The organism is Demequina sp., assembly GCF_049841215.1.
GTDB lineage: Bacteria > Actinomycetota > Actinomycetes > Actinomycetales > Demequinaceae > Demequina.
In genome coordinates this window covers 1-57,671 of the sequence record NZ_JASGEO010000018.1, presented here as the reverse complement: position 1 = coordinate 57,671, position 57,671 = coordinate 1, and the positions used below count along the sequence as shown (strand labels likewise).

At 67.8% G+C, this 57,671-nt stretch carries 42 protein-coding genes and 1 tRNA gene (1 of these 43 running past the window's edge); 21 read left to right on the top strand and 22 right to left on the bottom strand.

Features of this window, described 5'->3' with window-relative positions; all coding sequences use genetic code 11:
* Nucleotides 1–961, top strand: the 3' portion of a protein-coding gene (locus tag QM618_RS09735; RefSeq protein ID WP_428097889.1) for a beta-glucosidase family protein. 1,532 nt of this gene lie to the left of the window's left edge; the window shows 961 of its 2,493 coding nt (coding positions 1,533–2,493); the start codon falls outside the window, past its left edge; it ends in the stop codon at nt 959–961.
* 77 nt (nt 962–1,038) lie between these two features.
* On the opposite strand, the gene QM618_RS09730 is transcribed toward QM618_RS09735, so the two are convergent.
* A complete protein-coding gene (locus QM618_RS09730) occupies nt 1,039–2,652 on the bottom strand; it encodes a DEAD/DEAH box helicase (RefSeq protein ID WP_428097885.1) in 1,614 nt (537 codons plus the stop codon).
* Nucleotides 2,653–2,809: 157 nt separating this feature from the next.
* Here QM618_RS09730 and QM618_RS09725 point away from each other — a divergent pair, with 157 nt between their 5' ends.
* Nucleotides 2,810–3,340 carry a gluconokinase gene (locus tag QM618_RS09725; RefSeq protein WP_428097882.1) on the top strand — a complete coding sequence of 177 codons (531 nt, stop codon included), beginning with the start codon at nt 2,810–2,812 and terminating at the stop codon, nt 3,338–3,340.
* Between the two features lie 199 nt (nt 3,341–3,539).
* Here QM618_RS09725 and QM618_RS09720 read toward each other — a convergent pair whose 3' ends face one another.
* Entirely contained in the window at nt 3,540–3,758 is a 219-nt protein-coding gene (locus QM618_RS09720) for a DUF3107 domain-containing protein (RefSeq protein ID WP_428097876.1), read from the bottom strand.
* A 48-nt stretch (nt 3,759–3,806) separates the two neighbouring features.
* Here QM618_RS09720 and QM618_RS09715 point away from each other — a divergent pair, with 48 nt between their 5' ends.
* From QM618_RS09715 to QM618_RS09705, 3 genes are all read left to right on the top strand, one after another.
* A complete protein-coding gene (locus QM618_RS09715; protein WP_428097873.1) occupies nt 3,807–4,688 on the top strand; it encodes a DUF3152 domain-containing protein in 882 nt (293 codons plus the stop codon).
* Nucleotides 4,689–4,760: 72 nt separating this feature from the next.
* On the top strand, nt 4,761–7,850 hold the full coding sequence (locus QM618_RS09710; RefSeq protein ID WP_428097868.1) for a PD-(D/E)XK nuclease family protein: 3,090 nt from the start codon (nt 4,761–4,763) through the stop codon (nt 7,848–7,850).
* Nucleotides 7,847–11,059, top strand: coding sequence for a UvrD-helicase domain-containing protein (locus tag QM618_RS09705; RefSeq protein ID WP_428097864.1), 3,213 nt, complete (start codon nt 7,847–7,849; stop codon nt 11,057–11,059). Before QM618_RS09710 ends, QM618_RS09705 begins: the two co-directional genes overlap by 4 nt.
* Here the strand turns inward: QM618_RS09705 and QM618_RS09700 are convergent.
* Nucleotides 11,056–12,009 (bottom strand): phosphotransferase, encoded by a 954-nt coding sequence (locus QM618_RS09700; protein WP_428097861.1) that lies wholly within the window; start codon nt 12,007–12,009, stop codon nt 11,056–11,058. The genes QM618_RS09705 and QM618_RS09700 overlap by 4 nt on opposite strands.
* Nucleotides 12,010–12,094: 85 nt before the next feature.
* Here QM618_RS09700 and nudC point away from each other — a divergent pair, with 85 nt between their 5' ends.
* Both nudC and QM618_RS09690 read left to right on the top strand, forming a co-directional pair.
* Nucleotides 12,095–12,979, top strand: coding sequence for an NAD(+) diphosphatase (nudC, locus tag QM618_RS09695; RefSeq protein ID WP_428097858.1), 885 nt, complete (start codon nt 12,095–12,097; stop codon nt 12,977–12,979).
* A gap of 300 nt (nt 12,980–13,279) precedes the next feature.
* On the top strand, nt 13,280–15,277 hold the full coding sequence (locus QM618_RS09690) for an ATP-dependent helicase (protein ID WP_428097854.1): 1,998 nt from the start codon (nt 13,280–13,282) through the stop codon (nt 15,275–15,277).
* A gap of 21 nt (nt 15,278–15,298) precedes the next feature.
* On the opposite strand, the gene QM618_RS09685 is transcribed toward QM618_RS09690, so the two are convergent.
* The 3 genes from QM618_RS09685 to QM618_RS09675 form a co-directional block, all read right to left on the bottom strand.
* Nucleotides 15,299–16,213 carry a hypothetical protein gene (locus QM618_RS09685; protein ID WP_428097852.1) on the bottom strand — a complete coding sequence of 305 codons (915 nt, stop codon included), beginning with the start codon at nt 16,211–16,213 and terminating at the stop codon, nt 15,299–15,301.
* Nucleotides 16,214–16,314: 101 nt separating this feature from the next.
* Nucleotides 16,315–16,476 (bottom strand): DUF5679 domain-containing protein, encoded by a 162-nt coding sequence (locus QM618_RS09680; RefSeq protein ID WP_428097846.1) that lies wholly within the window; start codon nt 16,474–16,476, stop codon nt 16,315–16,317.
* 121 nt (nt 16,477–16,597) lie between these two features.
* On the bottom strand, nt 16,598–17,956 hold the full coding sequence (locus QM618_RS09675; RefSeq protein ID WP_428097842.1) for a zinc-dependent metalloprotease: 1,359 nt from the start codon (nt 17,954–17,956) through the stop codon (nt 16,598–16,600).
* 62 nt (nt 17,957–18,018) lie between these two features.
* On the opposite strand from QM618_RS09675, the gene QM618_RS09670 reads away from it, so the two are divergent.
* The 3 genes from QM618_RS09670 (at nt 18,019) to QM618_RS09660 (ending at nt 22,288) form a co-directional block, all read left to right on the top strand.
* Nucleotides 18,019–19,173, top strand: a complete 1,155-nt coding sequence (locus QM618_RS09670; RefSeq protein ID WP_428097836.1) for a YlbL family protein — start codon at nt 18,019–18,021, stop codon at nt 19,171–19,173.
* A 92-nt stretch (nt 19,174–19,265) separates the two neighbouring features.
* Nucleotides 19,266–22,157, top strand: a complete 2,892-nt coding sequence (locus tag QM618_RS09665) for a UPF0182 family protein (protein WP_428097832.1) — start codon at nt 19,266–19,268, stop codon at nt 22,155–22,157.
* A 57-nt stretch (nt 22,158–22,214) separates the two neighbouring features.
* Nucleotides 22,215–22,288, top strand: a tRNA-Met gene (locus QM618_RS09660).
* Between the two features lie 89 nt (nt 22,289–22,377).
* On the opposite strand, the gene QM618_RS09655 is transcribed toward QM618_RS09660, so the two are convergent.
* Nucleotides 22,378–24,813, bottom strand: a complete 2,436-nt coding sequence (locus tag QM618_RS09655) for an MMPL family transporter (protein ID WP_428097827.1) — start codon at nt 24,811–24,813, stop codon at nt 22,378–22,380.
* 123 nt (nt 24,814–24,936) lie between these two features.
* Between QM618_RS09655 and QM618_RS09650 the strand changes: the two genes are divergently transcribed.
* A complete protein-coding gene (locus QM618_RS09650; RefSeq protein ID WP_428097823.1) occupies nt 24,937–25,494 on the top strand; it encodes a TetR/AcrR family transcriptional regulator in 558 nt (185 codons plus the stop codon).
* Here QM618_RS09650 and QM618_RS09645 read toward each other — a convergent pair.
* Nucleotides 25,491–26,867 carry a DUF2252 domain-containing protein gene (locus QM618_RS09645; protein WP_428097819.1) on the bottom strand — a complete coding sequence of 459 codons (1,377 nt, stop codon included), beginning with the start codon at nt 26,865–26,867 and terminating at the stop codon, nt 25,491–25,493. The genes QM618_RS09650 and QM618_RS09645 overlap by 4 nt on opposite strands.
* Nucleotides 26,868–26,925: 58 nt before the next feature.
* On the opposite strand from QM618_RS09645, the gene QM618_RS09640 reads away from it, so the two are divergent.
* Nucleotides 26,926–28,335 carry an amino acid permease gene (locus QM618_RS09640; protein ID WP_428097816.1) on the top strand — a complete coding sequence of 470 codons (1,410 nt, stop codon included), beginning with the start codon at nt 26,926–26,928 and terminating at the stop codon, nt 28,333–28,335.
* Here QM618_RS09640 and QM618_RS09635 read toward each other — a convergent pair.
* The 7 genes from QM618_RS09635 to QM618_RS09605 form a co-directional block, all read right to left on the bottom strand.
* Nucleotides 28,332–29,081: an ABC transporter ATP-binding protein gene (locus tag QM618_RS09635; RefSeq protein WP_428097813.1), complete on the bottom strand. Its 750-nt coding sequence runs from the start codon at nt 29,079–29,081 to the stop codon at nt 28,332–28,334. The genes QM618_RS09640 and QM618_RS09635 overlap by 4 nt on opposite strands.
* Nucleotides 29,074–30,516: an ATP-binding cassette domain-containing protein gene (locus QM618_RS09630; RefSeq protein WP_428097810.1), complete on the bottom strand. Its 1,443-nt coding sequence runs from the start codon at nt 30,514–30,516 to the stop codon at nt 29,074–29,076. The genes QM618_RS09635 and QM618_RS09630 overlap by 8 nt, the downstream gene beginning before the upstream one ends.
* An 11-nt stretch (nt 30,517–30,527) precedes the next feature.
* The gene (locus QM618_RS09625) at nt 30,528–33,374 is read right to left on the bottom strand and encodes an FtsX-like permease family protein (RefSeq protein ID WP_428097805.1); all 2,847 of its coding nucleotides are present in this window, start codon (nt 33,372–33,374) and stop codon (nt 30,528–30,530) included.
* Nucleotides 33,371–36,697 carry an ABC transporter permease gene (locus QM618_RS09620; RefSeq protein WP_428097801.1) on the bottom strand — a complete coding sequence of 1,109 codons (3,327 nt, stop codon included), beginning with the start codon at nt 36,695–36,697 and terminating at the stop codon, nt 33,371–33,373. Before QM618_RS09620 ends, QM618_RS09625 begins: the two co-directional genes overlap by 4 nt.
* A gap of 110 nt (nt 36,698–36,807) precedes the next feature.
* On the bottom strand, nt 36,808–37,167 hold the full coding sequence (locus tag QM618_RS09615; RefSeq protein WP_428097793.1) for a fluoride efflux transporter FluC: 360 nt from the start codon (nt 37,165–37,167) through the stop codon (nt 36,808–36,810).
* Nucleotides 37,164–37,541, bottom strand: a complete 378-nt coding sequence (locus QM618_RS09610) for a CrcB family protein (protein ID WP_428097790.1) — start codon at nt 37,539–37,541, stop codon at nt 37,164–37,166. Before QM618_RS09610 ends, QM618_RS09615 begins: the two co-directional genes overlap by 4 nt.
* Entirely contained in the window at nt 37,526–38,017 is a 492-nt protein-coding gene (locus QM618_RS09605; RefSeq protein WP_428097786.1) for a DUF2505 domain-containing protein, read from the bottom strand. The genes QM618_RS09610 and QM618_RS09605 overlap by 16 nt, the downstream gene beginning before the upstream one ends.
* A 49-nt stretch (nt 38,018–38,066) precedes the next feature.
* On the opposite strand from QM618_RS09605, the gene QM618_RS09600 reads away from it, so the two are divergent.
* Nucleotides 38,067–39,515, top strand: coding sequence for a sensor histidine kinase (locus QM618_RS09600; protein WP_428097783.1), 1,449 nt, complete (start codon nt 38,067–38,069; stop codon nt 39,513–39,515).
* Nucleotides 39,516–39,534: 19 nt separating this feature from the next.
* Here the strand turns inward: QM618_RS09600 and QM618_RS09595 are convergent, their stop codons facing one another.
* Entirely contained in the window at nt 39,535–39,789 is a 255-nt protein-coding gene (locus QM618_RS09595; RefSeq protein ID WP_428097779.1) for a WhiB family transcriptional regulator, read from the bottom strand.
* 172 nt (nt 39,790–39,961) lie between these two features.
* Here QM618_RS09595 and QM618_RS09590 point away from each other — a divergent pair, with 172 nt between their 5' ends.
* Complete coding sequence (locus tag QM618_RS09590; RefSeq protein WP_428097776.1) at nt 39,962–40,348, top strand: hypothetical protein; 387 nt, start codon at nt 39,962–39,964, stop codon at nt 40,346–40,348.
* On the opposite strand, the gene QM618_RS09585 is transcribed toward QM618_RS09590, so the two are convergent.
* The 3 genes from QM618_RS09585 to QM618_RS09575 form a co-directional block, all read right to left on the bottom strand.
* Nucleotides 40,337–43,201, bottom strand: coding sequence for an FtsK/SpoIIIE domain-containing protein (locus QM618_RS09585; protein WP_428097773.1), 2,865 nt, complete (start codon nt 43,199–43,201; stop codon nt 40,337–40,339). The genes QM618_RS09590 and QM618_RS09585 overlap by 12 nt on opposite strands.
* Nucleotides 43,202–43,252: 51 nt before the next feature.
* Nucleotides 43,253–44,914 (bottom strand): glycoside hydrolase 5 family protein, encoded by a 1,662-nt coding sequence (locus QM618_RS09580; protein ID WP_428097770.1) that lies wholly within the window; start codon nt 44,912–44,914, stop codon nt 43,253–43,255.
* 94 nt (nt 44,915–45,008) lie between these two features.
* On the bottom strand, nt 45,009–47,087 hold the full coding sequence (locus tag QM618_RS09575) for a hypothetical protein (RefSeq protein WP_428097767.1): 2,079 nt from the start codon (nt 47,085–47,087) through the stop codon (nt 45,009–45,011).
* Nucleotides 47,088–47,202: 115 nt separating this feature from the next.
* On the opposite strand from QM618_RS09575, the gene QM618_RS09570 reads away from it, so the two are divergent.
* The gene (locus QM618_RS09570) at nt 47,203–47,880 is read left to right on the top strand and encodes a response regulator transcription factor (RefSeq protein ID WP_428097763.1); all 678 of its coding nucleotides are present in this window, start codon (nt 47,203–47,205) and stop codon (nt 47,878–47,880) included.
* A gap of 2 nt (nt 47,881–47,882) precedes the next feature.
* The gene (locus QM618_RS09565) at nt 47,883–49,193 is read left to right on the top strand and encodes an ATP-binding protein (RefSeq protein WP_428097760.1); all 1,311 of its coding nucleotides are present in this window, start codon (nt 47,883–47,885) and stop codon (nt 49,191–49,193) included.
* Here the strand turns inward: QM618_RS09565 and QM618_RS09560 are convergent.
* Entirely contained in the window at nt 49,168–49,665 is a 498-nt protein-coding gene (locus tag QM618_RS09560; protein ID WP_428097756.1) for a GtrA family protein, read from the bottom strand. The two genes, QM618_RS09565 and QM618_RS09560, sit on opposite strands and share 26 nt — an antisense overlap.
* 31 nt (nt 49,666–49,696) lie before the next feature.
* Here QM618_RS09560 and QM618_RS09555 point away from each other — a divergent pair, with 31 nt between their 5' ends.
* Both QM618_RS09555 and purE read left to right on the top strand, forming a co-directional pair.
* The gene (locus QM618_RS09555; protein ID WP_428097752.1) at nt 49,697–50,863 is read left to right on the top strand and encodes a 5-(carboxyamino)imidazole ribonucleotide synthase; all 1,167 of its coding nucleotides are present in this window, start codon (nt 49,697–49,699) and stop codon (nt 50,861–50,863) included.
* A complete protein-coding gene (purE, locus tag QM618_RS09550; protein WP_428097749.1) occupies nt 50,860–51,345 on the top strand; it encodes a 5-(carboxyamino)imidazole ribonucleotide mutase in 486 nt (161 codons plus the stop codon). The genes QM618_RS09555 and purE overlap by 4 nt, the downstream gene beginning before the upstream one ends.
* 28 nt (nt 51,346–51,373) lie before the next feature.
* On the opposite strand, the gene QM618_RS09545 is transcribed toward purE, so the two are convergent.
* Together QM618_RS09545 and QM618_RS09540 are read right to left on the bottom strand one after the other, a co-directional pair.
* Nucleotides 51,374–52,579, bottom strand: coding sequence for an LCP family protein (locus tag QM618_RS09545; RefSeq protein WP_428097746.1), 1,206 nt, complete (start codon nt 52,577–52,579; stop codon nt 51,374–51,376).
* 89 nt (nt 52,580–52,668) lie between these two features.
* Entirely contained in the window at nt 52,669–53,874 is a 1,206-nt protein-coding gene (locus tag QM618_RS09540; RefSeq protein WP_428097742.1) for an LCP family protein, read from the bottom strand.
* 77 nt (nt 53,875–53,951) lie between these two features.
* Here QM618_RS09540 and QM618_RS09535 point away from each other — a divergent pair, with 77 nt between their 5' ends.
* The 3 genes from QM618_RS09535 to QM618_RS09525 form a co-directional block, all read left to right on the top strand.
* Nucleotides 53,952–54,953 (top strand): glycosyltransferase family 2 protein, encoded by a 1,002-nt coding sequence (locus QM618_RS09535; RefSeq protein WP_428097739.1) that lies wholly within the window; start codon nt 53,952–53,954, stop codon nt 54,951–54,953.
* A gap of 78 nt (nt 54,954–55,031) precedes the next feature.
* The gene (locus tag QM618_RS09530) at nt 55,032–55,349 is read left to right on the top strand and encodes a WhiB family transcriptional regulator (RefSeq protein WP_428097737.1); all 318 of its coding nucleotides are present in this window, start codon (nt 55,032–55,034) and stop codon (nt 55,347–55,349) included.
* 39 nt (nt 55,350–55,388) lie between these two features.
* Nucleotides 55,389–57,671, top strand: a 2,283-nt coding sequence (locus tag QM618_RS09525) for a glycosyltransferase family 2 protein (protein ID WP_428097733.1), incomplete at its 3' end; no start/stop codon positions are given.

Below are 57,671 nucleotides of genomic sequence, written 5' to 3'. Positions count from 1 at the left end.
GCTCGTGCTCGCGGATGGGGTGACGATCGACGAGGCCACCCGGTTCACGGTGGACGTCGTGGAGAACGGCATCGAGGCGGTGGTGCGAGCCGCCAGCACGGCCGACGCTGTGGTCGCCGTGGTGGGCAACGATCCCCACATCGCGGGTAGGGAGACCGCGGATAGGCCGCACCTGTGGCTCCCGGAATCCGCATCATCGCTGGTACGTGCCGCTCGCGGGGCGAATCCCGCGCTCGTGCTGACGATCGTGTCGTCGTACCCCTATGTGATGCCCGACGGCGTCGCCGACGTGCCCACGATCGTGTGGACCTCGCATGCGGGCCAGGAACTCGGTCACGGAGTCGTCGACGTGCTGGCGGGCGATGCAGAGCCGAGCGGGCGGCTTGCGCAGTCGTGGCCCGCGCTCCCGGAGCAGGCGGGGGATCTGTTCGACTACGACACGCTGCGCCAGCAGGCCACCTATCGCCACCAGCCGGAGCCGTTCGCGTTCGCGCTTGGGCACGGGCTCACATACTCGACGGTGGTCTACGAGGGCGTTTCGCTAGATCGTGACGCGGTTCCCGCGCCGGCTCCCACTCACCATCACCCTGGGTTCATCGCGCGCGCCCAGCAAGACGTGGTCACGGCGCGCGTGCGCGTGCGCAACGCGGGCGATCGCGCGGCTCACGAGCTGGTGCAGGTGTACTCGCTCGCGCCCGTGGAGGCCCAACTGGCGCCGCGACGGCTGCTCGTCGCGTACGAACGCGTGCTCCTCGAGCCCGGCGAGACGCGTGATGTGAGCCTCACCTTTGCCGTGGAGCGGCTCGCGACGTGGGATGGCTCGCTTCGCCTCGAAGGCGCGCCTCGGGACTGGTTGCACGAGGGTGCGCTGCGCGTTATGCCTGGCACCTACCGCGTAGCGGCGGGGCCGAGCGCGGATGAGTTGCCGGTGAGCGTGGCTCTAGAGGTCACGGCTCTCTAGGCGGAGTCCAATGCGCGCTGGCGGTACGGGACACGTCGCATGACTCCCATGCGACGCGCTGGGTGCCGCCAGGGTGCTTAGGCCTCCGCGGACGGTGCCGCGTTGCCACCGGCGCCACCCGCGCCACCCGAGCGGCGCCGACGACGGTTACGGTTGCGCTTTGCCGGCGCATCGCCCGACGCTGCGGACTGGTTCTCGCCGCCCTCACCGGAGCGGTTGTCGGCAGAGCGCGCGGCACGCTGGCCGCCCGATCGCTGGCCGGAGCCGTTGCGCTGACCGGAACCACCGCGTCGGCCACTGTCGCGCTGCCCGGAACCACCGCGTCGGCCGCCGTCGCGGGACCCACCGCCACCCTGGCCACCGCCAGGACCGTGCTTGTGTCCGGTCTCGCCAAGGTCTTCCAAAGTCTCCGCCTCGAGGCCCTCGCGAGTGCGTGCGGACTGCGGGAGGCGGCCCTTGGTGCCCTCTGGGATGTTGAGGTCGCTGAACAGGTGCGGCGACGAGGAGTAGGTCTCGATGGGCTCGGGGAAGCCGAGGTCGAGCGCCTTATCGATGAGCGACCACCGCGGCATGTCGTCCCAGTCCACGAACGTGACGGCGGTGCCGGTCTTTCCCGCGCGGCCCGTGCGGCCGATGCGGTGCAGGTAGATCTTCTCGTCCTCGGGGCACTGGTAGTTGACCACGTGGGTGACGTCGTCGACGTCGATGCCGCGGGCGGCGACGTCCGTCGCGACCAGGATGTCGATCTTGCCGTTGCGGAACGCGCGCAGCGCCTGCTCGCGCGCGCCCTGGCCCAGGTCGCCGTGGATGGCGCCCGCAGCGAAGCCGCGCTCGCGGAGCTCGTCGGACACCTTCGCGGCCGTGCGCTTGGTGCGCGCGAAGACGACAGTGAGGCCGCGCCCCTCGGACTGGAGAAGGCGAGCGAGCACCTCGACCTTGTCGAGGGCGTGCGCGCGGTAGACGAACTGGGCGATGGCCTTTACGGTGGCGCCGTCGTCGTCGGGGTCGGCTGCGCGAATGTGCGTGGGCTGCGTCATGTAGCGGCGAGCAAGGGCAACAACGGCGCCCGGCATGGTCGCAGAGAACAGCATCGTGTGACGCGAGGCGGGGGTTGCCGCGAGCAGCTTCTCCACATCGGGAAGGAAGCCGAGGTCCAACATCTCGTCGGCCTCGTCGAGTACCACGGTGCGCACAAAGCGGAGGTCGAGGTGGCCCTGGTTGAGCAGGTCGATCATGCGGCCAGGGGTGCCGACGATGACGTCGACGCCCTTGTTCAGCTGCTCGATCTGCGGCTCATACGCGCGGCCGCCGTAGATCTGCGCAATGCGCACCGTGCGCAGTTTGGACGCCGTGGCGAGGTCGCCGGCCACCTGCACCGCGAGCTCGCGCGTGGGCGCCACGACGAGCGCTTGCGGCTTGCCCGTCGCGTCTCCAAGCTCGTCATAGCCGGGCTCGCCTGGCGCCACAACCTTGTGCAGCAGCGGCACGCCAAAGCCGAGCGTCTTGCCGGTGCCGGTCTTGGCCTGGCCGATGATGTCGTGCTCGCTCAGCGCCACCGGCAGGGTCATTGCCTGGATGGGGAACGGCGTGGTGATTCCCGCGTTGGCGAGCGCCTGCGCGATCAGCGGGTTGATGGGAAAGTCAGCGAAGCTGCGGTCTGCAACGTGCACGCTGGCATGGGTTTCGGTCATGAAGCATCCATAGGGAACGGGGCGCAAGGGGCGCCGATGCGGCGGGTAGCCGATCGCGCTCATCCTCGTTGCGACGCTTTCGCCGCGCTTCACATGACGACCGGTCAACCTCAGGTCATATCCATTCTACCTGGTGGGGCGCTCTACCCTTGGGAGCATGCACGTGGTGGTCATGGGAGTGACGGGTTCTGGGAAGACGACGGTTGGGTTGCGGCTGGCCGGGGAGACCCGCGCGGAGTTCGCTGACGGTGACGATTTTCATTCGCCCGACGCTGTGGCCAAGATGGCGCAGAACGTCCCGTTGGATGACGATGACCGGTTGCCATGGCTCGAGCGGGTGGGCGAATGGCTCGCCGGAGGTCCCAACCGGGTTGTCGCGTGCTCCGCGCTGAAGCGCTCGTACAGGGACATCATTCGCGCCTACGCGCCCGACGCGGTGTTCATTGAACTGTGGGCCGATCAGGCGCTTCTTGAGGACCGCGTGCGGAGACGCTCGGCGTCAACCGACCACTTCGCGGGGGCCGGGCTACTGGACTCGCAGTTCGCAATTCTCGAGAAGCTCCAACCGGACGAGATCGGTGGGAGCGTCGACGTGGGCCGCCACACCCCTGAGGGCGCAGTGCTCATGGCGAGGGCGGTCCTCGACGCGGCAAAGGACACCTTGGGCAAGAACAACGGGGCCGAGTAGCGCCCCCGTAACAAGAGCGCATACCCGGCCCCAGCGTCGGGCCGCTGTGAACTACCTAGAGGCGTGCGCCGAACGTGCCCGTGGGTTCCCTGAGTGCCTGGGTGCTCGGATTCGCCATGAGCCGGCACCTGAGTACTCAGGGAGCGCAGAGTCCCTGCGGCCTAGCGTCGGCTAAGCGCCACTGCGCCCACTCTCGCTGCTACGCCCCGAACCCAACCCGGCGTCGTTCCTCTTCGCCAATCTCGACGTAACCGATGGCCCCAGCGGGAACGATCACTCGGCGACCCTTGATGTCGGTGAGGTCAAGCGCGGCGCCAACCATGGCGTCGGCCACCTTCTTCTCGATGTCCGCGGACGTGAGATCGGTCTCAATGACCACCTCACGGGACACGTTCTGCACACCGATGCGGATCTCCACGCTTTCCTCCAGGGCTTTCGTCGCTGCTACTACGTCTATCGTAGGCACATGGCTCGCGGTCCCCTTCGGCTGTTCGCGGGCAGGAGAATCACCCTCAAGGGAACACTGATCACGATCGTGACGATTGTGGTGGCCTTTGGTGTTGGCATCGCGGCCGGCTGGGGAACGAGTCTCTTTGCGGACAGCTTCAACTCGGCACAGCCGTCGCCGAGCGCGTCGCCCTCCCCATCCTCAACGCCACGCGTGTCGCCCACCTTCGAGGTGTCCGTTCCCCCCTTGGATCCCGTGACACGAGACCTCGACGACGACGATCGCGCCGCGGGCCTGCGCTCTCTCGATTTCCCGTATCAGGGTGACGCAGTGTTCCAGCCGGTCCCCGTTGCTACCGAGGTTGAGCCACCAGAAGAGGGAATCGTGCGGTACGTGCGCATCGACGTGGAGCAGGGGCTGTCGATGATCGACGGCACGCTTGCCACCTTCGTGATGTCGGCGCTCACGGACGCGCAGGGGTGGGCCAAGGAGGGCCCCACCACCTTCATCCAGACCGAGGGTGCCCCAGACGTGCGGATCGTCTTCGCATCCCCGTTCACCGCGGCCGCGCTGTGCCCCACGCCGCATGAGGCCGCGGCGCTGGCCCCGGACACTTCCTCGACCCCCTCGCCGACTCCTTCCTCGTCCACCACCGGCTGGGTGACCCAGTGCGCAGAGCAGGGCACCGTGGTGATCAGCGTGTATGACTGGATCCAAGGCCTCGAGCCCTTCGCGGAGGACCGCACGGCCGCTCGCCAGTATCTCCTCAACCACGGCTTGGGACACGTCCTTGGCAGGCCGGACGTCAAGTGCAGCAAGGGACTCGCGGACGTCATGGTCAACCAGCGCACGCTGTCCAGCAAGTGCACGCCAAACCCGTGGCCGTTCCCGGAGAACTAACGCGCCAGCTCCCCTCCACGACGTAGGCGTGGCGAGCGCGCGCGTGTCAGTGCGTTCTGGTCGAATGTGCGTGTGACCCTCACTCTCGACGACTCTCAGCGCGCGGTGCTCGCGGCGCTTGGGCGCGCCAACGTGGTGGCCACGGGTGGTCCCGGAACGGGGAAGACGTCGCTCGCGGTGGAGGCCGTGGTGAGCGCAGTTGATCGTGGCACCCCACCGGAAAGGGTGATGCTCCTCGCGCCCACCAGGGTTGCGGCCGCTGCCTTGCGAGACCGCGTGTCTTTGGCGGTCAACCGGCCAACGGGCGTCGCGCTTGCGCGCACCCCTGCCGCTCTCGCGTTCTCCATTCTCGCCACTTCCGCAGCGGCTGAGGATGCCCCGGCGCCGTCACTCATTTCCGGGGCTGAGCAGGACGTGGTGATCCGTGACCTGCTCGCGGGGCACCGGGCCGGGCTCTCCACGGGGCCCAACTGGACGGGCATTGTTGCCCCTGAGTCGCTCGAACTAGCGGGCTTCCGCGACGAGCTGCGCAACCTGATGATGCGCGCCGCCGAGGCGGACCTGCAGCCGGATGATCTCGCCGCCCTTGGCCGCAGGGCCGGGCGCGCCGAATGGGTTGCCGGCGCCGACTTCTACCGCGAGTACCTCGACGTCCTTCAGTTGCGCACCGGGCCGGCGGATGCGGGCGCCAGGTTTGATCCCGCGGTGATCGTCTCGCGCGCCGCAGATGAGCTGCACTCGCGGCTTGAGCGCGGAGAGCCAAGCCCGTGGGACCTGCTCGTCGTCGACGATTTCCACGACGTCACCGCCGCCACCGCCGCGCTTGTCGGCGTCATCGCTGGTGCCGGCACCAGAGTGTTGCTGCTCGGCAACGCCGATCAATGCGTCGAAGGCTTCCGCGGTGCGCTTCCGCACGCGCTCGCGAACGCCGTCGATGCGCTCGGCGCCGCGCACGTTGAGCTCACGCACGGCTACCGGCAGGGCGGGTCGCTCGCCGCCGTGACCGCCTCTCTCGCCGCACGCATCTCGGTGGCCGGCCTTGGCTCCGCGAGGGCCTCCGGCAGGCCCGACGCTGTGGCTGGCGCGGGCGCCGACGGCAGCATCGAGGTGCTCACCAGCCCGCACGACTTCTCGCAGTCCCGCGCCATCGCCTCGCGGCTGCGCGCGCGACGTCACGGCACTCGGCCCGTGCCATGGGGTTCCATGGTGGTCATCGCGCGGTCTCGCGCGCTATTGCGAGACATCCGCTCCGACCTCTTGGCCGCCGACATCCCCTGCGAGAGCCTTGGCGACGGCGTGGCGCTGCACCGCGAGCCGGCCGTGGCGCCGCTGCTCGCGATCATCAAGGTGGCGCTCGGCCAGGAGTGGACCCAAGACTCTGCGGAAGCGGTGCTCGGCTCGCGGCTCGTTGGCCTTGACCCCGTTGGCTTGCGCCGGCTGCGCCGCGAACTGCTGCGCGAAGAGCGTGCCGGTGGCGGCGAGCGCGCCAGCACGGAACTACTTCTGGAGGCGCTATCGGATCCAGCCTCACTCGCGAACGTGCGTGGTGCCGAGGGACGTGCCGCTTGGCGGGTGGCCAAGGCGGTGGGCGAGGCGCGGCGGCGGGCCGGCGCGCCGGCGCCAACTCCGGGGGCGGTGATCTGGGCGGTGTGGGACGCACTGGACGTGGCTGCGGACCTGCGCGCCTCCGCTCTTGCTGGTTCTGCCAGGGATGATGCGGACCTCGACGCCGTGATCGCGCTACTGCGCGCGGCCCAGTCCTTCACGGAGAGGCTCCCCTCGGGGACGGTGGCGTCGTTCATCGACTCCCTCGAGGCTCAAGAGTTCGCGGCCGATGTTCTTGGCGCGCGCGGGCAGGCGCTCGATGCGGTCGCGTTCGCCACTCCCGCCTCTGCAGTGGGCCGCGAGTGGGACTTCGTGGTGATCGCGGGCCTCGACGAAGGCGTGTGGCCCAACCTGCGGTTGCGGGACTCCGTGCTTGGGTCGCAGCGTCTCGCGGAGGCGCTTGCCGCGGGGCCGTCCGCGGCGGTGGAGCGAGCCACAGGGCAGCGAGACCTGCGCCAAGCCCGCAAAGAGGTGCTCGACGACGAGACGCGCGCGCTGTACGTAGCCGTGTCTCGCGCCCGCTCCGGGCTGCTCGTCACGTGCGTGAGCGACGGCGAACGCCGGCCCTCGCGCTTCGTGCACGCCATCGCGGGAGCCGCCGGCGTTCCCGTTGTCGACGCGATGACCGTTCCCCTCGTCGCAGACCTCCGTTCCGTCGTCGCCAAACTGCGCGCGAGCGGAGCCGGCGATTCCAGCGGCCCTGAAAACAGCGTCGGGCAGGCGGCAACGGCGCTCGCGAGGCTTGCGGCCCTTGGCGAAGCCACCGCGAATCCCGCCACCTGGTACGGCGTTGCGGAGCCGAGCACGCTCGACGGCCTTTTCGACGACGGCGAGGTGAAGGTCTCGCCGTCACGATACGACCTCGTTCGCAGGTGCCCGTTGCGATGGGCGCTCGAGACCGTTGGTGGAACCAAGGAGGCAAGCGAAGCGCAGAACACCGGTCTGCTCGTGCACGCGCTCGCGGAGCGGCTCCCGCACGGCACGGAGTCGCAACTGCTCGCCGCGTTCGACGAGGAATGGGGAGCGCCGCCAGTGACACTGCCCGACCGCACGCACTACGACAAGACGCGGCGCATGGTGGTCAAGCTGGCGGGGTACATCGGGGAACGCCACGGGGTTCAGGTGAGCGTGGAGCAGCCGTTCCGCGTGCACCTCGAGGAGGACCAGATCACCGTCAGCGGCATCGCGGACCGGGTGGAGGTGCGGGACGGGATTGCCACGATCGTGGACCTCAAGACCGGAACCGCAATCAGCGCCGCGGACGCACAGGACAACGGCCAGCTCAAGCTCTATCAACTGGCCGCCGGGCATGGAGGCTTCGCTGGGATCGACGCGGCCGCTGGCGCGAGCCTCGTCTACGTGGGCGGCACCACCGTGAGCGCCTCGGTGCGCACGCAGAGTGCGATTGACGCGGACGCCGTACTCGCGGAACTGCAAGGCGTTGCGGGAGTGATGCGCGGCGCAACGTTCGAGGCGTGCATCAACGACCGCTGCTCGTCGTGTCCCGTGTTGCGCTCGTGCCCCGCACACAGCGAAGGCGCGCAGGTGGCCGAATGAGCGAGCACGGCGTAGTCATTGGGCGCTCGCGGAGCGCTGCGGAACTCATGGCCGCGGTGTCCCACGGTGCAGCCAAACTCCCAACGGCGGAACAGTCCGCGGTCATCGAGGCGGGGCTCGAGCCCACGCTCGTAGTGGCGGGGGCGGGATCGGGCAAGACAGAGACGCTGTCGCTGCGCATCCTGTACCTGCTGGACCACGCTTGCGAATTGTTTGGTGAGGACATCAGCCCCGACGAGATCCTGTGCCTCACCTTCACCCGCAAGGCGGCCGCAGAGATTGCCGAGCGTTCCGAACGCTACGTGGCTCTCGCGTTCGACGAGCGCGGCCCCGACGGCCTCATGCGCGATCCCGAGCGCCCCGCCCCTGCGGTCGCCACCTACAACGGATACGCCGCCGGCCTTGCCCTTGAACACGGCTTGCGGCTGGGCGTTGACCCCGACTCCACCGTGCTCACGAACGCGGCGCTGTGGCAGCTCGCCTCGCGCGTGGTGGAGGAATGGACCGATGAGCTCGATACCGACTCCGCGCTGTCCGTTGTCGCCTCCGGCATCCCGTCGCTCGCGGGACAACTGCGCGATCACGGCGTCTCGCCACAGCGGCTTCGCGATGACCTCACCGCGATGCTGACATTCTTTGAGGCCCTACCCAAGAAGGCCGGTCAAGCCGCAGCCGGGGTCATGACCAAAGACGTCGCCGGCTCCATCGTCAACCTCCGGCGGCTCATTGCCTTGAGCCACCTCGTGGAGGACTTCCAGGCGCGCAAGAGAGCGGGCTCCTACCTCGACTTCGCCGATCAGGTGGCGATCGCGTGCGAGCTCGCGGAACTGCCTGCCGTACGGGAGGCGGAGGCCTCGCGGTACCGCGCCATCCTGCTCGATGAATTCCAGGACACCTCTCCCGCACAACTCACGCTGTTCTCGCGACTGTACGGGGGAGCGCCCGTGATGGCGGTGGGCGACCCCAACCAGGCGATTTACGGATTCCGGGGAGCATCGGCGGCTGCCCTCGAGGCCTTCGTCGAGGCGTTTGGCGGGCGCGACCGCGTGCGCCAAGCGTCGTTGTCTGTGTCGTGGCGCAACGATGCCGCGATCCTCGATGCGGCAAACGTCGCTGCAGCCCCGCTGCGGGAGGCCACACGCGTGGAGGTCAAGGAGCTGGGCGCGCGCCCTGGAGGCGATGTCGCTCTGCCAACGCCCGCGGTCCAGGCCCACATCGCCGCGAACCTCGAGGAGGAGGCGGCGATCGCCGTGGAGTGGCTCCGCGACCACCAGCGGCAGGTCGCCTCGCTCCACCCCGATCGGGAGCCTACGCTCGCCGTGCTGTGCAGGCGTCGCGCCCAGTTCGGCCCCATCGTGGACGCCTTGCGAGTCGCAGAGGTGCCTTACGAGGTGGTGGGGCTTGGCGGGCTCCTCGACACGCCCGAGGTGAGCGACCTCGTGGCCTTGCTGCAGGTGGCTCACGATCCCTCGCGTGGCGATGCGCTCATGCGCCTGCTCACGGGAGCGCGTCTCAATCTGGGCCCAGGGGATCTCGCGGCGCTACACGACCGCGCAGAGGTGCTCGCGGGTCCGCGGGGGGAGCGAGAGGGCGGCGCCTCGATCATCGACGCCCTCTCGGACCTCCCTCGCGAGCAGGACGTCAGCGACCGGCAACGCGCGATGAGCGACGCCGCCCGTGAGCGGCTCACCGCCCTAGGCCACACCGTCGGGCAGATACGCAGGCACACCTACCTGCCGCTCACCGAACTCGTCACGTTCGCCGAGCGCGCGTGGGGACTCGACGTTGAAGTGGAGGTGGCGAGCCCCGGCGGGCGCGCCCGGCGCACTATCGACGCGTTCGTCAACGCGGTGCGCGGCTTCGCGGGGAGCGCCGAGCACGCGACGCTTGGAGCGATGCTCGCGTGGCTCGAGGCGGCGCGCAGCGAAGAATCGGGGCTCGAACTGCCCGTGAAGGAGCCTGAGCCCGGAACAGTGCAGGTACTCACGGTGCACGCCGCGAAGGGCCTCGAGTGGGACGTCACCGTTGTGCCTGGGATGACGGACGGCAAGTTCCCCATCACGAAGCGCACCAAGGGCGAGTACTACGACCCCGCGTGGCTGCGCGGCACCGCCTTGCCGTGGCACTTGCGGATGGACAGCGCGCGGCTCCCCGAGTGGCACTGGCGCTCGGTGGTCGATCACGCGTCCCTTACGGGGAGCATTGACGACTTCCGGCACGACGCCGGCCTGTTCTCTGTCGAGGAGGAGCGGCGGCTGTTCTACGTCGCCGTGACCCGCGCGCGCCACCACGTGCTGCTGAGCGGCTCGTGGTTCGTCGAGGGCGTGACCCTGCAGAAGGTGTCGCCGTTCCTTGAGGAGCTGCTTGAGGCGGGAGTCGCGGACCGCGGGCTATGGGCGGAGCGGCCCGAAGACGGGACTCGCCCAGACGAAAAGGTTCACCACCCGGTGCCATGGCCGCGCCCGGCCACCGCTGCCCAGCAGGCACGGCGCGTTCTGGCCGACGCTGTGGCGAGGTCGGCGCTCGAGGTGAGCGGAGCGTCGGGCTGGGACGAGTCCCTTCCCTTTGGGCGCGAGGTGGCTGCCATGCTTGCGGAGCGAGCCGCGCGCGGCGCCGCCACGGTGGAACTGCCCACTCACTTGTCGACGTCCGCGCTCGTGGCGATCCGTAGGGACAGGGAGGCGTTCCTGGACCTCGTCCGCAGGCCCATGCCGCAAGAGCCGACGAGTGCCGCGCACCGCGGGTCCACCCTCCACGCGTGGATCGAGTCGCACTACGGGCGAGTGCCGCTGCTTGAGGCCGACGACCTGGGGCCAGACGAGGAAGGCGACGAGGACCTCGCGGCGCTGAAGCGCACATGGGAGGCCTCTGAGTGGGCCGATCGCACCCCAAGTGACGTCGAGGTGGACGTGGAACTGCCCATCGCGGGGCGTGTGATTCGCTCCCGTATCGACGCGGTATTCCCCGCCGGCAGGGGCCTGGAGAGGGTCACGGTGGTGGACTGGAAGTCCGGGCGGCCGCCAGCGGATCCCGCAGAGAAGGCCGCGCGCGAGGTGCAGCTCGCGGTATACCGCGCGGCGTGGGCGGCGTGGAAGGGTCTGCGCGTTGAGGACGTGGACGCCGCGTTCTACTACGTGGCCACGGATGAGACGGTGCGGCCAGACCGGCTGCTCACCGCTCCGGAGCTGGAAGCGCTGGTGGTCGGTTAAGCCTGGTCGTGTTCGTGTTCGTGCTCGTCGACGTCGTCGAAGAGCAACGCCTCGAGGTCAAGCATCATGCCCTCGCCGTCGTCGATGACATCGGTGTTCTCCGTGCGCACGCCGTACATGAGCCACCGCAGCAGCGCGAGTTCGGATGCGAGGCGCGCACGGTCAAGCAAGTGGGGGTCTCGCAGTTCTCTGCGGCCAACGGTGTAGGCCTCGAAGATCGAGTCGAGAACGTCTTGGGGCGCTGCGGCAGCGAGCCACGCGAGGTCATCCGCGGGGTCGGCTACGCGAGCATCCATCCAGTCAACGATGCCGTTGACCTGGCCCTCGGCGACGAGCAACTGGTGCTCTCCCATATCGCCATGCACCACGGTGGGCTCGAACCGCCACCACGACACGTTCTCCAGTTGGCGCTCCCAGCGATCCGCCAAGCGTGGCGGAACGCGGCCGGTGTGGATGCCGGCGTCGAGCTCGGCCAAGCGGCGCTCGCGGTACTCCTCCGCGGAGTACGTGGGGAGCCCTTGCTCCTCGACCACGGTGAGCGGCAGCTCGTGAATCTGGGCTAGCGTGGCGCCGATGCTCGCGGCGAGCCCCGGCCCCGGCTCGATGCTCGCGAGCACGAGCGGCGCCCCACGAACCTCGGAGTACACGATCACGCGGCCCTCGTCGGCACCGAGTAGCGCCGAACCGCGCGGCTGTGGCACCTCGAAGCGCACAAGGCCGGTCTCGCGGGCGCGCCCAAGCGCGGTCAACAGGCCCTGTTCGGCCTCGAGTGCGGCTCCTGCGGCGGGCCGACGCGGGGCGCGCACGATCCACCTGGTGCCGGTCGCGTCCTTGACCACCACCACGTCAAAATCGGCGTCAGCGTGTGGGCTGCGAAGCACGTCGTAGACGTCGAGCCCGGGCACGGCGACAGACGCGAGCGCGGCGAGCGCGAGTGGAGAACGTGGCACGGTTTCACGGTACGGCCTAAGCGGGCCCGACGCCACGCTCCACGCCGCGCCCGCGTCACCCTTGCTAGGGGCTTAGGTTGGGGGTATGAGCCTGCCGTGGACCCTCACAGACCCGCTGATCGTCGACAGGGCGGCGGAGCGCCGGGATCTCGACATGGCGCACGCGGACGCCGTGGTGGTGCGCGATGGCGCCGTGCTGGCCGCGGACGGGCGGCTCGTGGAATTGCCGCCTGCTGAGCGGCCGGAGGCCTCGCTGACCCTGTACTTGGGGCGCGACGGCGACAGGGATCTGGTGGCCGTGGTGCCCGCGGATGCGACGTTCGGCGTGAGCGACGACGGCATCGGCTCCGAGCGGCTCGTGGGCCTGCGGGATTTGCTGAGGGCCTTCAGCGAGCGGACCGACGCCGATGCGGCTCGCGATCGTGAGCTCGCCTCCACCGCGGTAGCGATCGCCACATGGCACGCGAATCACCCGCGTTGCTCGCTGTGTGGAGCGGTGACAGAGCCCGTGCACGGCGGGTGGGTGCGTCGCTGCGATGCCGATTCGCGAGAGCACTATCCGCGCACCGATCCCGCCGTCATTGTGGCGATCACGGACCCGGATGATCGGCTGCTCATCGCGCATGCGTCCTATTGGAGCGCGCGCCGCTATTCGCACCTTGCCGGCTACGTGGAGCCGGGAGAGAGCCTCGAGCAGGCCGCGCGGCGCGAGGTGGGGGAGGAGGCTGGTCTGTCACTGGCGAGCCTCGCCTACGTGGCGTCGCAACCATGGCCCTTCCCAGCGTCGGTCATGGTGGGGTTCAAGGCGATGGTCGAGGACACGGAACTGCGGCTGGACCAGGACGAGATCACGGACGCGCGCTGGGTGACGCGCGAGGAACTGCCAGCGCTCGTTGCCGAGGGGAATGTGATCCTGCCGCCAGGAGGCTCTATCGCGCGCTGGATGCTCGACGACTGGCTAAAGCCCTGACCCCTGACCCCTGACCCCTGACCCCTGACCCCTGACCTCTGACCTCTGACCTCTGACCTCTGACCCCGGACCCCGGACCCCCAGCCACAAGCAACACCTCTCCACACAGCCGGAATGCCTCTCCACACACTCGGGTCCTCTGGCGTGGCAGATCCCGGCGTGTCGCCCGCGACACGCCGCCCGTGGCGCCGGCGCGTGTGGAGAGGTGATCGCTGTGTGTGGAGAGGTGATCCGCGGGGAAGGTTGCGAGGCTGTGGATAGCGGAGCCGCGTGTCTGCGCGGGCTGACACAATGCATCTGATGTCCGCAGAAGAGATTCTCGACGCCCTCGATCCCGAGCAGCGCGAGGTAGCCACCGCCCTCCACGGTCCCGTGTGCGTGCTCGCAGGAGCGGGCACCGGCAAGACGCGCGCCATCACGCATCGCATTGCTTACGGAGTGCGCGTCAACGCCTACAACCCGCATTCGGTGCTCGCCGTAACGTTCACCGCGCGCGCGGCGGGGGAGATGCGCCAACGCCTTCGCGGCCTCGGCGCAGGCGGGGTGCAGGCGCGCACCTTTCACGCGGCGGCGCTGCGTCAACTGAGTTACTTCTGGCCGGAGGTGGTTGGCGGGCAGCTGCCCCAGATTCTTGAGCACAAGGCGCAGCTCGTTGGCCGCGCTGCGAGCGGCATTGGGCTGCGCGTTGACCGCCTCACCGTTCGCGATCTGGCGAGTGAGATCGAGTGGGCCAAGGTCTCGCTCGTGGATCCCGACGACTACCAGCGCAAGATCGCGGACGTGGGCCGTCCCCTCCCCGCGGGTCTCACCGCGCATCAGGTGGCCGACGCCATGCGCGCCTACGAGCAGGCCAAGACGGACGCCGTGGTGCTTGACTTCGAGGACATTCTGCTGCTGCTCGCGGACATGATCGGCAGGCACGCGGAGGTGGGGGATCAGATTCGCCGCCAGTACAAGCACTTCGTGGTGGATGAGTACCAAGACGTTTCCCCTCTCCAGCAGTTCCTGCTTGAACAGTGGCTTGGCGGCCGCCGCGAACTGTGCGTCGTTGGCGACCCCGCGCAGACCATTTACTCGTTCGCGGGCGCGTCCCCAAAGCACCTTCTTGACTTCCGCCGCGAGTACCCCGATGCCACCGTGGTGCGCCTTGTCCGCGACTACCGCTCCACCCCCCAGGTGGTGCAGCTCGCCAACTCGCTCATGCGCTCGCGCGACAGCGCCTTCAGCTCGGTGGAGCTCGTGGCTCAGCGACCCAACGGCCCCGCGCCCGCGTACACGGCCTACGAGGATGACGTGGACGAGGCCGAGGGCGTCGCCTCGCGCATCGAGGCGCTCACGGCGCAGGGAGTGCCCGCTCGCGAGATAGCGGTGCTGTATCGCACCAACAGCCAGTCGGAGGCCCTCGAGGAGGCGCTCTCGCAGCGCGGCATCGGCTATCTCGTGCGCGGCGGGCAGCGCTTCTTCGATCGCGATGAGGTCAAGCGCGCCATCGTCTTGTTGCGCGGCGCCGCCGTGTCGGCGGGTTCAACACCACGGCCCGACGCTGGGTTGGGGGAGTCCGTCCGCTCAGTTCTCATGGACGTGGGGTGGGCGGAGGAGCCTCCTGCCGCTCGGGGTGCCGTGCGCGAGCGGTGGGATTCGCTCCAGGCTCTTGCTGAGCTCGCCGACGACGTCGACGCAGATTCCGGTGGCGAGGCGACGCTGCGGGACTTCGTGGAGCACCTTGCCGAGCGAGCCCAAGCACAGCACGCCCCGTCTGTCGATGGGGTCACGCTCACGACCATGCACGCCGCAAAGGGACTCGAGTGGGATGCCGTGTTCATCATCGGCGCGTCTGAGGGGCTCATGCCGATCTCCCTCGCGGAGACCGCGGAGGCGGTCGAGGAAGAGAAGCGCCTGCTCTATGTGGCGATCACGCGCGCGCGGGAGCACCTCTCCGTGAGCTTCGCCAGGGCGCGCAAGACGGGCGGCAAGGCAACGCGAAAGCGCACCCGGTTCTTGGAGCAGCAGTGGCCAGACGCGCGCCCAACGGTGGTGAAGCGCCAACCGGTGAGCGCCGCGCTCGCGGATCTGGACGCCGGGCAGGTGCGCCTCTTCGAGGAGCTCAAGGAATGGCGGCTCGCGATAGCGAAGGAGACGGCAAAGCCCGCCTTCACGGTGCTCGTCGACGTGTCGCTCGTGCAGATTGCCAGGGATCGTCCGCGCACTCTTGGCGACCTTGCGCGGGTCAATGGGGTTGGTGCGTCAAAACTGCAGACGTACGGGGCGGACATTCTGGAGATCGTCGCCCGCCAGTGACACGGGGCGTGTGGCCAGCCGTCACCGCCAGCGGGCCCTGCGCGCTGCGACCTCGTCGCCCACGGCACCCGCGCCCCCGCACCCACATCCCGGTTCCGCCTCGAGAGGCTCCGCAACGATCCGACCCGTGGCGTCGATCCGTTCCGCGACCCCCACGTCCTCGCCCACCAGCCAGCCCAACAGGCGGCTCGCCACACGCACGCCCGCGGTGGCTCCCGCGAACCCGTGCACGAGCGGCCTGCGCGTGGAGATTCCCGAGCCCGCGAGCTGCAGCGCGAGCGACGGCCACGCGGGGTCTAGGCGGGCGAGCGCCAGGTCTCTGCACCGCGAACACGCGGAGCGGCCGTGGACCACAACGTGCGAGACCCACACCGATGGACCGTCGCACGCAACAAGCACGTACGGGGTCGCGGAGGGAGCGTAGTGATTGATGATCTGCTGGTCTGGAGCGCCCATGCACGTGATGACCGCGAGGCTCTCTCCGCCTCCCGCGACCCCAACGGTGTGCCCGCGCGCCGCTAGGGTCGCCGCCGCGGCTCCCGCGCACGTGCCGGTGGCGGTGGCCACGTAGGTGCCAACCGGCTCCACCTCGCTCGCCGCGGCATCGTGCAGCGCCACCTCAAGTCCCGCGCGGTGCACCGCGGCCGCGATGTCCATCCCCAGGGCTCCCGCGCCCCACACGGCAACGCGGGCGCTAGGCGCTCTGACGTCCTCTGCATCCCATATCCCTGCGGCGGTGAGAATGCCGACCACCCGGCCAAAGCGTCGGGCCTGTGCGGCGGAAACGGGACGGCCGCCCTCAAGCGACTCAACGAAAGCCCGCTCGCTCAAGCCAAGTTCCGTGAGCGTGACCGGGGCCGCGAGGCCCACTTGCACGTCCGTGCCCCCGTCAACGCGCGGGCGAGCAAGAACGGGGCACGGCGAAGGAAGGCGCATGGATCAACCGTGCCACCCCCTATGGCGCCTCAATCGGTTATCCACAGGCAAAGCAAAGCGGCCGCCCTCCGTTAAGGAGGACGGCCGCTTTCGCGAACTACTTAGGCCTTGCCGAGGATGCGGTTCAGCTTGGTGCCGCACACGGGGCATTCGGCCTTCGCCATTCGGCGGCCGTTCTCGGAGATGACGACCTTGCCCTCGGTGGAGCGCTTGTCCTTGCACTTCACGCAGTAGAACTCGCCAGAGTACGTCTCGTCAGCCATGTGGCTCTCCCTTTGTCATTGCGTGCTGGTGCACGCGCTTTGTGGCCACACGGGCCTCTTGTGCACAAGCCTAGACGGGCGTGAGCACGATTTCGCGCCAATTACGCGTCGACGTGTCGGATCAGTCCGTGTTTGTTGGGGGCTCGTCGTTGGGCTCGGATTCGCTTGGGGCGTCGCCAAGCCCGCCCTCGAGCATCCGCTGCAGCTCGGCGTCGACATCATCGGACGCCCCACGCGTGTCCACCCACTGCTGCCAGTTCGCGAGCTGCTCTGGCCGCGGCGGGAGGTCGGGGTGGGACCAGATGGCGTCGCGCTCGGCGGCACCAACGCTGCGCGTGAGTGAGCCCCACATCGCGGAGGCGTCGCGCAACCGGCGTGGCCGCAGGTCAAGGCCAAGCAGGTTCGCGAAGGCGTCCTCTGCGGGACCGCCTGCCGCGCGCCGCCTGCGCATCATCTCGCGCAGCGAACCGATCGACGGCAGGTGTGGCGCAGCGGCCACGGTGGTCACCTCGTCCACCCATCCCTCAATCAGCGCGAGCCACGTCTCGATCTGCTCGAGCGTCGCGGCCTGTTCATCGGTGTGATGGCTCGCGAAGATCCCGCGAGTAAGCGCCTCCTGGAGGGCGGCGGGATCCCCAGCCCCAGCGTCGGACACCGCGCGGTCAAGAGCGTCGAGGTCGATCGTGATTCCTGCCGCGTACCGCTCGATGGCCGCATGCAGCTGGCCGGGCAGCCATGGCGCGGCGGCGAAGAGTCGAACGTGCGCGGCCTCGCGAAGCGCGAGGTAATCCTGCACTTCCTTTGCTGGCACGTCGAGCCCCGCGGAGAACCCCTCGATCACGCTTGGCACGAGCGCCACGCGCGGCTGGGGGAGCAGCGGGATGCCGAGGTCCGTGCCGCCGAATACCTCGAGCGCCGCTTGGCCCGCGGCCTGACCCATGTGCATGCCGCACACCGTGGGAGGCACCGAGCCGAGCAGGCCACCCATCGTGCCCTCCGATTCCGCGTGCAGCACCGAGCTCAGCGCGCTCGAGACGCTCACCGCCACCGGCCCCGCGAGCACGCGCCACGTGGGCAGGGTCGCCTCCACCCATTGCGCACGGCTCCACACATGCGGCTCCTCACGAGACGGGTCGAAGTCAGTTGCGGCGTCGAGCCACAGTTCTGCGCGGCTCACCGACTGCCGGTAGTCCGACGCTGTGGCGGCGCTCACGGTGGGGTCGCCTCCCTGCGCGGCGACACCGCGGGCGACGTCGTGCGCGAGCGTCCAGTTGACGTCTTCGCCTTGGCTCTGCGTCATGAGGGAGCGAATCTGGCCGAGGACGTGATCCATCATCTCCGGCGACTGCGCGAGGCCGGACGCCTCGGCGATCTGCTTGGGGTCAAGTCCCATCCGCTCAAGCTCTTCGAGGGCGCGCTCCGCGTCGTCGCCAAAGAGCTCGCGCAGCAGGCGCATCCATGGGGTGTCGTCGGTGGTCACTGCGCCTCCCTAGCGCGCGGCGGACGCCGCGCTCACCAACGTAACGCGCGGGCTAGGGGTTTGTGCTCTTCGTTCGCTATGAGCATGGGCGCGAATCGGCGATGATTGTCCACGTGAACCCGGACACCGATGTGGACACCTTGGCGCCAGAGCCGCTCGAGTTTGCCGACGAGCAAGCCGCACGCAGGGCGACAGTGCTGTCCGTGACGGGACTCGCGGTCTCCATCCTCATTGCTGCGCTCACTATCATTCCGGCGGCTTTCGCGATCGGCTCTGCCGGGCCGACGTTCGACACGCTGGGAGAGAAGGACGGCGAGCCGCTCGTCACGATCGAGGGCGCGCCCACATACGAGTCCACGGGGGAATTGCGGCTCACCACGGTCTCGGTGGCCGACGCTGGGGGCACGCCGTTCACGATGGGCAGGGTGCTCTCTGCGTGGGTTTCGCAGCGCGAGTACACGTTGCCGCGAGAGTGGGTGTTTGGCTCCCCTAAGGACGAGGACGCCGTGGCGGAGCAGTCCCGCACCGACTGGATCTCGTCTCAAGAGAGCGCCACGGTGGCGGCGCTCGAGGAACTGGGACACCCCGTGCCGGCGACGATCACCGTTGCCGAGGTGCCGGAAGACTCCGGGGCCGCGGGGCATCTCCAAGAGGATGACGTCATCGTGGCCGTAGACGGCACCACGATCACCACCTACGACGACCTCGCGGACGTGATGGAGTCGAAGACGCCAGGCGATGCCATCACGGTGACCGTGAAGCGCGGCGGGGTGCAGCTGGACCAGACCTTCGACACGAGCGACGACGGCAACGGCAACGCGATTATGGGGATCTACGTGGACCCCACCTTTGACCTGCCCATCGACGTCACGGTGGCGATCGACTCCGTTGGCGGACCGTCCGCAGGTTTGATGTTCTCCCTAGGAATCATGGACAAGCTCACGCCAGAGGACGAGCTGGCGGGCGCCAAGGTGGCGGGCACCGGCACCATCGCCGCGAGCGGCGATGTTGGGCCTATTGGCGGCATCCGTATGAAGATGTGGGGCGCCCACGACGCCGGATCCGCGTACTTCCTGGCCCCCGTCGAGAACTGCGATGAGGTCGTCGGCAACATTCCACCTGGGTTGAGCGTTTTTTCAGTCAACACCCTTGACGACGCCTACACGGCCATCGTGGCGATCGGAAAGGGCGACACCGCGTCCCTGCCTACCTGCTAGGTATGGCACCCTGAAGCCTCAAGCCAAACAGCCACAAAGGATGTGCCCCGTTGACGTTCGACGCCGACCGTAGCGCTTCACCCTCCCGCCCCATGCCCGCGCGCAGGCGCTCGCCCGTGGCGGTCACCGCCGTGGTGGTGGGCATCGTGATCGTGCTCGCGATCGCGGTGGCCAATGTGTGGACCGAGTGGCAGTGGTACGGCCAGGTGGGCTACACCGAGGTATGGCGCACCCAGTGGGTCGCGCGTTTGGTGACGTTCCTGGTATTTGGCCTTATTGCGGGCGGTGCTTTGTGGCTCACGCTGTGGATCGCGAGGCGCGTGCGGCCAGAGCTTGGCGGCCGTCCAGCGCTTGACCGGTATCGCGAGCAGGTGCGGCCACTCGAGCGCGCCGTGATGTGGATCGCGCCGGTCTTCGTTGGCGTGATCGCCGGCGCCGTGATGTCTTCGCGGTGGCGAGAGATCCTTGCGTGGCTCAACTCCACCTCGTTCGGCGTCAAGGATCCACAGTTTGGGCTTGACGCCTCGTTCTACGTCTTCACCCTCCCTGTGCTGCACGCGCTCGTAGGGTTCTACTTGACGATCCTCATCCTGTGCACCGCGCTCGCGGCCTTCGTGCACTTGCTCTACGGCGGCATCTCCGGAGGCGGCCGCAACTTCGTGGCCTCCAAGGGTGCCCGCATTCAGCTCGCGGTGATGGGCGCGCTCATCATGCTTGGCGTGGCCGCCAACTACTGGCTGCAGCGCTACAGCCTCCTCAACAAGGTGGGGGAGAAGTTCTACGGGGCGTCGTTCACCGACATCAACGCCGTGCTCCCGTCGCGCGGCATTCTCGTGGGCATCTCGATCATCGTTGCGGGCGTGTTCCTGCTCGTCATTTGGCGGGCCGACTGGCGCATCCCCGCCGTTGGTGTTGGTCTGCTGCTCGTTGCCGCGATCGCCATTGGTGGCATCTATCCCGCGGTCATTCAGCGCTTCACGGTGACGCCGAACGTGCTGGAGAAGGAGACCCCCTTCATCAAGCGCAACATCGACGCCACGCGCTACGCCTATGGACTCGACAAGGTTGAGGTCACGGACTACAGGGCCACCACAGAGGCCGACGCTGACGCTTTGCGCGCGGATGCGGACACCACCACGCAGATTCGCCTCTTGGACCCCAATGTGGTGGCCCCCGCCTTCCAGCAGCTGCAGCAGAACAAGCAGTACTACAACTTTGGCGACACGCTCCAGGTGGACCGGTACCGGGTGGGCGATGAGATCCGCGACACCGTCATTGCCGTTCGCGAACTCAACCTCGACGGACTGAGCGACGCCAACCGCAACTGGGTGAACGACACCACCGTATTCACTCACGGATTCGGCGTTGTTGCCGCCTACGGCAACCGCGTGAAGCTCGATGGCCAGCCCACATTCTGGGAGGGTGGCATCCCCTCCGCAGGCGACATGGGGGACTACGAGCCCCGCGTGTACTTTGGCCAGAACCTGCCGCTGTACTCGATCGTCGGGGCCCCTGCGGGCACCACCCCATGGGAGCTTGACTACCCGGACGACAACTCGGAGACGGGCCAGGTGAACTCCACGTTCACGGGTGACGGCGGGCCGTCAGTGGGCAACATCTTCGCGAAGCTCATGTACGCGATTCGCTTTGGCGAGGAGCAGATTCTGCTCTCCGACCGCGTCACGAGCGAGTCGCAGGTGCTCTACTACCGTGACCCCCAAGAGCGCGTGCAGAAGATCGCCCCATACCTCGAGCTCGACCAAACCACGTACCCAGCGGTCGTTGACGGGCGTGTGGTGTGGGTAGTGGACGGCTATACGACCACCTCGCAATTTCCTTACTCCGCAGCGGTGACCCCCACCGGAGTCTTCTATGGGAATGCCGATGCCACAGCGTCGGGCATGTCGCCGAGCCCTATCAACTACATCCGCAACTCCGTGAAGGCCACGGTGGATGCGTACGACGGCACCGTGAACCTCTACGCGTGGGATACGGAAGACCCGATCCTGCAGACGTGGGAGAAGGTGTTCCCCGCCTCGTACAAGCCGATTTCCGAGATCTCTGGCGCGCTCATGAGCCACTTGCGCTACCCGGAAGACCTCTTCACGGCGCAACGCTTCCAGCTGCAGTCGTACCACGTGACGGATCCGGCGACGTTCTTCAACGGCTCGGACTCGTGGAACATCCCCAACGACCCCACCAAGGAGACGCAGAAGCAGCCGCCGTACTACCTGTCGCTGCAGATGCCTGACCAGGAGGCGCCGTCGTTCTCGCTCACGGGCACGTTTATCCAGGGTGGTGAGAACCCCCGCAACATCCTCACGGGCTACCTCGCGGTGGATTCGGAGACGGGTGATACCCCTGGCGAAGTGGCCGACGGGTACGGCACGTTGCGCCTGCTCGAGTTGCCGCGTGACACCACGATTCCTGGCCCCGGCCAGGTGCAGAACAACTTCTCCACGGACACCGACGCGCAGACCACGCTTAACCTGCTGCGCCAAGGTGACTCCACGGTCATCAACGGCAACCTCCTTACCGTGCCCGTTGGCGGCGGCCTGCTGTACGTGCAGCCCGTGTACGTGGAGGCGAAGGCCGGCACCAAGGTGCCGCTGCTGCGCAAGGTCTTCGTGGCCTTTGGCGATGAAGTGGGCTTTGCGGACACGCTGCAGGGCGCGCTTGACCAGGTGTTCGGCGCGGGTGCAGCGGAAGAGCCGGAGGAGCCAGGCACGGAAGAGCCGGGCACGGAAGAGCCCACGGAGCCGACGGACCCCGACACCCAAGCGGCCCAGCAGGCGCTCAACTCCGCGCTGACGCGGGCCCAGCAGGCGATCGAGGCGGGCCAGGACGCGCTCGCGGTCGGTGACTTCGCGGCGTACGGCCAGGCCCAAGAGGACCTCGCTAACGCGCTCGAGGACGCTGTCGCCGCGTCTCGCAGGCTCGAGGGCAACACGGACGCGGAGCCCACGGCTAGCCCGGACGCGTAGCGGAAGGGGCGCGATTTGGCCCCCTTCATTGCGTCAGGTAAACTAGATTCTTGCCGACGCGGGGTGGAGCAGCTCGGTAGCTCGCCGGGCTCATAACCCGGAGGTCGCAGGTTCAAATCCTGTCCCCGCTACGAATCGAAAAGGGGCCCTCACCAGATGGTGAGGGCCCCTTTCGCTTTCCCGCGCTAGGAGCGGCCCGACGCTGTGGCCGGGCTCGCGCCTACGTCGCCGGAGTTGGTTCCTCCGCAGCCCCCGCGAAGGGGTGCTCACGCTCGAGAGCCGAGCCCTCCACGTCCACGTTCGGCAGGAGCTTGTCGAGCCATTTTGGCAGCCACCACGCGCCGTCTCCCACGAGGTGCAGCACCGCGGGGATGATGACCATGCGCACCACGAATGCGTCGAATAGCACGCCGATCGCGAGCCCAAAGCCCATGGGCCTGATCATCGCGATGTGGGAGAACACGAAGCCTCCGAAGACCGAGATCATGATGATCGCGGCGGCCGTGACCACGGCGCGGCCGTGGCGAAGGCCTGCAACGACGGCGTTCCGCGCCGGCAGCCCGTGCACGTAAGCCTCACGCATGCCGGAGGCCAGGAACAGCTGGTAGTCCATGGCGAGGCCAAAGAGGATTCCCGTGAGCATGATCGGCAGGAAGCTCAGGATGGGGCCGGGATCGTGGACGTCGAAGAGGGAGCCGAGCCAGCCCCACTGGAACACGGCGGTCACGAAGCCGAGGGCGGCGAAGAGGCTCAGCACAAAGCCAGCAGTGGCGATGACCGGCAGCAGCAGTGAGCGGAACACCACGATCAGGATGATGATCGACAGCCCCACGACCACGACGAGGTACAGCGGCAGCGCGTCCGCGAGCTTCTCGGAGATGTCGATGTTGCCGCTCGCCTCGCCTGCCACACCAAGCACGGTGCCGTCGGCAAGCGTGGCGTTGTCGCGCAGCGCGTGCACGAGTTCTTCCGTGGACTCGGACGAGGCGCCCTCCTTGGGGATCACCTGGAAGGCGAGGAAGCTATTGTCGTCGGACACGGCTACGGGCACCACGGCCACGACATCGTCGTAGGACGCGATCTCGTTGCTTACGGCCACCTGGGCGGCGAGCACCTCGTCATCGGTGACCGGCGCGGGCAGGGCTGCGGTCACGAGCAGCGGGCCGTTGATGCCCTCTCCAAACTCGGCGCCGATCGTCGAGTACGCCTTGTACTGGGTGGAGTCGGCGGGTTCCTGGCTGCCGTCGGGCAGGCCAAGGCGCATCGAGGCCGCGGGAATCGCGATGACGCCAAGCGCGATCACCGCGACGATGAGCGACAGCACCGCGCGGCCAGTGCGCATGGGCTTCGCCTCTGGCTCGGCGTGCTCCGGCGCGCCGACGCTCGTGCGCGCATTCTTGCCGAGCGCGCGCATACCGATGAGGCCAAGCAGCGCCGGGGTCAGGGTGATGGCGATAAGCACGGCTACGGCGACGCAGAACGCCGCGACCGTGCCCATGATGCCCATGAACGGGATGCCCGTGATGTTGAGCGCGAGCAGCGCGATGAGCACGGTAGAGCCCGCGAAGACCACGGCATTTCCTGCGGTTCCGTTCGCCAGGCCGACGGACTCGGTCACCTCCATGCCGCGCTTCAGTTGGGTGCGGTGGCGGTTGACGATGAACAGTGAGTAGTCGATGCCGACGGCGAGGCCGAGCATGACGCCGAGCACTGGCGTCACGGACTGCATGTCGACGACGCCAGAGAAGGCGAGTGCGGTGGCAACGCCGATGCCAACGCCAACGGCGGACGTCACGATGGGCAGCAGGGCGGGCAGCAAGGCCCGCATCATCACGATGAGCACCACGAGCGCGAGGAGCACACCCACGATCTCACCGACACCGAGGATGCCCTCGGGGCCGCTCACGAATTCCGCGGAGAAGTACGCGTTGACGCCGTCTGGCACCTGGGCCTCGACGGTCTCGACAACGGTGTCCTTGTCGCCCTGCGGCACGCCGTGAACCTCGGTGTCGAACTGCACCACGCCAAGGGCGGCTGCGCCGGACTCGGACACGGTCGTGAGGCCCGCCGCGTTCGCGGCAAGCTGCTCTCCAAGCGCCAACTGCTGCTCGCCAGCGTCAAGCTGCGCCGTGCTGTCGTCGAGCTGCTTCTGCTGTGCGGCGAAGTCGTCTGCCATGGCGTCGTACATGCCGGCCTCTGTGGCCTGCGCGATCGCGGCGTCCAGCTGCTCCTGACCCTGCGCAACCTGCTCGCGTCCCTGCTCAATCTGGGTCTTGGAGTCCGCGAGTTCTTGCATCTGCGCGTCGCGCTGCGCTTGGGTGGCGAACGGATCGACAACGCCCGTGACGTGCTCGATCTCTGTGGCGGAAGCAAGCGCGGTGCTGATGGCCTGCTGCTGCTCCGCGGTGAAGGCGGCGCCGTCCTCGGTGGTGAAGACGATGCGTGCGCTGCCACCATCGAGCCCAGCGATCTTGGAGGACATCTCCTCCGTGACGCGCTGCGTTTCGGTGCCAGGGATGGAGAACGTGTCTGCGAGCTTGCCGCCGAACGCGAGGAACGCTCCGGCCGCCGCGAGCAGCGCTACTGCCCACGCGATGATCGCGATGAAGGGGCGAGCCGCGGAGCCGCGCCCAATGCGGAAGAGAAAGTGTGCCACGGAATGCCTTTCCGGCGGGGAGTGGAATGGGAAGGGCGTCGTTGCCGGATATCAGTGTAGGCCCTCGCGGCTAGTTTGGCGACACATGTTGAATAAGTTTTTCGAGGCGGGCACAATGGGGGCGTGGACCCGCGCATCGCCAAGACCAAAGACAAGCTCCAAAGGGCACTCCTCGAACTGGCGAGCGAGAAGGATCTTGACCTCGTGACGGTGCGCGACATCACCGAACGCGCGGGGGTCAACCGCACCACGTTCTACCTGCACTACGCGGATCCCGCCACGCTGCTCGCGGACGCCGTCGACCAGATCGTCGAGCGCGCAGGGGCGGGGCTGCACGACATCGACATCACCGCGAGCGAGCCCCCTGCGCAGCTCGCGGAGTTCCTCACCCACGCGGAACTCAATCGCGAGGTCTACCGCAGGATCTTCGCCGATCCGGGATACGCCCTGGTATATGCCCGCTTGCGCGACAGGCTCCAGGCCACCGTCAAGGTCCGCGGCGAACTCGCCAACATCCCGCACCCAGAAGGCGTCCCCTTCCCGATCATTGCCGCCGCAGTCACGGGTTCCATCCTGGGAATGATCGGTGAGTGGATCGCCGAGGATCCCCACGCAAACCCCACCGAAGCGGCCCGGTGGATATGGCTCATGGTGCGCCCGCCGTCGGGCAGTACGCCCTAGGCGACCGCCGCGCCAAACGCCGCGTGGTCGCGAACCGTAAGGTCCGCGTAGGCGAGCGAGAAGTCTCCCACCGCCTCCGCGAACTCAAGGCCGTCGCCAAGGTACGCGGCCATCGCAATCCTGTCGCCGCCGCGGGCGTGAGCGCGAGCGAGCGTCCACGCGCACAGGCGCCCGTAATTGGTGAGGGCAACCGAATCGAAGCCGGCGGTCTCCACCGAGTACTTCCAGTCGCGCAACTGGCGCACGTAGTAATCCACGTGCTGGTCCTCGCGCCGCGTGCGCTGCCACCCAAGAAGGACGTCGCTCGCCGCTTGCATGATGCGCTGCCCCGTGACCACACGTTCGCCCTGATTGTCGAACTCGGAATCGCCAAGATACGCGGCGAGCACGGAAGCCCGCGCCTCCTTCGCCTGGAGGAGCAGCGGCTCCAAGCCGTCGTGCGCCTCCATGAGCAGCACCCACGCGCGCATACCAACCGAGCCAACGCCCACGACCTTGCGAGCGGCATGGGTGAGCGAGAAGTTCTCGATGAGCAGACGGCGCTCAGGGGTCAGTGACGCGGTGTAGTCGCGGACCAACATCCGCATCCACTCGTACAGGTTGTCGATGTCGATGAGGGTCTCCACGTTCTCTGCGGGAACCAGTAACGGGGGATCCGGCACAAAGCGTGGGTGGCCATCGACGAGTTCCGTGAGCCGGGACAGCGCGTGCAAAGAGGTGCGCTTGTGCGCGGCCTTCACGCTCTTGGTGATCGCCTTCGCTTGTTTCTTCTTGGTGGCGTCCGCAAGCAGCACCAATTGCTCTTGAGCGTCCATGCGCGCGTACCAGACCTCTGTCATAGGGCGCGCGGCAAACTCTGCGAGCGCTACCTGGTACGCCCGCACCGTGGCGACCGCGTTCTCGCGGGCCTCAACATCTGAGTGCCCGTTGTCGCGAGCCGCAACAACCATCGACGCGGCAAGCCGCTTGACGTCCCACTCGAAGGGGCCGGGGAGCGTCTCGTCGAAGTCGTTGAGATCAAACACCAAGCGGCGTTCGGGGGAGCCATAGGCGCCAAAGTTGGACAGATGCGCGTCTCCGCACAACTGGGTCACGAGGCCGGAGTGGGGCAGCGCCCCAAGATCGTCAGCCATGACAAGCGCCGAGCCGCGATAGAAGGTGAAGGGCGACTCAAGCATCCGCTCATGGCGCACGGGGACGAGTTCCTGAACCCGCGTCTCATCCTGGCCGCGCAGCAAGCCAACGGGATCGCGATCGCGGCGCGTGTCCACGTGGGCATGGGCGAAGAGCGGCACGCGCTCGCGCGCCGCTAGCCCCGCGGCCACCGAGGCATCGCGGGTTGGCGAGAACTCGGGAAGCTGGCTGGTGCTCACGTTCCGCATGCTACCGGCGGCGCGTACGCTGATCCTCGGCATTCCGGAAAGGAGCCTCATGGCGAGTTCCGCCAGAACGCGCACGTGGACGCGCACCAGGGTCATTCTGCTCATCGCTTTCGCGTTCACCGTCATGGCGGATCCCGTGTCGTCGGTCGCCTATGCCATCGAAGCGGCGCTGCGAGCCCTCGACAACAACCTGTCGCTGCTGCTTCCCGCAATGGGTCTTGTGGTGCTCGTCGTCGCTCTGGTCGTCGCGAGCTATCACGCCCTTGTTGGCCGCTTCCCTGAGGGTGGCGGATCTGCCGCGGCCGCGGGCAAGGCGTTTGGTGAGGGGGTGTCCTTCATCCCCATGGGAGCGCTCATCGTCGACTTCGTTCTCACCATCGCCATCTCCGTTTCCGCAGGCGCCTCCGCGATCATCGCCTACGTGCCCTCGCTGGCGCAGTGGCGGCTCTCGCTGGCGCTCATTCTGCTGGTGGTGGTTGCGGGAATCGTGTGGTTTGGCCACATCGGAAGGGCCGTGTTCGCGGTGCTCACTATTGGCTTCATCGTCATCGCGGTGGTGGTGTTGTCGCTTGTCTCTGGCGAGGAGCCCGTCGCGGTGACGAGCCCACATGTGGACCACGCGCCGTTGGCCGTGCTGCTTGCTTTCCCCGTAGCCATGGCGCTCGCTACGGGCGTGGAGGCGCCGTCGTCAGCGATCGCGCAGCTTGGCCAGCTCGATGATGACGGCAGGCGCTCGTTTGGGCGCTGGGCGCTGTGGCTCACGCTTGGCATCGTCGGAACGCTCACGCTTGCCCTCACGGCCGCCGCCGTCTTCCTTGGCGTAACGGTGCCTCACGATGACACCACTCTCGTCGCCGAGATAGCGCGGCGGGGTCCGTCCCCCGCCCTCTTTGCGGCGTTCCAGGCCGCCACCGCCTTGCTCCTGTTGAGTGCCGCGAGCTCGTCCTTCCAGGCGGGGCCGGGCCTGCTCAAGGCGCTTGCCCGCCACGATCGCCCCGGCGAGATCAACCACGGAGTGCTGCCCGCCGCGCTTGGCCGCACCAATCGCCACCACGTTCCCGTCGCCGGGCTCGCGGTGTTCTTGGTGCTGAGCGCGGTGGTGGTGGCGATCGCCGGCGCCTACGACCAGCGCCTCGTGCTCTTCTATGCGGTGGCGGTGTTCGTGAGCTTCCTGCTGGGGCTCTTGTCCATGCTGCGCTTTGAGTACCAGGCCCGACGCTGGGGTTGGGTGGCGCTCAATGCCGCCGCCACGATTGCGGTTGGCTTCACGCTGTTGGCCAACCTGACGCGTCCGCAGGCACTCGGGTCGCTCCTTGCGACGGCGATAGTCGCCGCCGGCCTGTACGCGGCATGGGTGCGCGCGGGCAGGCCACGAGGTACCGCCAACGCGGTAGCTGAGGCGGAGGCAGATGCCGCAGACGACGAGGACGCGGACGAGGCAAACGAGGCCAGGGCCTAGACGATCCGTCCCTGGTGCTCCGAGCCGGTAGCGCGGGAACCCGTGCCCACAAAGGTGGGGTCATCCTCCGCCACGAGGTGGCCGTCGGCGAGGCGCACCGTCGAGTCCGCGATGTCCATGAGTGACTGATCGTGTGTCGAGATGAGCGCCGTCATGCCTTGAGTGGAGATGACCTCGCGCAACAGCCCCATGATCGCCGTGCCCGTGTCTGCATCGAGTTGACCGGTGGGCTCGTCCGCGATGAGCAGCTGGGGGTCGTTGGCGAGCGCGCGGGCAATGGCGACGCGTTGCTGCTGGCCGCCGGAGAGCTCCGCCGGGCGCTGATTCATGTGCTTGGACAGGCCCACCATGTCGAGAAGTTCGGCGACGCGCTTGTCCCGCACCGAGGTCTTGGCGTTGCGAAGCCGCATCGGCAGCCCCACGTTCTCGGCCGCGGAGAGCATCGGTACCAGGCCAAACGTTTGGAACACGAACGCCACCGTGTCCCTGCGAAGGCCCGTCCGGGCGCGCTCGGAGAGCTTGGTCACGGTGATGTCGTTGACCACGATCGTGCCGCCGCTTGGGCGGTCAAGCCCGCCAATGCAGTTGAGCAGCGTCGTCTTTCCCGAGCCGGAGCGCCCCACGAGCGCCACGAGCTTTCCGCGCCCCACCTCGAAGCTCACCGCGTCAAGCGCGGTCACCTTTCCGGATCCGGAGCCGTACGTCTTGGTGACCTCGTTCACGGTCACCATGGGGGAGTCAGTCATCGTCGTTCTCCTTTGCGAGCCACGGCGCCCTTGGCAGCGTCCCGCCCGACGGCGGGGTTGGGGGCGTCGGCACGGCGGGCGGCGTCTGCGGCGGCGTCTGCGGTGGCGTCTGCTCGTCGATGTCAGCTGGCGGGGCGTAGGGGTCGTCCTCAGGGGGGCTCGGGGGAGCGGCCACGCGCGGCACGTAGGGCTCGTCATCCGCGGCTATCGGGGCGGCGTAGGTCGCGAGGTTCGCGTAGGGGCTTGGCCGGTATGCCTGTTGGGGGGCGGGCTCCGGCTCCGGCTCCGGCTCCGGCTCCGGCTCCGGGGGAGCAAAGCTCGAGACTACGGGGATAGCGCCCGTGACAGCTGGCGGCTTCGATGGGCTCTCCACCACTGGCCGTGCCAGGTATGGGCTGACAGGAGGCGCTGCGATCGACTCTTCGGACGTCGAAGGAATCTCCTCGGCGACGGGGGGAGCCTGCGGAACCACAGCGTCGGGCTCCTCGGCGGTGACCGGAGCGGGAGGCTCGTGACGCACCTTCTTGACCGAGCCGTCGGGCCAAATGCCGATGTGGTCATCCTCAAGCTCGAGCCGCACGCGGTCCTTGAGCTTGAGCGCGCTGCGGTAGTCGCGGGGAAGCTGCATGCGGCCCGCGCGGTCAAGCACCGCGTACTCCTCGTGGATGGTCTGGGTGACGCCTTCTTCGTCCACGTGCGTGCGGCGCACCACCTCCGTTGCCGTGCGGCCGTCCCTGATGGCGACGGTGCGCTGCACCTGCGAGCTCACCGCGTGGTCGTGGGTCACCACCACCACGGTTGCGCCGAGATCGCGATTGGCGGCGCGGAGCGCCTCGAAAACATCGTCACCGGTAGCCGAGTCGAGCTCTCCGGTTGGTTCGTCAGCGAAGATCACCTCGGGGTTGTTCGCGAGTGCCACCGCGATCGCGACGCGCTGCTGCTCACCGCCAGAGAGCTGTCCGGGCCTGCGCGCGGCTTTGTCGGCCATGCCCATGGCCTCGAGCAACTCCATCGCGTGACTCGCGCGCTTCTTTCCGGTCACCCCGGCGAACGCCATGGGAAGCATCACGTTTTCCTTGGCGCTGAGGTACGCGAGCAGGTTGCGTCCCGTCTGCTGCCACACAAAGCCCACCACTGAGCGACGGTAGGTGAGGCGATCCGCGTGCGTCATCCGCAACAGGTCCCAGCCGGCAACGCGCGCCGCTCCGGCAGTGGGCACGTCGAGACCAGAAAGGACGTTCAGCAGAGTGGACTTGCCGGAGCCGGACTGTCCGACGATGGCGATCATCTCGCCCTTATCGACGAGCAGGTCAAGGCCCTGCAGCGCCTGGACCTCGATGTTCTCCACCTGATAGATGCGCACCAGGTTGTCGCACACGATGAGAGCGTCCGCACCGTACTCAACGGTGGGCGCGGTCAGGGTCTCTGTAGTCATTGTTGCCTCCCTCATCGGGACTCTCCCCAGCGAAGCACTTCGCTGAGCTTGTTGCGGCGGTGCGCGAGCACCTCCACCGCCACCGAGAAGAACAGCAGCACCAGAATGCCGCCGCCAACGATGGCGAGGAATGGCCAGTTGGCCGTGAGCGGGGGCTCGCTGAGCCCGCCGGAAAGGAGCTTGAGTCCCAGCGTGTCGCCGAGCAGCCACATGATTGCGACACCCGCGATCGCGCCGCCGAACACGGCCGCAAGCGTGAGCGGCACAAGTTCGGCGAAGGCGAGCCACCAGCCGTAGCCGGTGCCCATGCCCTGGGTGCGCAGCATCGACAGCGCGCGGCCGCGTTCGCGAACCCCACGCAGCACCGTGACGAGCAGCGCGACCGCGGCGAGCAGGCCAACCGCGACCACCGCGATGAAGATGGCGCGCTCCACGCCGCCGATGAGCGCCGAATCCTGCATCGACGCCATCCACGCCTCGCGAGTGATGACGGTGCTCTGGTCAATCCCGGTCATCCCTGTCACCGCCTCGGCGGCCCCTGGCCCAGAGACGAACGCGATGTTGCTCACCACGGGCTCGTCGAACGTGTACGCGAGCAAGGGCTCCGCGGGCATGATCAGGTACGGGCCGCCCTCGGTCCAACCTTCCGGCGTGATCTCGGCTAGGCCATCGATGTCGATCGGCACGTAGACGCGACCCACGTATACGGAGGTCGTGTCGTGCACGTCGACGTCAATGATCTCTTGGGAGGCGAGCGAGGGGATGGGGTCGCCTGCTCCTATCCCGGCCGCAGCGTCGTACATCTTCTGCAGCGACGACACGTCGGTGACTCCGGACATCGTGAGGATCGTGGGGTAGTTCTCGTCCATGGCGAGGAGGAATGCTTCGGTGTAATCGGAGCCGACAGCGATGGTCGCCTCTGGCTTGGTGAGGCCGCGAGACACGACGAGGCCCTGGCCCTCGAGCGCCGCCGCTTCCTCGTCGGTGACCTGTGACTCGATGCGGACGTCCGCACCAACGCGATCCCACGACGCCTGTTCCTGGCCTGCGTGCACGGTCGACACCAAGAGCCCGCCAGAGACGGCAATGCCCACCGCGAGCGTGATCCCGAGAAGGGGTAGCCCAGGGATGCTCTCTCGCGCCTTGGCGAGCGAGATCACGCCTGCGACACCGCGCGTGCGCTTGGCGAAGAACTGGATGACCGCCATGGGAGCGGGGTATAGACGGATGACGATGACGACCACGGCGAGAGCGATCAGCACCGGAGCCGCCGCCAGGAAGGGATCGATGCCCTGCGTGACGTTCTGCAACACGCTGCGACCGCGCAGGCTCACCACGGCCGCGGCCGCAATGACGATGGTGAGGGCCTCGAGCGTGAGGCGGCGCGCGCGCTTCGCCTTAGCGACCTTGGCGCGGTCCTGCCGGTTGGCGGCCTCGCGCCGTCCCGTCCACATTCCTCGCGCCTGGAGGGAGCCGAGAACGGGAGAGCTCAACGCGGCCGCGAGCGCAACCACCCACAGCAGCCCGCTAGACAGCGATGCCTGCGGTGCGAAGACGGACGTGAGGATGATGCCCGCGGCGAGGCCAACGCCCGTCATGAGCAGCGCCTCCACGAGCAGCCGCAGGCCGATCGACAGCACGGACGCGCCACGGGCGCGCTCGAGCGCGATGTCGTTCTGCCTACGCGTAAGCACCAGAGCGGCCATGAGTGCGATCACCACCGCGGCAACGGAGACAACGCCCGCGATGATGACGGACATCTGGGCGAGTGCTGCGCGAGCGCGGGCCGGGTACTCGGAGAGCGCCTCGTCCAGGCCCGTCTTCACGACGATGTTGACGCCGTCCATCTCCGGACCGGTGAGCGCCTTGGCGTCCGCGGACAGGGTGCTGACCTCGCTTGCAACGCCCTTTGCGAGGTCCAGTGTCATCGCGTCGGGGTCAATCTGAATGCGGACCGTGCCGGGGAACGGAGTGCGCAGTGCAGAGCTGACACCGTCGTACGTCTCTTCAGACATCATGATGGTGCCGCGTCGCAGGCCGGGTCCGGCACCCTCGTCGGCGACGAGGGGAGCGGTGAACTCCGGGAAGTGCTCCCACACGTCGGCCTCGGGATCCGCGGGTTCGACGATGCCGACCACCTCGAGGATGAGGCTCTCTCCCACAGAGGTGCTGACCTGGGTCTGGTAGCCGATGCCTATTTCAAGGGCATCCGCGACCTCTTGCGAGATCGCCACTTCGGTGGGGGGCACGGTTGCGCCGGGAGTGGTGACGTCAGAGGGGCTAGGCGGGGCGTCGGGAAGTCGCCCGTCAACGAGCGTCACCTCCGCCTCGTTGGCGAAGCCAAACTGGAAGTAGTCGCCAACCCGGGGATCCTTGACGAGTTCCTTGCCGTCCTCTTCGTTGGCCTCGATCGCTGCCGGAGTTGCGCTCCAGCCGATCGGAACCTGACCCGAGAGCAGCCACGTGTCATACCCGCTCACCACGGACTTGGTGTTGGGCGGCAGGTTCTCGACGACCATCTCGCCAAGGGACGCGAAACCGGCAACGGGCAGGCCCCGGATTGAGCTGACGTTGTCTCCGCCCGGATTGCCCACCGGCACGGTGACGTAGATGTCTGCGGCGGGGCCGGCAGCCGTGACCGCGTCCGCGGCGCCGTCGTCGATGGTGCGGCGCACGAGCTCCGGCCCGGCGAGGGCGAGCACCGTCGCGAGCCCCACGATGAGGGCGGAGCTCACCACGAGCCAGCGGTCGCGCCACATGCGCCTGCGCACGAGTAGTCCCATCGCCGCGAACGTGCCGTTGCCGCCACCGGGACCGCCACTCGCGGGGGCGACGTCGATCATCATCGTGTCCGTCATCGCTCATCCCCCAGCCGCAGCATCTCGGCGGGTTTGATGCGCCGCAGCATGATGCTCACGATGATCACGGACACCAGCAGGACGGCCGCCACTTCGAGCGCGAGCAGGCCAACGGCCTCCCACGGAATCTCCACCACGACGCTTGGGGTCGGTGGCCTGCCGTCGGGCCCAACAGAGACCAGCGGCGCCACGAGGTAACTGAGCGCGACTCCAAGTCCCACACCAAAGACGAGGCCGAGGAAGGACAGCAGGGCATTCTCCGAGGCGACGATGCGCAGCAGCTGGCCACGCAGTACGCCAATGGCCCGCATCTGCGCGAGCTCGATCTCTCGAGCACGCACGGTGACGATCGCGTGGACCGCAAAGCCGAGTGCGGCGAGCACCACGGCGGCACCCGTCACGAGCCACAACGCCGCTTGGATCGCCACGCGCAGCGGGTCCGTCTTGAGGTCTTCGGCGAGGCCTGCCTGGGTGGTGAGCGCTGCCTCTTCCGGCAATGCGCTCGCGTAGTCCGCGGCGGCGGTGTCGCCAAGGTCAACCCACCACTCGCGGGGGTTGATGACGTTTCCACCCGCCTGGACCATCGCCACCTGCAGGTTCGCGATGTTCGTTGCCACGGCGGGCTTGCCGAGCGTGTCACCCGCGAGGGCTGGCACGCGCTCGGCGATGTAGGCGGGAAGCACCGTGTTCATGACCTCAATGGAGACGGGGGTGTCGAGCTCAAGGTTCGAGTCCTTCATCGCCGACGAGGTGGCAACGATGCGCACGGGAGACGCGGTGTCCGCCGCGGTCAGCACCAGGGACACGGGCTCTCGCGTGAGACCGGAGGGAGACGCGATCACGCGCATGTGGATCTGGTCCTTGACCGGGCTCAGGGAGTCAACGCCAACGCCGTTGTTGCTCACGGTCCAATCGAGTTCTGCAGGGATGTCGAGCGGGGTGGAGTCCACCACGCTCGGCACGTCGGGCGCGGGCACCGTGAGCGTTGGCGTCTCGGCCGCCACGTTGTCGATGGACACCTCAAGCGCGAGCGGCCGGGTTTCGTCGATCACGGCACCCTCGCCGCCGTCAAGGGACACCCAGGTCGCTTGCAGGCCAACGAGGTACATCGGCGTGGAGTAGTTCTCAAGGTCTGCGGACATCGCGATCTGGCCCGTGAGGTGATAGTCCTCTCCGTCGAGCGGAATCTGCCCAAACCACACGGTCTGATAGTCGCCAAAGTCGTTGCGGATCACGCCGCGCAACTGCAGTTGGACGTCGCCCATGTCCTGGGTGGCGCGCGCATTGACATCGAGCGCGAGCTGCTGCGGCTTTCCAGGAATCTCGATGGGGTCCACTTCGGCGGGTACGTCGCCGCCAACCGTCGAGGCGACGCGAGCGCCGGCAATCTCGTTGAGGCGGCCAACGCCGTAGGTTTTGAGGCCCGCGGTGTCCGTGGCAACGAGCGTGACGGCCGCGCCCGCGAAGGTGTTTGTTTGGAAGCCTTGGGGGGTCATGCCCAGCTTCGCGGCCTGTTCAACAACGGCCGACGCTGTGGCCGGGTTGTCGCCAACCGCCACTTGGGCGCGCTGGGACAGCCATGGCCCGGGAACGTCCGTCACGATCGCGGCGGGTGGGTGCCGGTAGAGCGCTTGGTCGTCCTGAGACTGGTGCCACGACGTCAAGAACGTGACGGAGAAGGTGCCGATGGACACTGCGAGCGTGAGCAGCAGGATCGCGGAGACCGCGCGGGCGGCCCTGCGTCCCACCTCCCACGCGGCGAGAGGAAGCACCGCACGGCGGCCGCGCGCGGCGATCGCCTCGAGCACCTTCGAGGCCGGGGGAATGAGGCGCACCGCGACAAGGGCGCCCGCGAGTAGCGCGAGCGCGGGGCCGGCAGCGAGCAGCGGATCCACCGTGGCCACGGAGCCGCTTGCGAGCACGGGGGAGCGGTAGTTCTTGAGCTGCCAATAGGCGAGGATCGCGAGCGCGAGCACCGCGAGGTCAAGCCCGGAACGTTGGAATGCCGCGCGGCGCCCTGGCCGGGAACGGGCCTGCTCCGCGTCCACGAACGTGCCCTGCCTGCGCATGAGCGGCGCCACCAGGATGATGATGAGGATGACCCCGACGATGCCCGTGACAACCCACGTGAGCGGTGGGATGCCGGGGTCAATATCCATCCCCGCGTCTTGCATGACCTGGGTGCGCGCGAGCGCAAGGTAGGCGAGGCGCGCGAGCGGGGCGGCGGCGAGCGTGGTGGCGGCGCCGAGCGCGATGGCCTCGATGAACCCAAGGCGGAACAGCTGGCGGCCGGAACCGCCGCGAGCCACCATGAGGTGCTGCTCCGCGTAGCGGCGCTCTGCCATGAGGCGCGCGGTCTGGCTGAGCGCCGCGATCGCGAGCACCAGTAGCAGCAGGCCCGTCACGAGCACGCTTGAGCGAGTAACGGCGAGCGAACCGGCGACGTTGCCGAGCGTCTCGTTGAGTCGCGTCGAGATGTCTACCGATGAGGCGGAGTCGCCGAGGCTGCGGATCGCCGTGCGCTCGAGGTCTCCCGTGCGGCCAACGACCGCGGTGACCTCTTCAAGGGAGGTGGTTGAAAAGTCGGGCGTATAGGTGACGACGACGGACTCGAGTGGCGCCACCTCGACGTCCTCCTGCACGGTGTACAGAGGCCCGTAGCCGTCGGTCGTCACGCGCCCGCCCGTGAACGGCACGATCGTATTGGGGTTGTGCGTGGTACCGAGGTAGCGGTCGTAGAGCCACGCCGGATCCTCAACGTCTTTGACCGTGTAGGTGCCAACGATCAGGTAGTCGTGCAGGTCCTTCGACGTGGCGTACGGCGCAAGCGTGAGCGTGTCGCCCACCTCCCCGTCGATGTCGTACAGGAAGGCGGGGGGCACGATGATCTGGACGGGCCCGCTCCCTGCGGCCTGCGGGGCTTGACCCGAGCGGATCATCACGAGGTCATCGAGCTGGTCGGAAGAGCCCAGGTAGGCGAACGCGAATGGGCGGTCCTCCCGCGGCACGGACAGGTATGAGCCCTGCGTGTTGACGCTGCGCGCGTAGGGAACGTCGCCAAAGAGGTCCGCCGCCATGTCGTCCGCGCGGCCAAGAATGTCGTCGACGGGAGCGTTGGGTTCCACATCAAGCGTCAGAGCCACGTCTTGGGCCGACGCTTCGGTGAGTGCCGTACGAGCCGCGAAGGTTTCGGTGGCGGCCGCGAGCAAATACAGGGTGGCGAGCAGCGTGGCCGCGAGGACGGACACGGCGAGCACGACGGCAAGGAAGGCCCATTGAACGCGGGATCGGCGCACCGCAAGGCGCACTCGCCAGGGTCTCACGCGCTCAACACTCCTTCGCGTTGGGGGTGGCGGCTCCGGGGCCGCGCGGGTTCCATCCTCGCGTGCGCTAAGAGTGCGATTTACCTCGGGAGAAGTCCGTTATCGAATCGTTATGAAGTGACGAGCCAGCCGAGCCACGCCGCCCCGATGCCAAGCGCAAAAGTGGCGCCAAGGTACGCCACCGCGCCCCAGCGTCGGGCCGTTCCCCACAGCGTGACGGCGTCGAGAGCGAGCGACGAGAACGTGCTCAAGCCGCCCGCGAGACCCGCCCCACCGACCACGAGCACCCACTCAGGCGCTCCCGTCGCCACCGCCCCCGCTGCCGCGCCAAGAACTGCGGAGCCCACCACATTGGCCGCCACAGTAGGCCAAGGAAAAGAACCCTCGCGCCGCGCAAGGCCAAGCGCGTAACGAGCGGCCGCGCCCACGCCACATGCGACGATCCCCGCAACGTAAACCCACGCGCTCATAGGGCTCCCTTGCGAACCTCGGCGACGTAGACGCCCGCCTTCGCCGCGAGCGTGCAAACGATGAGGCTCGCGGCGAGGATCGTGAATGACATGCCAGGCCCCACCGCGGTAGTCCACGCCATGGCGGCGATTGCGGAGAACGTGGTGAAGCCGCCGAGCAGCCCTGGCCCTAGCAGTGGCCACAGATGGGCGCGCGCTCCCCACAGCACGCCGACGATCCCGATGGTGAACGAGCCGACGAGGTTAATCGCGAGCAGCGTCCACGGGATGCCGTCGGCATCGGGGAAGACCTGCCCGAGCCCAATCCTCAGCGCGCCCCCCACGCAACCGCCGGCAAAGGCAAGCGCCACTCGGGTGGCTATTGCGCTAACCATGCATCCGCGCTGGCGAGCTCCTGCTTGAGGCCCTTGGTCACGGCGTCGACAACGACCTTTTCCACCATCGAGCCGAACAGCGGGATCGTGACCTTCACTTCTCCCGTGGCGAGGAACTCGGTGCCGCCCTCAACGGGAGACAGGCCCACCGCGCCGGCTGCGTGACCGGGAGCCCCCTGAATCTCCACGGCGAACGTGCCGACGCGATCGTCGCCGGACGGAGCCTCCCACACCTCGTTGTACCGAACGTGCAGGTCCTTGCCCACAAAGGAGCGGAACTCCGCAGGAATGGAGGTCGCGGGAACGATGCGGCGGATCGAGACGGTGAACGGCCCGTCGGAGGTGCCGTCGACCCACGCCTCGCCCTCACCGCCAGGCGTTGCGGCGGCGCGCCGCGTGGCGAACTCGGGATCGGCGAACATGGCGCAGACGCGGTCAACGTCTGCTTGAAAGACATGGCGATGGGTGAATTGCACGATTACCTCCCGCGCCAGATTACCCTTGCGGGCACCCTACGCTAGAGCCGTGGCCACCCTGCGAGAGACTGCTGAACGGTACGGCGCCCTCACCGACGAAGAGGCAGAGTGGCTCGCGTCCTTGGTTGCGGACTGGCAGATTGTCGCCGACCTCTCGTTCGCGGACCTCATTCTGTGGCGGTCCGTCGACGAGGGCTTCGTCGCTGTTGCCCAATGCCGTCCCTCAACGGGACCAACCGTCCACCTGGACGACGTCGTGGGAACCATGGCAGCGTCGGGCAGGATCGCGCACCTGCAGCGAGCGCTCGACGAAGGGGGGATCGTCGCGTCTCGAGAGCCGCGTTGGGACGAGACCTACGCGGTGCGCGAGGATGCGTTGCCCGTCGTGATGAATGGGCGGCCCATCGCGGTGCTGACCCGCGAGGTGTCGCAAGCGGTATCGCGGTCGTCGAGCAGGCTCGAACTTAACTACAAGGGTGCGGCCGACGACATCCTGAGCATGATCACGCGCGGGGAGTACCCCGTGCACACCTCCGTAACCGGCCCCCGCCGCGGCGCCCCACGTGTTGGCGACGGCGTGCTGCGGCTCGACGCCTCCGGTCACGTTGCGTACGCCTCGCCCAATGCGCTGTCGTGCTTTCACCGCTTGGGGGTGCTCGGTTCGCTCATGAACCGCTCGCTGCCGCAAGTGACGAGCGAACTCATCACGGACAAGGGGCTCGTCAACGAGACGCTCGCGCTTGTGGTGATGGGGCGCGCCGCGTGGCGCACCGACCTTGAGGTGAACGGCGCGTGCCTGTCGCTGCGCGCGCTGCCGATCCTTGATCGTGGTTCGCGCGTGGGCGCGCTACTGCTGTGCCGCGACGTCACTGAGCTGCGCCGCCGCGAGCGCGAGCTCATCACCAAGGACGCCACCATCCGCGAGATCCACCACCGCGTGAAGAACAATCTCCAGACGGTGGCAGCGCTGTTGCGGCTGCAGTCGCGGCGAGTTGAGGCGCCAGAGGCCAAGGAGGCGCTCGCCGAGGCGATGCGCAGGGTGTCGACGATCGCGCTCGTGCACGAGACCCTGTCAGGGACGCTCGATGAGCTGGTGAACTTTGACGATCTTGCCGCGCGCTCGATGCGCATGGCGGCCGAGGTCGCGTCACCTGGCGTGCAAGTGCAGCTGGTGCGCGAAGGCGACTTTGGTTACATCCACGCCCAGTACGCATCATCGCTTGCGCTCGTGATGACGGAGCTGGTGACGAACGCGGTGGAGCACGGCTTCGAGGGGCGCGAGCGAGGCATCATCACCGTGACCGCTCGCCGCGAAGGCGACGACGTGTTCGTCACGATCGCGGACGACGGCGTTGGACTTGATCACGAGCCTTCTGGGCTCGGCTCCTCAATCGTGCGCACGCTCGTCGAGAACGAGCTGGCGGGTCAGATCACGTGGAAGCGCACGGAGAATGGCTCAGCGGTGGAACTGTCCGCGCACGTCGGCGAGCGGCGCTAGGCGCGCCGTCGCGGAGGCGTTACTTAGCGGCGCGGCGAGCGCGAGCTGCGCGGCGCTTGAGCGAGCGGCGCTCGTCCTCGGAAAGGCCACCCCACACACCAGAGTCCTGGTTGTGCTCCATCGCCCACTGCAGGCACGTCTCGCGAACGTCGCACGAGTTGCAGACGGCCTTCGCACGTTCGATCTGCACGAGCGCAGGGCCGGTGTTGCCCACCGGGAAGAACAGCTCGGGGTCGTCAACGTCGAGGCAAGCAGCGCGGTCGCGCCAATCCATGGGGTCTCCTTAGGAGATTGAGCAAGGCGCGGCGCAGCCAGGGTCTTGTCGACTGGGGCTGCTCTCGCGCTCTCGCGATTGCACTTCGTCTAGGTTCTCACAGGTTACGAACGTGTGACAAGGGGTCTTTCTTGTGGGTTGTCTCACAAACGCATTCGGTATGTTTAACGCTGTGGACGCCGAAAATGCTCCCCGCTCAAAGTGGTGGACGTTCGCCTTCGTCGTCATCGTGGTTGAGGCGGCGCTGATTGGCGTCCTCGCGGTCGTGAACGTGATCTTTGTGCTCAATGACTTTGGCTCCGGTGTGTACTCGAGTTGGCTTTACACAGTGGCCGGCGGAATCGCAGCAGTTGGCCTCGGGTTGCTTGCGCGCGGGCTGTTGCAGGCCCGACGCTGGGCCATCTCTCCCGCTATCACCTGGCAGATTCTGCTTGGGCTTTCTGGCGCCTACTTGGTGAGTGTCGGCGACTACATGTACGGGCCGGCCGCGCTTGTCGCCGCGATTGTTGGCCTGGTGCCGCTCGTTCAGTTGGCAAAGGAGCGGGCGCTAGCTGGGTAGCACCTGCACCGCGCTTGGCACGCCGTCGACGATCACCACCGCGCGAAATGCAACGTGGGTGGGTTCGATGAGTCCGTGGGCATTAACACGCGTGACCTCGCGAAGCGAGCGAGCCGTTGGGCGCACACATACGACAACTCGAGGCGTCTGCGTCCCCGGCATCCCGAGTGTCATTCCCGTGTCCATGACGAGAGGAACGGCCCCCGTTGCCGCCTGAACGCGCAGGGCTATTGCCTCTCGCTCGTCGCCCGCGGGTCCCACCACGGCGGCCTGGCCCCGAGGAAGGCAGAGGGGCGCGCCGTCGTCTCCCCCAACACCGATCGCGCTCGCGGGCACCGTGGAAGGCGCCGTGGCTGGAAGCGGTGCGATCACGTCGGTGGGCGCCCACTCCGCCTCATACGCAACGTGCACCTCTGCCCACCCCTGCGCTGCGCTGCATCGCGCGCGCCCTTGCGTTGCCGGAAGTCCGCGTAGCGACACGGGAACGTCCCACAACGCGTCATCCGCGGCTGCCAACCCGGCGAGGACCATCGCGGCCCCAGCTCCTGACACGAGCCGGTGGTGCGCCCACGCTGGCGGAACCACGAGAGCCGCTGGTGCGCGCCGGAGGCATTCCGTGAGCAGTTCAGTGACCTCCGGATCCGCGGCGGAGGCCAGGGAGAGCGTGCGTTGCGCGTCGTCGAGTAGCAGCACGCAACCGGCAGTCTCTGCCGCGATAGCGAGCGTGCGCACCGCCCTGCGGGCGTCCGCCGGTACCCACACCGGTCGCAGCCCCTCACGCGTGGCGCGGGCGCCCACCGCCCTGAGCACGGACGATCTGCCAGAGCGCGGAGGGCCAGTGATCACGAGTGGCCCCGCCGCCGGATCCCACCGCCACGCCTCTCTCCGGCGCTCGGTGGGCAGGTCCGCGATCCCCAGCACGAAGCCCGAGGCATCGAGCGCAGGCGTCACGAGGGACGGCAGCGGGGGCAGCCACAGCGGTGTAGCGGTGCCGGTGTGTCGGCGCGTGGCCGCCTCCCCAAGCGGCGTGCCCGGCACGGGGGCAGCCTCAGCGAGCCGGATTGGGGGCGGGGGATCAGCCGTTGGGATAGCCACCTGTACCTCAAGCGTCTCTGTGCCGCGCAGCAGTACCGCGCGCCCCGGCGAGTCCACGGGGATGTGTGCGGCCGCGGCGGTGCCGATGAGGTCGCGAGACTCGGCCTCGGACGCCGTGCGCAGCGCAAGTGTGGTGGAGATATTGGCCCGCACATCTGCTCCCACCGCTCCCGAGGGGCGTTGCGTGGCGAGCACAAGGTGCACCCCCAGGGAGCGCCCTTGGGCTGCGAGTTGAGCCAGTTGGGGAATGAAGTCCCTGTCCGCGGAGGCGATCTCCTGGAATTCGTCGACGACCACCACGATGCGCGGGGGCGGCGCATCCCAGTCGGTGTAGGACGAGGCTCCTGCGCTCGCGGCCGCGCGCTTACGCTGCGCGAGTTCTGCCCCCAACGCGAGCAGGCACCGGCGCGCGAGGTGCGGCTCAAGGTCCGTGAGCACGGACGCCACGTGCGGCAGCGCCGCGCAGTCCCCAAGACCCGCCCCGCCCTTGAAATCGATGAGCGCGAACGTCACCTGCTGGGGAGAGTAGTCGTGCGCGACAGACGTGACGATGGTGCGCAGCGCCTCCGACTTGCCGGAGCCCGTGGTGCCGGCAACCAGCACGTGGGGGCCATCGGCGACAAGGTCTAGGTAGACGGGACCCGCCTCGCCAAGCCCGAGCCGCACTGCGAGCGAGTCCGCGGCGGGTGGGGGAAGTTCCGCCCACGTCACGGAGCGGGGAATTCCCATGCCCGACGCTGCGGCCGCTATGCGCCGAGCGCTCGCCTCCGCATGTGGCCGGCTCACGAGAGGCAGTGGCGCCACGGTGTGCTCGCCTTGCGCGCTCAGGACCACAGTGTTTGCCCTTGCGGCGATCGTCACCTCTGCCCACGATGGCGGCTCCTCGTTTGTCTCGAGCCAGACCACGTCTCGCGCGGCCGCGGGCAAGCGCTCCATCCAGGGTTCCCATTGGCGCGACTCGCGCGCGGGCCGCCCAGTGGTCAACGTGACGGCGCGAATGAGTCCGCGCGGGCCCGCGACACTCACACCCCCTGGTGGAAGCGGATCGAGGCCAAGGGTGCCCGTGACGTCGAGCAGGGGCGCGGGGGCAACGCGACGGTTGCGCCGCACCAACACGGCGATGGCACCTATGGCGGGAACCGCGAGCGCCACCACCGCGAACTGCCAGTGTCCCGTGATCAGTGCAAAGCCCGCGGCGGACAGCCCCGCCGTGGCCGCCGAGGCGAGCCCCCATGTGGCCGCGTGTGCGGGGGCCTGAGCGACCGCCTCCGGCGAACCCACGACGATCACCGAGTCGCCCACCTCGAGCGTGGCACCGGGGCCAAGCTTCTTGCGCCAGCGCACGCGCGCCCCGAAGGCTCGAGTGCCGTTGCGCGAGCCGCAGTCGCGAACCGTTCCGCGCGTAAGTCGCGCGTGCTCGGCGCTCGCGCGCACGTCGGTGAGTCGGAGTCCTGCCGCGTCCGCGCGCCCAATGACAAGGTCTTCCGTGAGCGTGGCAACGGCGCCGGCGTCCGGACCCGCGACAACGGCGAGGTGAATGCCCGGCCGGGGACGAGCGTCGGGCCCCGGTGTTTGGGTGAGGCGCGCGTGCTCGACGAGAGGCGAAAGCCCTGCAGGGTGGTCGGCGCCCAAACGCGTGGGCCCGCAGAACGGCCGCTCGGGCAGCGACGCTCCATGGCGACTCGCAAATTCCGTGATCGCGCTCGCGGGCACGCCGGCGCGCACCTCAAGCTCGATGTCACCTGCCGTAATCCGCATGCGCCAAGCATCGCCGCTTCACGCGGCGCTGCGAGGGCGCCTGTGGATAACTCAGTTGGACTTGGGCGAGATGGAGATCTGGCGGGCGATCGCCTCACGGCCGTCGCTGTCGGACACGGTGTATGTGGCTCTCGCCGAGTCAGGACCGGCAGCGGCCGCGAACTTCACCACGCCGTCGACCACGCTGAACGTGCCGGAGTCCGTCTCGAGCGTGGACTGCACTCCCGCGGTCTCCGGGTCCAGGTCAATCGTCGCCGCATCGAACGTGGCCGGGGCGTAGACCTTGTCGTTGGCCAGCACGTCGATGCTCGCGTTGCCGTCCGCGTCCGCGAAGGCGAAGTCGTTCTCCGCGATGGGCCCAAAGTCGCTGAACGGCACGCCTTGGCCAACGTGCAGCGACCAGTTGGAGACCAGGTCACACGACGGACCCGGGCACTTCTGCGTGAAGCCAACGCCATCCGTAGGCGCCGCAATGGAAGAGGCGGGCTGCATCACCCAGAAGTGCGAGCCGTCGCCGCCACCGTCGTAGAAATGCGTGAGCCAGTTGTCGTACACGAGCATCCTCGCGCCGGGGTCAACCCACCCGTATTCACCGATGTAGAACGGCTTGCCCGCATCTGTAGCGATGCCGGCGTGAGTGTCGATCCACCACGCACCCCAGTCCTCCCAGTCGCTCGTTGGCTCCGTGGGCTCCCAGTGGTACGGGTAGATGTGAATGCCGTGCCAGTCGATGTTCTCGAGCGCTAGCAGCGCCACGGGGTCAGCGCTCGCCGAGCAGTTCGTGAGCCAGTCCGCGCCCCCGGGCTCGGTGCACAGGAAGCCCTCGCCACCAAAGCCGATGAGATGGTTGGGGTCGACAGAGCGCACGTACTGCGACATCTCGTCTGCCCAGGTCACCATGATGTCGGAGCCACAGTTGGGGCTTGGCGGGTACGGGCCGGCGTCCGAGCATTGCAGCTCATTGCCCAGCTCCCACGCGAGGATCGTTGGATCGTCCTTGTACTTGATGCCCGTGATGGTGTTGGTGCGGTTGAGCAGGTGGTCGACCCACTCCTTGTACCAGCCCTTGATCTGTTCGTTGGTGAAGAAGTCGTCGTGGTATTGGCCGCCAGCCCAGCGCACGTACTGGTCGATGCCGCCAAAAGGCGTCCAGTTGTTGACAAGCGGAAGCACCAGCTTGATGTCGTACTCCTTGGCAGCCGCGATCACCTGGTCAAGGTGTTCCAGGCCGTTCTCGCCATCGTTGAACGCGGGCGCGTTCGCCTCGACGTCCCAATAGTGGAACCAAATGTTGCGGTTGTTAATCTCCACGGCCATGTCGCCGTCCTCGGTGCCCACGTCCCAGAACGCCCACGTGCGCATCACCGTGAGGTTCGACTCCTTCGCGGTCTTCATGTACACAGCGAGCGTGGCCGGCTGCTCGAACATGAGCGTGTACGCGTTCGCGCCGGCGTAGCGGAATGGCTTTCCGTCGAGTACAAGGTCGCTGCCGTCGCGCGTGACGAAACTCGCCGGTTCTGCGCTTGGGCTTGGGCTGGCACTGCCCGACGGCGTGAGCGAGGGGCCCTCGGACGGTTCCGGGGCGCCGTTGTCGCCGCTGGTGACGACCCCAACAACAAGGGCACCGATGGTGAGGAGGGCGCCGAGCGCGAGCAGAATGTTTCCCGCCCTGCGAACTCCAGCATGGTCTGCGTGCGTGTGGTCGTCGGCCATGATCTACCTCGCCTAACGCGGGCCCCGATGCCCGCCTGGCCGCCATTCTAGGGTGCGGCGCGAATCGTTATGGTGCCTGGTGTGGCAACCGTGACTACTCCGTAATCGGAGCGAGCGTGCCATCGTCGGTGACGAGGCCCGCGTACCACTCGTAGTCCCTGTCGATATAGGTGCGCGGCAGGCCTCCAAGTTGATACCCGGACTGGCGCACCGTCGACGACACGAGCACGGAGGGGTCCGCTTGCCACTCGAACCACGTGGTGTCGCGCGTGAGGACCACCGGCTGTTCGCCGAAGATCTGCGCCATCTGCGCGAGGGACTCCTTCGTTGGTGCCGACAGCGCGAGGACAACGGGCTCGTCGCACATCACGCGTAGCGAACCGAAGTGTGACGACGTGCCCGCGAGCACGATCGGGTGGCCAGGCGCGATCGCGCACAGCTCATTCATCTGGTCCAAAGAGCCGCCCATTTCGCGGATTACGAGGGGGGTTGGGCCGCGCACGCCGTACTCGAGGCTCGTGTCGATGATCACCCACGTGGACAGCGGCAATAACGCGGTGAGCCACACCGCCCACGCGGTCGCGAGCCGCCTGCGGCGCGGCTCCGCGAAGCGTTTGGCCAGCCAGATCGCCGCGAGCGTGGCCGCGAGCGCGAAGGCGGGAAGCGTCATGGGCTCGAAGCGGCGGATTGCCCACACCTGGTCCGGCACAATCTCTGGCGCCCAGAAGTACAGCAGCGAAGGGACAAGGGTGGCGCCAAGGAAGACCGCCCACTCGCCGCGACCCCTCGCAGCGCGGTAGGTGGCGATGCCGAAGCCAAGAATCGCGAGCAGCACGAGCGGCCAGGTGAGGTAGTAGCTCACCCACGCGACGGTGCTTTCCGCGTATGTGCGCGTTGGGTCAACCGGCAGACCTTGGGACTCTTGGAAGTACTGCACCACCGAGTTGGTGAAGATGTCGACGGGATCCGTGGTGCCGCGGTGCACGGTGGTCCACAGCGGCCTCGAAGCGAGCACCAAGAGCACCGTCATCACGAGTCCGCCGAGCACCTGCGCGCCGCGCACTCCCATCGACCGGAACGGCGCGGACAGCAGGCGATCCGCCCGCAACGGGCTCAGCCACGCAATGGCCCACACCAGCAGCACACCCGCGATCAGCAGGTACACCTTGATGAGGGACTCTGTTTGCGGGGCGAGACGCTCCCAGTACGCGGTGCTCCACCGCTCGAGCGACCAATACCCGGCCCACACGGCCGCCCCTTGGAAGGCGACCGAGAGCACAGCCGCACGAATGCGCCACGTCCGTGCAGCGTCGGACAGTGCCAAGGCAACCACGATGCCAAGGGCGGCGCCCGCAGCGAACAGGGCACCATCAATCCTGATGAGAGTGGTGGCGCCCGCAAGCAGGGAGCCCGCCACGACGAGTGCGGTGGAGCGCTCGCGCAGACCGCGCCACGCCCACAGAATCGCGGCGACCACGAGCAAAGCGGTGAGGGGTTCGGAATAGGCGGAGCGAGACAGGGCGATGTGCGCAACGGTGAGGCCGAACGCGCACATGGGAGCGAGCGCTACGCGCGGGCCGAGGAAGTGGCGGCCGAGCGCGTAGACCGCGAGCAGGCCAACCGTGCCGATGAGAATGTTGAAACCGAGCACTCCCCAGATGCCTGCAACCCAGCCGCCAACCGCGATCGTCGCGGGCAGCATCTTGGCGCCTTGGGGCTGGATCATGTCGCCGCTGAGGTTCCATGCCTGCGAGGCGTCGGCGAGCATGTTGGATTGCACGGCCGCGGCCTCGTCGGCTCCGAGCACGGGGATGTCCGTTGACGGGTGGTCGGAGAGCCACACCCCGGACAGTGTGAGGAAGCCAGGGTCGCGCACCACGATGAGGAACTCTGAGGTGAGGACCCAGTTGAGGGCGGCCCAACCCGCTGCGGCGATAAGCGCGAGCCGCGCACCGGAGACGTCTGTGGCGCTCACGCGCGGACGGAACGGGCGCCACGTTGCGGCCACGAGTAGCGCGGCGAGCGGGAGCACGGTCCACGGGCGGAACTGGCCGAGGGTCACGGTGAGGCCCGCAGCTAGCGACAGCGCCACGATGACCTGCACGATGCGCTCCGGCGCCGCGGCAACCCACAGGTGCGCGCGTGTGCGCGCACGTACCGCTACATCAGCCACGCTCGCAGAGCCTACCTGGGTGCGCACGGTGCGCGAGCGAGGGCTCGTGGGCGCGAATTGTGGGCGCGCGAGCCGTTCGCCTCGCAAAGTCGGTGGGCCCGGGTATCGTGGGCGCATGACCAGAATTGTCTTGGTCGAAGATGACCCGACCATTTCAGAACCCTTGACCCGCGCTTTGGGCAGGGAGGGCTACGACGTCGAGTGGCACGGCACCGGTTTAGGCGGTGTTGAGGCGGCCGATTCCGCAGACCTGCTGATTCTTGATTTGGGACTTCCGGACATCGACGGCGTAGATGTTGCCAGGCGCGTGCGGGACAAAGGCCTGCTCGTGCCCATCCTCATGCTGACCGCGCGCGCGGACGAGGTTGACCTGGTGGTTGGCCTCGACGCGGGAGCGGACGACTACGTGACGAAGCCGTTCCGGCTCGCGGAGCTGCTCGCTCGCGTGCGGGCGTTGCTGCGCCGCCGCACGGGCGCCGATGCGCAAGGCGATGTCGAAGTTGGCGCAGTGCGCGTCGACGTCTCGGGTCACCGGGCCTTCATTGACGGCAAGGAACTCCAGCTCAGCGGCAAGGAGTTCGACCTCTTGCACGCGCTGGTCGCGAACGCGGGCTCTGTTGTGTCGCGCGAGACCCTCATGCATGAGGTGTGGTCCGCGGAGCCGGGCGCGCCGTCCAAGACCCTTGACATGCACGTGTCCTGGCTGCGCCGCAAACTCGGCGACGACGCAACGCAGCCGCGCTACATCACCACCGTGCGCGGCATGGGGTTCCGCTTCGAGAACGACGACTGATCTTGCGCCGTCGCGTCCTCATCGCGACCATCTCGGCCGTCGGGGTGGCAGTGGTGTTGCTTGGCATTCCGCTCGCTATCGCTGCGGCCCAACTGGTGCGCGACGATGCCATGCGGGACCTCCAGGCGCGAGCAGCAACGGCTGGCAGGGCGCTCGAGGTGCGCTACAACGCGGGCGAGGCCATCACCACCCAGAATCTTGAGACCTACGTTGGCTACTCCGCCGACGCTCCGTACTTCATCGCCGTGACGATGCCCAACGGTGACGTGCTCACCGCGGGTGAGCAACCGTCGTCGTCCTACACGGCAAGCGACGTCACAGACTCGGGGATCGTCGTCATCATGTACGAATCGTGGTGGGACGTGTTCTGGGAGGCCGCGCGGGCCGTTGGCCTGGTGCTCGCTGTTGGCACCATCGCGGTGCTCGCGGGAGTCGCCATGGCCATCTGGCAGGCGAATCGCCTCACCGCGCCTTTGGTGTACCTCGCGGCAAGCGCGGAGCAGATCGGCTCCGGCCAGGTAAGGCCGCGCCTCGACCACACGGGAATCGAGGAGATCGACCAAGTGGCCGACGAGTTGGCGCGAAGTTCCGATCGCATGGCCGCGCGTCTAGCGGCGGAGCGCCAGTTCGCGTCCGACGCTTCCCACCAGTTGCGTACGCCGCTCACCGCGCTCTCGATGCGGCTTGAGGAGATCGCGGCTACCACCACACAGCCGGAGGTGCGCGAGGAGGCGGAGCGTTCGCTTGAGCAGGTGGAGCGGCTCGTTGGAGTGGTCGATGACCTGTTGGGCCGCACGCGAAAAGCGCTCGGCTCTGGCACGGAACTGGTGAGGCTCGAGGACGTGTTCGAGCAGCAGCGCGAAGAGTGGTCCGCGGTGTTCACCAAGGCGGGCCGCGAGGTGCGAATCGAGCCCACGGAGGCGATGGCCTTCGCCACGCCGGGCGGTCTCGCCCAAGTGCTTGCCACCCTCATCGAAAACTCGCTCAAGCACGGGGCGGGCACCACCACGGTGGCAGCTCGCGAGTCAAAGGGCAGCCAAGCGGTGGTGATCGAGGTGGGAGATTCCGGGCCCGGAGTTCCGGAGATCATCTCCGCGCGCATCTTTGAGCGCGAGGTGACCGGTGGCCGCGGAACGGGCCTTGGCCTCGCGCTCGCGCGTGACCTGGTCACCGCGGATGGCGGCAGGCTAGAGCTCGCGCAGCGCGTGCCCGCCGTGTTCGCCGTGTTCCTTCAGGGAGTCCCCACGATGGTGGATCTGGACACGGTTGTGCCTCACGGCAAGGCGGTCAAAGAGCGTCGTCGGCGTCGCTGACGCCGGCGCCAGACAGCAGCGCGGCGGGGGGCTGCTCGGCGAACACAAACAGCTTGTATCCCAGGTATCTCAGCACGGTGCCAATCCCAATGCCGATGATTGAGGCGATGTTGTCCGCCGCGAGGCTCGTGAAGTCAAGCACGTAGTGGCTGATCGCGACGGTGCCAACCTCGGCGACGATAGCCACGAGGTTCACCAGGCCAAAGATGATGAGTTCCCGCAGAGGCCGGTGGGTGCGCTTGCCCTTGAAGGTCCACGACCGGTGCGCGGCCCACGCGAACACGATCGAGACGAGAGTGGCGATGACCTTCGCCGTGATGACGCGGTCCTGCTCGCCAAGGAACGTGGAGTCCTCGCTCAGCGGCCCCAACCTCAAGAGGTTGAACACCCCAAGGTTGACGAACACGCCGGCGATGCCCACCACGCCAAAGCGGCCCAGTTCTCCTGCGTGAGAACGGATCCAGGCGAGCATCGGGCAAGCCTATCGCCGGTAGGTTGTACGCATGACCGCCCCCATTGTCGCCGTGATCGGCGGCGGCCAGCTCGCCCGCATGATGACCGGACCAGCCACGGAGTTGGGTGTCACGTTGCGGGTGCTCGTCGAGTCGCCAGACGCCGCAGCGGCGGCGAGCGCGCACCAGATCGTGGTTGGTATGCCGGGCGATGCCGACGCGGTTGCCGCCGTGCTCGATGGCGCGGACGTGGTCACGTGGGAGCACGAACACATCCCCGCGGCCGTTTTTGAGGCGGCGGCGCAGCGAGGAATTCCGGCGTTCCCCTCGGCCGAAGCGCTCGCCTTTGCGCAAGACAAGATCGTGATGCGCGAGCGCATGGACGCTCTTGGCGCCCCCAATCCGGCGTGGGCGCCCGTGCACACGCACGACGATCTCGACGCCTTCCTCGCGGCCCACGGCGGCGTTGCGGTGCTGAAGACGGCCCGCGGTGGCTACGACGGCAAGGGTGTGCGCGTGGTGCGTTCCGCCGTGGAAGCGGACGACTGGATCGCCGCGGCCGCCGAAGGCGGTCCGCGCCTACTCGTGGAGCAAAAAGTAGCCTTTACCAGGGAACTTTCTGCGCAAGTGGCGCGCACGCCGCAGGGCAATGTGGTCGCGTATCCCGTGGTGGAGTCCACGCAGCGTGACGGAATCTGCGCGGAGGTGATCGCTCCGGCTCCCGGGCTGGATCCGCTGCTTGCGGCCGCCGCGCAGGGCCTCGCCATCACGATCGCGATGGAACTCGACGTGGTGGGCATGCTCGCCGTTGAGCTGTTCGAGGTGGACGGTTCCGTAGTGGTCAACGAGCTCGCCATGCGGCCGCACAACTCCGGTCATTGGTCCATGGATGGCGCCGTCACCGGACAGTTCGAGCAGCACTTGCGCGCCGTGCTCGACCTCCCGCTTGGAGACGTGACACCCACCGCGCCGTGGACGGTCATGGCCAACGTACTCGGCGGCTCTCGCGAGCATCTTGCCTCGGCGCTTGGTGAGGTGCCCGACTCTGGGGCCAAGATTCACTTGTACGGCAAGGACGTGCGGCCAGGCAGGAAAGTGGGCCACGTGACGGTTGCGGGGGACGATCTTGAGCACACCCTCAGCCGCGCGCGGGAGGCTGCCGATATCGTGAGGGACGGCGCACCGCGACGCGCAACGGCAACCGGAGGTGAGGCATGACCGATGTTGGCATTGTCATGGGATCGGACTCCGACTGGCCCGTGATGGCCGCGGCGGCAGAGGCCCTCACCGAGTTTGGCGTGAGCTTTGAGAAGGACGTGGTCTCCGCGCACCGCATGCCGGAGGAAATGATCGCCTACGGGCGATCGGCCGCTCAGCGCGGGCTCAAGGTCATCATCGCTGGCGCGGGCGGGGCTGCACACCTGCCAGGAATGCTCGCGTCCGTAACGACACTTCCCGTCATCGGGGTTCCCGTGCCGCTCAAGCACCTCGACGGCATGGACTCACTGCTGTCCATCGTCCAGATGCCCGCGGGTGTTCCCGTGGCCACCGTGTCCATCGGCGGCGCGCGCAATGCCGGACTGCTCGCCGTGCGAATGTTGTCCATTGCGGACGTGGAACTCGCTCAGAAGATGGCGACGTTCCAGGAGCAGTTGCGCGACACCGCGCACGCCAAAGGTGAGGCACTGCGGTCTCAATAAGCGCCGCGGTCTCAGTAACCGCCAAGACCTACTTGCAGGCTGCGAGGATCTCGTCCTCGGTGAGGCGCTCTGGCGTCGGCGAGGCGGACGTGGACGTGCTCGGGTCTGGTGACGTCGAGGGGTCCGCGCTTTGCGTCTTTCCGCCATCCATCGGGATGTCGTTCTTGATGCGCTTGTAAACCGTCTTCGCCTCGTCCTTGGCGAGCACGTCGCCGGACTTGTCGCCCGCATACTGCCACGGCACGGTCATGAAGTTGATGTTGTTTTGGTCGATGTTGCGCAGCGAGTAGCCGAGGCCAAGCAGGTAGGTCAGCGATCCCAGTTCGGGGTCCATGGTCATGGACTCGCCTGCGGACTTCAGCAGCAGCGTGAGCTGCGGCGCGTCCGTGAGCACGTTCATGCCAAGCACCTTCTTGGCGAGGTTGGTCATGAGGTCTTGCTGACGCTCGATGCGCTGCAGGTCCGTGCCGTCGCCGATGTGGCGAACACGTGCGTAGGCGAGCGCCGTCTTGCCGTTGAGGACACGGGCCCCGGCCTTGACGTGGAGCTTGGAGCGGCGGTCGTCGATGTTCTCCGGGATGCACATGGGGACGCCGTCAACGGCGTTGATCATCTTCTCGAAGCCCGCGAAGTCCACCACCGCGTAGTGGTCGAACGTGATGCCCGTGAGGTCCTGCAGCGTCTTCATGGTGCACGCCGCGCCCTCGGCCTCGTTGCCGTTCTTGCCGCCGTTGGCGAAGGCGATGTTGAACTTGCCCGTCCAGCCCTTAACCGTGGAGCCGTCGAGCATCTTGCAGTCGCTCACGCGTACGCGCATGTCGCGGGGCACGGAGAGGAAGTCGATCCGCGAGCGGTCCGCGGAGATGTGCATGATCATCGTGGTGTCGGAGCGCATGCCCTCCGTGACCTTGCCGCCGATGTCGCCGTTGGCGCCAGAGCGGCTGTCCGAGCCCACGAGCAGGATGTTGACGTCGTTTCCTGCGGCGGAGTCGACGGGGGTTGCGTCTGCCGTGGCGGTAGGCGTGGCGCTGTCCGTCGTCACGGGCGCGCCAACCAGGCCGGAGATGTCTTGAGTGGTGAAGGAGTTGGAGAGGTTCTCCCAGTACATCGTGCCCATGACGATGCCAAAGCCGAGCGCGCCAGCGGTCACTGCAGCGAGCGCCCGCAACACGGAGTTGCCGGCTCCGGTGCTGCCGTGGCGCGCGCGCTGTGCAGCGCGGTCGTTCCTGGTCACGAGTCCTCCTTGGGCGCGCGGGGGCGCGCGGACGTGTCTATTGCTCCGTTGCCACAACGCTCACGGGCGTTGCTGGGTTCCCCACAAACTCAGGCTGTGCACTCGCTGAGGATCGATTCCGTCGCATCGGTGTCGGTTGGCACCGGCTCTGGAGACTTGTCGATGACCTCTTCCCATGCGTCACCGGCGTCGTCGTTGCCAACCTTCGTCAGCGGCTTGTCGGCCTTGAGTTCCTTCCACATGGTACCGGCGCTCTTGAGGATGATCACGTCCAGGTAGTCATCCGTGAGCTTCCACGGCACCGTGTAGAAGTTAATGCTCGAGGGCGCGATGTTACGCAGGCTGAAGGCAAGGCCAAGCAGGTACTTGGTGCTCGCCAGGTCGGGATCCATCGTCATCGCGGACGCCGCGGACTTGAGGAACAGCGTGAGTTCTCCGGCATCCGTGAGCAGGTTCTTCGACAGGATCACGCGAGCGGTCTGGCGCAACAACTGGTGCTGTCGGGCGATGCGCTGCAGGTCGGATCCGGAGACGTCGCCTACCTCTGCGGTGCGCATGCGGGCAATGCCGAGCGCCTCTTTGCCGTTGAGAACTTGCGGGCCCGCCTTGAGGTCCACCTTGGCCTTCTTCGAGACGATCCGCTCGGGGATGCACATCGGCACTCCGCCTATCGCGTCGATCATGTCCTCGAATCCGGAGAAGTCAACGACGGCCCAGTGGTCAATCGTGAGGCCGGACATCTTCTGCACGGTGTTGATGGTGCACGCGGCCGCCTCCGCGGCGTTGCCGTGGCGGCCGCCGTTCGAGAAGGAGATGTTGAAGTCGCCGCTGGTTGCGGGGATGGAGCTCCCGTCGAAGTACTTGCACTTGGGGATCTCCACCTGCGCATCGCGCGGGATCGACACCAGGTCTACGCGGGAGCGGTCCGCAGAAATGTGCATGATGATCGTCGTGTCGTTGCGCATGCCGTCCGCAACCTTGCCGCCGATCTTGCCGTTTTCGCCGTCGCGGGCATCGGAGCCCATGAGCAAGATGTTGAGGGACTCGCCGTCGTTGAGGTCCTCTGGGTCCGGCGACTCGGAGGTGGTCGGCTCCGGGGCGTCGCTGATGAGCTGCGAGTTGTCAATCGGTGTGAATGCGCCGTCAACCTGGCCAACCACGGTGTTGGCATACACGAGGCCAAACCCGGCAGCTCCCGCGATGGCGCATGCCGCCCACGTCCACAGCCTGCTTGGAGAACCGCGGTGCGCGTGCGACGGGGCAACGGAGGCCTCGGGCTGCTGCTCCACGGTCATGGGTACCGAGTGTAAGCATTCCCGCCGCGCCCAGGCGTCAGGCGTGCCGCGGCCCCGTTGCGGGCTACCCTCGACCCGTGAGTAATGCGCTGCCTGATCTGGATGCCGAGCGCGCTCCCGTCAGCGTGGTGATGCCGGTACTTAACGAGGAGCGCTACCTCGCTGGGGCCGTCGAAGCGGTGCTCGACAACGGCTACCCCGGGCCGCTCGAACTTGTCATTGGGCTCGGTCCCTCGACCGACGGCACGGACGCGATCGCCGAGCACTTGGCAGCCGACCCCCGCGTAGTCCTCGTGGCGAACCCAACTGGTGCCACACCGTCGGGCCTCAACCTGGCCATTGCCGCCTCACGTAACCCGGTGGTTATCCGCACCGACGGCCACGCTCGCCTTCCGCACGGATACCTTGCCCAGGCCGTGGCCGCGTTGGCACGCACGGGGGCAGGCAATGTTGGCGGGCGCATGGTTCCTACGTCCGACGGCGTGCTTGGCAAAGCGATTGCCGTCGCCATGTCCTCGCCGTGGGGAATTGGCGGGGCAGGGCACCGCGTTGGCGGCGCCGAGGGCAGCGCCGCGTCCGTGTACTTGGGCGCGTTCCGGCGCGAGGCGCTCGCGGCGGTTGGCGGCTATGACGAACACTTCCGCAGGGCGCAGGATTGGGAACTCAACTACCGGCTGCGGCACGCGGGTTTCGACGTGTGGTTTGTGCCGTCGATGCAGGTGCCGTACGAGCCGCGCCGAACATGGCGAGCGCTCGCGCGCCAGTTCCATGAATCGGGCCGTTGGCGCAGGGAAGTGGCGCGTGTCCATCCCGACTCAAAATCTTTGAGGTACCTCGCGGCACCGATTGCGGCGCTCGCGGTAGCTGGTGGACTGGTCCTTGGCGTGGTTGGTCTTGCCACCGGGCTGTCGCTGCTGGCGCTGGGCTTTGTGGCCCCCGTCGGCTATCTGGCAGGGGTTTTGCTTGCCTCCGCGACGCACGTTCGCGACCTTCCGTTGCGCAGTCTGCTCCTGCTTCCTGGTGTCCTCGCGACGATGCACATGGCGTGGGGTACGGGGTATCTGCGTGGCATTGGCTAGTCTCGACTTGACGCAACCGGATTACAACGGTGTAATTCCTCTAGGCGGGTTCGCCTGCCTGCGATCTAGGGAGGGCCTATGTGGAATATCTACGAAGGTTCAGTGCCCTCGGACGCGCGCACTCCCGCACCGACATTGGCGTCGGTGGTGGACATTTTCAGCGGAGTCGACGACGGTCCGCTGGCGTGGCAAGAGCGTGCACTGTGCGCTCAGACAGACCCTGAGGCGTTCTTCCCCGAAAAGGGAGGATCCACGCGTGAGGCCAAGAAGGTGTGCACCTCGTGTGACGTGCGCGCCGAGTGCCTCGACTACGCGCTCGCCAATGATGAGAGGTTCGGCATCTGGGGTGGCCTGTCCGAGCGTGAGCGCCGCAAGCTCAAGCGCCGCGCCGTTTAGTCCGCGAGGGACGCGCCAAGCCGGGCGCGTGAGCGTGCGATGACGACGGCACGCGTTTTTGTGCGCGCCATTGTGGTGACGGACGGCCGTTCCCGATTCCTTGGCGAGGTGCTTGCCTCGATCGCCGCGCAGGATTTCACTCCGGATTCCCTCCACATCGCGACCGTCGGCGACGTCGCTGTGACGACCCCAGCGGGACTCCAGGCGGAGGTCACGGCCCTTCCAGCGTCGGCCAGCTACGGCGACGCGATCCGCGACGTCCTCGCGAACTACCCGGCCACCGACGGCGAGTACGTGTGGCTGCTGCACGACGACAGCGCCCCCCTTCCCGATGTCCTCTCGCGACTTGCGGCCACCGCGCGCAAGCGCTCGCGAGCCGCGATCGTTGGCGCCGCGCAGGTGCGATGGCGCGATTCTGCTCGGCTCATCAGCCTTGGCTCCACGGTGTCGCGCTACGGCGCCAGGCGCGTAGACCTCGTGGACGATAACGACATCAACCAGGGGCAATACGACTGGCGAGACGACGTTCTCGCTGTTTCTGCCGCGGGAGCACTCGTGCGCCGTGACGCGTGGGAGCAGCTGGGGGGCTTCGATCCCAGCTACCGCGGGTTCGGCGAGAGCGCGGACTTCTGCAGGCGCGCGTGGCGAGCGGGCTACGACGTGGTGGTGGTTCCTGGAGCGTTGGTGCGGCACGCCCAATTGAGCCTATCCGGGCGTCGCGATCCGGCCACGCGGTCGCGTGGCTCACGCGCCTCGTACGCAGCTCGCCGCACGAGCGAGTGGTACCACGCGCTGGTGTGGGCGCCGCTGCTCGCCGTCCCCGTGCTGCTCGTGTGGGCCTTCCTCTCCGGGGTAGCGCGCGCCTTGCTGCGCGTGTCGCAGAACGAGGCGCGCACGGCCTGGGTGGATCTCGGCGTGCCATGGCGAGTGCTCGGCCGATCGGGCGGCCTGCCGCGATCCCGGCATCGCGCGCGCAAACGGGCAACCGTGCGGGCCAGCGCGGTGAGCGGTCTGCTCGCCACCCCCAGCGAAGTGGTGCACTACGTGCGCACTCGGTATTTGCGCGCATACGACAAGTGGCGCACCGCGGTCACGCCAACGGGCATGATTCGCGACGAGCTGGCCGCAACGGCAACACGGCGGCGCTGGATGCTCGCCCTGGTTGTCATCGTGAGCACGGGCATTGCCATGGCGGTCTTCGGGGCCTGGGTGCCCGCACTCATCGGCGGTCAGATGCTCTCCGGTTCACTGCTTGGCGTCACGGACGTCAATTGGCACACCCTGTGGCAGCGCTCATGGACGGGATGGTCTGACGCGGGTTACGGGGCGCCATCGCTCGACGGCGCATTCTCTGTGGCCATGGTTCCGTTCGCAGCCCTTCCTGGGGGAATGCGCCTGTGGCTGGGGCTTGTGCTCACGTTTGGCGTGGTGCTCGCGGCGGTGAGCGCGTGGTTCGCGGTGGGAGCAGCAACGCGCGCGGTGTCCGTGCGCGCCGTCGCCGCCCTTGCCTACGCGGCCTGGCCGCCGTTCCTCGTGTCGGTATCCCAAGGGCGCATCGGCGCCGTGCTCGCGCACCTTGCGGTGCCACTCGTGGCGCTTGGGGTGGTGAGATCCCTGGGGTGGTATCGCGGCGAAGCGCTCGCGAAGGGTGACGAGTTCACGGCCCGACGGGTCGCGTCACCTTCCGCGGCCGCGTTCGCCGCCCTCGTGTTGGCTTTCGTGGTCGCGGTGGCGCCTGTGGTGCTCGTTCCCGCCGTGCTCGCCTTGGTGCTGGTAGCTGCGTTCGCAGGCAAGCGGTGGTTCCGGGTGCTGCTCATCGCGGTGCCGGCTCTCGCGGTGTCCGGACCGGCGCTCGTTGCCGCATGGGGCACGCGGTCCGTGGGTGGCGCGTGGGAGATTCTCGCCAGAGAGCCGGGACCCTCCGGTGCGAGCGAGGTGGCGGAGCCTTGGCGCACCGTGCTGACCCTCGACACATCCCCTGGTGGTTCGCAGTGGTACGCGGCCCCGGGCGTGGTGGCCGCGATCGCGATCACCGTGAGCGTTGCCGTGCTCATTGCCCTGCTGAGTGGGCGCGCCACGCGCGCCGTGAGCCTCGGCCTCATCGTGTCTGCGCTTGGGCTCGCGGCCACCTTCGCCGCGCAGCGCGCAGTAGTGCAGTGGCCTGATGGCGCGGGGGCCGCCGCCGCCAACGGATGGAGCGGCCCGGGGCTGTCTTTCGCGCTCGTGGGAGCTCTTGGCGGCGCCGCTGCTGCATCGCATGGCGTGTGGCACTCGGGCGGGTGGCAGCGGGCGCGCCGGGCGGCCGCGGTAGCGGCCGTGGGC

Coding starts and splice junctions, on each gene's coding strand:
- QM618_RS09730 (WP_428097885.1), bottom strand. CDS start 2,652: ATGACCGAAACCCATGCCAGCGTGCACGTTGCAGACCGCAGCTTCGCT.
- QM618_RS09725 (WP_428097882.1), top strand. CDS start 2,810: ATGCACGTGGTGGTCATGGGAGTGACGGGTTCTGGGAAGACGACGGTT.
- QM618_RS09715 (WP_428097873.1), top strand. CDS start 3,807: ATGGCTCGCGGTCCCCTTCGGCTGTTCGCGGGCAGGAGAATCACCCTC.
- QM618_RS09705 (WP_428097864.1), top strand. CDS start 7,847: ATGAGCGAGCACGGCGTAGTCATTGGGCGCTCGCGGAGCGCTGCGGAA.
- nudC (WP_428097858.1), top strand. CDS start 12,095: ATGAGCCTGCCGTGGACCCTCACAGACCCGCTGATCGTCGACAGGGCG.
- QM618_RS09690 (WP_428097854.1), top strand. CDS start 13,280: ATGTCCGCAGAAGAGATTCTCGACGCCCTCGATCCCGAGCAGCGCGAG.
- QM618_RS09685 (WP_428097852.1), bottom strand. CDS start 16,213: ATGCGCCTTCCTTCGCCGTGCCCCGTTCTTGCTCGCCCGCGCGTTGAC.
- QM618_RS09680 (WP_428097846.1), bottom strand. CDS start 16,476: ATGGCTGACGAGACGTACTCTGGCGAGTTCTACTGCGTGAAGTGCAAG.
- QM618_RS09665 (WP_428097832.1), top strand. CDS start 19,266: ATGCCCGCGCGCAGGCGCTCGCCCGTGGCGGTCACCGCCGTGGTGGTG.
- QM618_RS09640 (WP_428097816.1), top strand. CDS start 26,926: ATGGCGAGTTCCGCCAGAACGCGCACGTGGACGCGCACCAGGGTCATT.
- QM618_RS09635 (WP_428097813.1), bottom strand. CDS start 29,081: ATGACTGACTCCCCCATGGTGACCGTGAACGAGGTCACCAAGACGTAC.
- QM618_RS09630 (WP_428097810.1), bottom strand. CDS start 30,516: ATGACTACAGAGACCCTGACCGCGCCCACCGTTGAGTACGGTGCGGAC.
- QM618_RS09625 (WP_428097805.1), bottom strand. CDS start 33,374: ATGACGGACACGATGATGATCGACGTCGCCCCCGCGAGTGGCGGTCCC.
- QM618_RS09615 (WP_428097793.1), bottom strand. CDS start 37,167: ATGAGCGCGTGGGTTTACGTTGCGGGGATCGTCGCATGTGGCGTGGGC.
- QM618_RS09610 (WP_428097790.1), bottom strand. CDS start 37,541: ATGGTTAGCGCAATAGCCACCCGAGTGGCGCTTGCCTTTGCCGGCGGT.
- QM618_RS09595 (WP_428097779.1), bottom strand. CDS start 39,789: ATGGATTGGCGCGACCGCGCTGCTTGCCTCGACGTTGACGACCCCGAG.
- QM618_RS09585 (WP_428097773.1), bottom strand. CDS start 43,201: ATGCGGATTACGGCAGGTGACATCGAGCTTGAGGTGCGCGCCGGCGTG.
- QM618_RS09580 (WP_428097770.1), bottom strand. CDS start 44,914: ATGGCCGACGACCACACGCACGCAGACCATGCTGGAGTTCGCAGGGCG.
- QM618_RS09570 (WP_428097763.1), top strand. CDS start 47,203: ATGACCAGAATTGTCTTGGTCGAAGATGACCCGACCATTTCAGAACCC.
- QM618_RS09560 (WP_428097756.1), bottom strand. CDS start 49,665: ATGCTCGCCTGGATCCGTTCTCACGCAGGAGAACTGGGCCGCTTTGGC.
- QM618_RS09555 (WP_428097752.1), top strand. CDS start 49,697: ATGACCGCCCCCATTGTCGCCGTGATCGGCGGCGGCCAGCTCGCCCGC.
- purE (WP_428097749.1), top strand. CDS start 50,860: ATGACCGATGTTGGCATTGTCATGGGATCGGACTCCGACTGGCCCGTG.
- QM618_RS09540 (WP_428097742.1), bottom strand. CDS start 53,874: ATGACCGTGGAGCAGCAGCCCGAGGCCTCCGTTGCCCCGTCGCACGCG.
- QM618_RS09530 (WP_428097737.1), top strand. CDS start 55,032: ATGTGGAATATCTACGAAGGTTCAGTGCCCTCGGACGCGCGCACTCCC.